This is a genomic window from Sphingomonas sp. Leaf9 (assembly GCF_001421355.1).
Classification (GTDB): Bacteria; Pseudomonadota; Alphaproteobacteria; order Sphingomonadales; family Sphingomonadaceae; genus Sphingomonas.
The window spans coordinates 1-57671 of sequence record NZ_LMKC01000002.1 but is presented as its reverse complement, the minus strand read 5'-3'; the positions used below and the strand labels follow the sequence as shown (position 1 = coordinate 57671).

47 protein-coding genes and 1 tRNA gene (1 of these 48 running past the window's edge) are annotated in these 57671 nt (G+C 69.4%); 20 read left to right on the top strand and 28 right to left on the bottom strand.

The features are described from left to right. The 3 genes in view from ASE58_RS18535 to ASE58_RS04370 are tightly spaced (each overlapping or abutting the next) and all read left to right on the top strand, a layout consistent with a single transcriptional unit that may run on beyond the window. Nucleotides 1-82, top strand: the 3' end of a protein-coding gene (locus ASE58_RS18535) for a DUF1428 domain-containing protein (protein ID WP_082467652.1). The gene continues 644 nt to the left of window position 1, outside the view; the window shows 82 of its 726 coding nt (coding positions 645-726); its start codon lies beyond the left edge, outside the window; it ends in the stop codon at nucleotides 80-82. Beyond that, nucleotides 79-846, top strand: coding sequence for a VOC family protein (locus tag ASE58_RS04375; protein WP_055818272.1), 768 nt, complete (start codon nucleotides 79-81; stop codon nucleotides 844-846). The genes ASE58_RS18535 and ASE58_RS04375 overlap by 4 nt, the downstream gene beginning before the upstream one ends. Beyond that, nucleotides 843-1304, top strand: coding sequence for an SRPBCC domain-containing protein (locus ASE58_RS04370; protein ID WP_055818270.1), 462 nt, complete (start codon nucleotides 843-845; stop codon nucleotides 1302-1304). The genes ASE58_RS04375 and ASE58_RS04370 overlap by 4 nt, the downstream gene beginning before the upstream one ends. Nucleotides 1305-1459: 155 nt before the next feature. On the opposite strand, the gene ASE58_RS04365 is transcribed toward ASE58_RS04370, so the two are convergent. Then, complete coding sequence (locus ASE58_RS04365) at nucleotides 1460-2020, bottom strand: J domain-containing protein (RefSeq protein WP_055818268.1); 561 nt, start codon at nucleotides 2018-2020, stop codon at nucleotides 1460-1462. A 90-nt stretch (nucleotides 2021-2110) separates the two neighbouring features. Here ASE58_RS04365 and ASE58_RS04360 point away from each other — a divergent pair, with 90 nt between their 5' ends. The 4 genes from ASE58_RS04360 to ASE58_RS04345 are packed head-to-tail and all read left to right on the top strand — an operon-like array spanning nucleotide 2111 to nucleotide 4879. Next, nucleotides 2111-2401, top strand: coding sequence for a BolA family protein (locus ASE58_RS04360; RefSeq protein WP_055758134.1), 291 nt, complete (start codon nucleotides 2111-2113; stop codon nucleotides 2399-2401). Next, a complete protein-coding gene (locus ASE58_RS04355) occupies nucleotides 2398-3102 on the top strand; it encodes a glutathione S-transferase (protein WP_055818266.1) in 705 nt (234 codons plus the stop codon). Before ASE58_RS04360 ends, ASE58_RS04355 begins: the two co-directional genes overlap by 4 nt. Continuing rightward, nucleotides 3102-4004 (top strand): pirin family protein, encoded by a 903-nt coding sequence (locus ASE58_RS04350; protein ID WP_055758126.1) that lies wholly within the window; start codon nucleotides 3102-3104, stop codon nucleotides 4002-4004. Before ASE58_RS04355 ends, ASE58_RS04350 begins: the two co-directional genes overlap by 1 nt. Continuing rightward, a complete protein-coding gene (locus tag ASE58_RS04345) occupies nucleotides 4001-4879 on the top strand; it encodes an alpha/beta fold hydrolase (protein ID WP_055818264.1) in 879 nt (292 codons plus the stop codon). The genes ASE58_RS04350 and ASE58_RS04345 overlap by 4 nt, the downstream gene beginning before the upstream one ends. A gap of 159 nt (nucleotides 4880-5038) precedes the next feature. Here the strand turns inward: ASE58_RS04345 and nusB are convergent, their stop codons facing one another. The 3 genes from nusB to hisG form a co-directional block, all read right to left on the bottom strand. Further along, nucleotides 5039-5506 (bottom strand): transcription antitermination factor NusB, encoded by a 468-nt coding sequence (gene nusB / locus ASE58_RS04340; protein ID WP_055758120.1) that lies wholly within the window; start codon nucleotides 5504-5506, stop codon nucleotides 5039-5041. Nucleotides 5507-5775: 269 nt separating this feature from the next. Then, complete coding sequence (gene hisD / locus ASE58_RS04335; protein WP_055818262.1) at nucleotides 5776-7059, bottom strand: histidinol dehydrogenase; 1284 nt, start codon at nucleotides 7057-7059, stop codon at nucleotides 5776-5778. Continuing rightward, on the bottom strand, nucleotides 7056-7706 hold the full coding sequence (gene hisG, locus ASE58_RS04330; protein ID WP_055758115.1) for an ATP phosphoribosyltransferase: 651 nt from the start codon (nucleotides 7704-7706) through the stop codon (nucleotides 7056-7058). Before hisG ends, hisD begins: the two co-directional genes overlap by 4 nt. A 50-nt stretch (nucleotides 7707-7756) precedes the next feature. Here hisG and ASE58_RS04325 point away from each other — a divergent pair, with 50 nt between their 5' ends. The 10 genes from ASE58_RS04325 (at nucleotide 7757) to ASE58_RS04290 (ending at nucleotide 16407) form a co-directional block, all read left to right on the top strand. Continuing rightward, complete coding sequence (locus ASE58_RS04325; RefSeq protein ID WP_055818261.1) at nucleotides 7757-8788, top strand: DUF2332 domain-containing protein; 1032 nt, start codon at nucleotides 7757-7759, stop codon at nucleotides 8786-8788. Beyond that, entirely contained in the window at nucleotides 8785-9660 is an 876-nt protein-coding gene (gene thiL, locus ASE58_RS04320) for a thiamine-phosphate kinase (RefSeq protein ID WP_055819480.1), read from the top strand. The genes ASE58_RS04325 and thiL overlap by 4 nt, the downstream gene beginning before the upstream one ends. Before the next feature lie 233 nt (nucleotides 9661-9893). Then, nucleotides 9894-12068: a sodium-translocating pyrophosphatase gene (locus ASE58_RS04315; protein ID WP_055818260.1), complete on the top strand. Its 2175-nt coding sequence runs from the start codon at nucleotides 9894-9896 to the stop codon at nucleotides 12066-12068. 132 nt (nucleotides 12069-12200) lie between these two features. Further along, nucleotides 12201-12482, top strand: a complete 282-nt coding sequence (locus tag ASE58_RS18270; protein WP_235511817.1) for a hypothetical protein — start codon at nucleotides 12201-12203, stop codon at nucleotides 12480-12482. 18 nt (nucleotides 12483-12500) lie between these two features. Further along, complete coding sequence (locus ASE58_RS04310; RefSeq protein ID WP_235513489.1) at nucleotides 12501-14135, top strand: alpha/beta hydrolase family protein; 1635 nt, start codon at nucleotides 12501-12503, stop codon at nucleotides 14133-14135. Between the two features lie 204 nt (nucleotides 14136-14339). Then, nucleotides 14340-14558, top strand: a complete 219-nt coding sequence (gene infA / locus ASE58_RS04305) for a translation initiation factor IF-1 (RefSeq protein WP_003049127.1) — start codon at nucleotides 14340-14342, stop codon at nucleotides 14556-14558. A 29-nt stretch (nucleotides 14559-14587) separates the two neighbouring features. Then, the gene (locus tag ASE58_RS04300; RefSeq protein ID WP_055818258.1) at nucleotides 14588-15157 is read left to right on the top strand and encodes a Maf family protein; all 570 of its coding nucleotides are present in this window, start codon (nucleotides 14588-14590) and stop codon (nucleotides 15155-15157) included. Then, a complete protein-coding gene (locus tag ASE58_RS04295) occupies nucleotides 15150-16124 on the top strand; it encodes a hypothetical protein (protein ID WP_055818256.1) in 975 nt (324 codons plus the stop codon). Before ASE58_RS04300 ends, ASE58_RS04295 begins: the two co-directional genes overlap by 8 nt. After that, a complete protein-coding gene (locus ASE58_RS17435; protein ID WP_082456982.1) occupies nucleotides 16102-16302 on the top strand; it encodes a DNA gyrase inhibitor YacG in 201 nt (66 codons plus the stop codon). Before ASE58_RS04295 ends, ASE58_RS17435 begins: the two co-directional genes overlap by 23 nt. A 29-nt stretch (nucleotides 16303-16331) precedes the next feature. After that, a tRNA-Phe gene (locus tag ASE58_RS04290) sits at nucleotides 16332-16407 on the top strand. A 35-nt stretch (nucleotides 16408-16442) separates the two neighbouring features. Here ASE58_RS04290 and ASE58_RS04285 read toward each other — a convergent pair. The 6 genes from ASE58_RS04285 to tssK are packed head-to-tail and all read right to left on the bottom strand — an operon-like array spanning nucleotide 16443 to nucleotide 25638. Continuing rightward, entirely contained in the window at nucleotides 16443-18260 is a 1818-nt protein-coding gene (locus tag ASE58_RS04285; protein WP_055818254.1) for a serine/threonine-protein kinase, read from the bottom strand. Then, complete coding sequence (locus tag ASE58_RS04280; RefSeq protein ID WP_055818252.1) at nucleotides 18257-19009, bottom strand: PP2C family protein-serine/threonine phosphatase; 753 nt, start codon at nucleotides 19007-19009, stop codon at nucleotides 18257-18259. The genes ASE58_RS04285 and ASE58_RS04280 overlap by 4 nt, the downstream gene beginning before the upstream one ends. After that, nucleotides 19006-19452: a type VI secretion system-associated protein TagF gene (gene tagF, locus ASE58_RS04275; protein ID WP_156347614.1), complete on the bottom strand. Its 447-nt coding sequence runs from the start codon at nucleotides 19450-19452 to the stop codon at nucleotides 19006-19008. Before tagF ends, ASE58_RS04280 begins: the two co-directional genes overlap by 4 nt. Continuing rightward, complete coding sequence (gene tssM, locus ASE58_RS04270; protein ID WP_055818248.1) at nucleotides 19449-22943, bottom strand: type VI secretion system membrane subunit TssM; 3495 nt, start codon at nucleotides 22941-22943, stop codon at nucleotides 19449-19451. Before tssM ends, tagF begins: the two co-directional genes overlap by 4 nt. Continuing rightward, nucleotides 22943-24307, bottom strand: coding sequence for a type IVB secretion system protein IcmH/DotU (gene icmH / locus ASE58_RS04265; RefSeq protein ID WP_055819477.1), 1365 nt, complete (start codon nucleotides 24305-24307; stop codon nucleotides 22943-22945). Before icmH ends, tssM begins: the two co-directional genes overlap by 1 nt. After that, nucleotides 24304-25638 (bottom strand): type VI secretion system baseplate subunit TssK, encoded by a 1335-nt coding sequence (tssK, locus tag ASE58_RS04260; protein WP_235511815.1) that lies wholly within the window; start codon nucleotides 25636-25638, stop codon nucleotides 24304-24306. The genes icmH and tssK overlap by 4 nt, the downstream gene beginning before the upstream one ends. A 122-nt stretch (nucleotides 25639-25760) precedes the next feature. Between tssK and ASE58_RS04255 the strand changes: the two genes are divergently transcribed. Further along, on the top strand, nucleotides 25761-27086 hold the full coding sequence (locus ASE58_RS04255) for a M23 family metallopeptidase (RefSeq protein ID WP_055818246.1): 1326 nt from the start codon (nucleotides 25761-25763) through the stop codon (nucleotides 27084-27086). Between the two features lie 2 nt (nucleotides 27087-27088). Here ASE58_RS04255 and ASE58_RS04250 read toward each other — a convergent pair whose 3' ends face one another. The 17 genes from ASE58_RS04250 to ASE58_RS18485 form a co-directional block, all read right to left on the bottom strand. After that, complete coding sequence (locus tag ASE58_RS04250) at nucleotides 27089-27862, bottom strand: CPBP family intramembrane glutamic endopeptidase (RefSeq protein WP_055818244.1); 774 nt, start codon at nucleotides 27860-27862, stop codon at nucleotides 27089-27091. 2 nt (nucleotides 27863-27864) lie between these two features. Continuing rightward, the gene (locus ASE58_RS04245) at nucleotides 27865-30978 is read right to left on the bottom strand and encodes a CHAT domain-containing protein (RefSeq protein WP_055818242.1); all 3114 of its coding nucleotides are present in this window, start codon (nucleotides 30976-30978) and stop codon (nucleotides 27865-27867) included. Beyond that, nucleotides 30975-38189, bottom strand: coding sequence for a filamentous hemagglutinin N-terminal domain-containing protein (locus ASE58_RS04240; RefSeq protein ID WP_055818240.1), 7215 nt, complete (start codon nucleotides 38187-38189; stop codon nucleotides 30975-30977). Before ASE58_RS04240 ends, ASE58_RS04245 begins: the two co-directional genes overlap by 4 nt. Nucleotides 38190-38198: 9 nt before the next feature. Next, nucleotides 38199-39893, bottom strand: a complete 1695-nt coding sequence (locus ASE58_RS04235; protein ID WP_055818238.1) for a ShlB/FhaC/HecB family hemolysin secretion/activation protein — start codon at nucleotides 39891-39893, stop codon at nucleotides 38199-38201. Between the two features lie 107 nt (nucleotides 39894-40000). Next, entirely contained in the window at nucleotides 40001-40546 is a 546-nt protein-coding gene (locus tag ASE58_RS04230) for a hypothetical protein (protein WP_156347613.1), read from the bottom strand. Next, complete coding sequence (locus tag ASE58_RS04225) at nucleotides 40543-41436, bottom strand: NlpC/P60 family protein (RefSeq protein WP_268795053.1); 894 nt, start codon at nucleotides 41434-41436, stop codon at nucleotides 40543-40545. Before ASE58_RS04225 ends, ASE58_RS04230 begins: the two co-directional genes overlap by 4 nt. A 166-nt stretch (nucleotides 41437-41602) precedes the next feature. Next, nucleotides 41603-44224 (bottom strand): type VI secretion system ATPase TssH, encoded by a 2622-nt coding sequence (gene tssH, locus ASE58_RS04220; RefSeq protein WP_055818232.1) that lies wholly within the window; start codon nucleotides 44222-44224, stop codon nucleotides 41603-41605. Nucleotides 44225-44262: 38 nt separating this feature from the next. Then, nucleotides 44263-44856 (bottom strand): hypothetical protein, encoded by a 594-nt coding sequence (locus tag ASE58_RS04215; RefSeq protein WP_055818230.1) that lies wholly within the window; start codon nucleotides 44854-44856, stop codon nucleotides 44263-44265. Next, nucleotides 44853-45896 carry a type VI secretion system baseplate subunit TssG gene (tssG, locus tag ASE58_RS04210; RefSeq protein WP_082467774.1) on the bottom strand — a complete coding sequence of 348 codons (1044 nt, stop codon included), beginning with the start codon at nucleotides 45894-45896 and terminating at the stop codon, nucleotides 44853-44855. Before tssG ends, ASE58_RS04215 begins: the two co-directional genes overlap by 4 nt. Next, nucleotides 45860-47737: a type VI secretion system baseplate subunit TssF gene (tssF, locus tag ASE58_RS04205; protein ID WP_082467648.1), complete on the bottom strand. Its 1878-nt coding sequence runs from the start codon at nucleotides 47735-47737 to the stop codon at nucleotides 45860-45862. The genes tssG and tssF overlap by 37 nt, the downstream gene beginning before the upstream one ends. After that, complete coding sequence (tssE, locus tag ASE58_RS04200) at nucleotides 47734-48267, bottom strand: type VI secretion system baseplate subunit TssE (protein WP_055758058.1); 534 nt, start codon at nucleotides 48265-48267, stop codon at nucleotides 47734-47736. Before tssE ends, tssF begins: the two co-directional genes overlap by 4 nt. 4 nt (nucleotides 48268-48271) lie before the next feature. Continuing rightward, the gene (locus tag ASE58_RS04195; RefSeq protein ID WP_055818228.1) at nucleotides 48272-49063 is read right to left on the bottom strand and encodes a type VI secretion system accessory protein TagJ; all 792 of its coding nucleotides are present in this window, start codon (nucleotides 49061-49063) and stop codon (nucleotides 48272-48274) included. A gap of 3 nt (nucleotides 49064-49066) precedes the next feature. Further along, on the bottom strand, nucleotides 49067-49561 hold the full coding sequence (locus ASE58_RS04190; RefSeq protein ID WP_055758051.1) for an Hcp family type VI secretion system effector: 495 nt from the start codon (nucleotides 49559-49561) through the stop codon (nucleotides 49067-49069). A 50-nt stretch (nucleotides 49562-49611) separates the two neighbouring features. Next, the gene (gene tssC / locus ASE58_RS04185) at nucleotides 49612-51099 is read right to left on the bottom strand and encodes a type VI secretion system contractile sheath large subunit (protein WP_055818226.1); all 1488 of its coding nucleotides are present in this window, start codon (nucleotides 51097-51099) and stop codon (nucleotides 49612-49614) included. A 26-nt stretch (nucleotides 51100-51125) separates the two neighbouring features. Further along, on the bottom strand, nucleotides 51126-51662 hold the full coding sequence (gene tssB / locus ASE58_RS04180) for a type VI secretion system contractile sheath small subunit (protein WP_055758045.1): 537 nt from the start codon (nucleotides 51660-51662) through the stop codon (nucleotides 51126-51128). Between the two features lie 70 nt (nucleotides 51663-51732). Beyond that, on the bottom strand, nucleotides 51733-52731 hold the full coding sequence (locus ASE58_RS04175) for a type VI secretion system protein TssA (protein ID WP_055818224.1): 999 nt from the start codon (nucleotides 52729-52731) through the stop codon (nucleotides 51733-51735). Nucleotides 52732-52748: 17 nt separating this feature from the next. Further along, complete coding sequence (locus ASE58_RS18485) at nucleotides 52749-53423, bottom strand: OmpA family protein (RefSeq protein WP_162233502.1); 675 nt, start codon at nucleotides 53421-53423, stop codon at nucleotides 52749-52751. Between the two features lie 249 nt (nucleotides 53424-53672). On the opposite strand from ASE58_RS18485, the gene ASE58_RS04165 reads away from it, so the two are divergent. Together ASE58_RS04165 and tagH are read left to right on the top strand one after the other, a co-directional pair. Then, on the top strand, nucleotides 53673-55724 hold the full coding sequence (locus ASE58_RS04165; protein WP_156347612.1) for a type VI secretion system Vgr family protein: 2052 nt from the start codon (nucleotides 53673-53675) through the stop codon (nucleotides 55722-55724). Beyond that, on the top strand, nucleotides 55721-57178 hold the full coding sequence (gene tagH, locus ASE58_RS04160; RefSeq protein ID WP_055818218.1) for a type VI secretion system-associated FHA domain protein TagH: 1458 nt from the start codon (nucleotides 55721-55723) through the stop codon (nucleotides 57176-57178). Before ASE58_RS04165 ends, tagH begins: the two co-directional genes overlap by 4 nt. Before the next feature lie 47 nt (nucleotides 57179-57225). Here tagH and ASE58_RS04155 read toward each other — a convergent pair. After that, nucleotides 57226-57671 (bottom strand): glycoside hydrolase family 125 protein (locus ASE58_RS04155; RefSeq protein ID WP_156347611.1); only part of this gene is annotated, 446 nt, incomplete at its 5' end.

The window sequence follows — 57671 nt, the reverse complement described above, 5'->3', positions numbered from 1 at the left end:
CGCCATGCCCTTCGACGGCAGGCGCATGGTCTATGGCGGGTTCGTGCCGATCTTCGACCGCCGCTTCGGAGCAGAGGCATGAACCGGCAGGGCGATTTCATCTGGTACGAACTGCTGACCCGCGACCTCGACGCGGCGGCGGCCTTTTACGGCGACGTCATCGGCTGGACCGTGCAGGATTCGGGCATGCCGGGCATGGACTATCGCCTATTCGTCGCCCCCGACGGGGCGATGGTCGGCGGGCTGATGGCGATGCCGGAGGGAATGCCGGCGCCGACCTGGCTCGGCTATGTCGCGGTCGATGACGTCGATGCGACCGCCGCCGATTATATCGCGGCGGGCGGCACGCAGCATATGCCGCCGACGACCATGCCCGGCATCGGCCGCATGGCGATGCTGACCGATCCGCAGCACGCCGCACTCTACATCATGCGCAGCGAGAGCGCAGAGACCAGCACCGTCTTCCAGGCCGCCGATCAAGCCACACCCGGCCATTTCGTCTGGAACCAGCTGACCGCCGCCGACCCCGATGCCGCCATCGCCTTCTACGTCGATCGGTTCGGCTGGCGACAGGAAGGATCGATGCCGATGGGGGCATGGGGCGACTACAAGTTCCTGCTGAGCGGCGATGTCGCCATCGGCGCGGCGATGGGCATGGTGCCGGGCGGGGAAGCCGGTTGGCAATTCTATACCCATGTCGCCGATATCGACGCCGCCGCCACGCGGATCGTGGACGGGGGCGGTCAGGTGCTGCAGGGGCCCGACCAAATCCCCGGCGGCAGCTTTTCGGTCGTCGCCGTCGATCCTATGGGTGCCCGTTTCGGCCTGACAGGAGCGCGCGCATGACCCCCGAACACGAAATCGCCGTCGAACGGCGCATTCCCGCCCCCGTCGACACGGTGTGGCGCGCGTGGACCGAGCATCTGCCGAAATGGTGGGCGCCGCGTCCGTGGACGACCGAGTTGCTCGGCCTCGACCTGGTGCCCGGCGGCCGCTTCGCCACCACGATGCGCGGCCCCGGCGGCGAAGCGATGACCGGCGAGGGCGTGATCCTCGATGTGGCGGACCGCCAGCGGATCGTGTTCACCAACGCCTTCGCGCCTGGCTGGATACCGCAGCCGCAGCGGCTGGCCTTTGTCGGTGTCTTCACCTTCGATGCGGACGGCGACGGCGCGACGCTCTACCGCGCCGCCGCGCGCCACTGGGACGAAGAAACGGCGAAGATGCACGCCGAAATGGGATTTGAAGGCGGCTGGGCGATGGTCGCGCAGCAGCTGGAGGCGGTGGCGCTGGGGCTGGATTGAGCTGACTTCATCCCCGTCCGTTCGTGCTGAGTAGGGGCTGAGCGAAGTCGAAGACCCGTATCGAAGCACCGGTGGTAGTCCTTCGATACGCCCTTTCGACAAGCTCAATGGCTACTCAGGACGAACGGCTGGGGTCCCCTCAAGCAGATGCTTCCTCACGCAAACGCCGCCGCGCCCTTCAGCTGCTGATACGCCGCTATCACCTTCTGCAACGCCGCCTCATGGCTGCGATCCCCGCCATTGCGATCCGGATGGTACAGCCGTACCAGCTCCGAATAGCGTTTACGCAAGCCCGTCCGGTCGACATCGACCGCCAGCCCCATGACCTTCAGCGCCGACCGGTCCGCCGGGCTGAGTGGCCGCCCGTCCTGCCGCTCGGCCCGTGCCTCGCGTGCCGTGCGGAACTTCGCCCCGATCGCGTCCAGCGGATCGGCGAAGTCGGCCCAGGCCGGCCCCGGATCGGTCCCCGCCCGTGCAAAGGCGCGCGTCTCGCGCTCCCACCCGGCATAGGGCCGCTGGGCATCGTAGATTTCCTCCGCCGTCATGCCTGCGAAGTAGTTATACCCGGCGTTGAACGCGCGGATATGGTCGAGGCAGAACCAGCGGTAGGCGCTCGGCCGGTCGCCCCCCTGCGGCGCACCCTCCAGCGGCGGCGCACGGAATTCGCCCGATTCCGGACAGCCCGGCACTTCACAGGGGCGGCCATTCGCCTCCATCCGCCCATGAAACCGGGCATTGGGACGATCCTTGGATAATCTCTCGCGCAGCCCGCGACTCCCTTTGGCAAAACGCGTTATATAGGTCGGATGACCGACACCGCCACCATGCCCCTCGCCGACCTGATCGCCGCCCGCCTGCAGGATGCCCTGTCCCCGGCACGGCTGACCGTGACCAACGACAGCCATCATCACGCCGGCCATATGGGCGACGATGGCACCGGCGAAACCCATTTCTCGGTAGCGATCGTCGCCGACGCCTTCACCGGCCAGTCGCGCGTCGCGCGGCAGCGACTGGTGAACCATGCGCTCGCCGATCTGCTTGCGACCCGCATTCACGCGCTGGCGATCCGCGCCCGTGCACCCGGAGAGGCTGATTGACCTACGACCTGTGGTATTGGCCGACGATTCAGGGGCGCGGCGAATTCGTCCGCCTGCCGATGGAAGCGGCGGGCATCGACTATCGCGACCGCGCCCGGCAGGACGGGGTGGCGGCCATGCAGCACCAGTTGCAGCGCAGTCCCCGCGCCCCCCTCGCCCCGCCCTTTCTCGACCTCGACGGCATTCGCATCGCGCAGGTCGCCAACATCCTGCAGCATCTGGGCGAACGCCACGGCCTCGCTCTCTCCAGCATCCGCGACCGGCAATGGGCGAACCAGTGGCAGCTGACCATCGCCGACCTGGTGAGCGAGGTGCACGCCGTCCACCATCCGGTCGCAACCGGCGCCTATTATGCCGAACAGCGCCCGGAAGCGGCGCGCGCGGCACAACAGTTCCTGAGCGAACGCCTGCCCAAATATCTGCGCTATTTCGACGGGCTGATCGGCGAACATAGCGGCCCTTGGGCGATCGACCATCGCTGGACCTATGTCGACACCTCGCTGTTCCAGCTGGTCGAGGGTTTGCGCTATGCCTTTCCCCGGCGGATGGCGACGCTGGAGCGCGACCTCGCCCGCCTGATCGCGATCCACGACCAGGTGGCGAAGCTGCCCGGCATCGCCGCCTACCTTGCCAGCGACCGCCGGATTACGTTCAATACCGACGACATTTTTCGCCACTACCCCGAACTGGACGCCGACTGATGGAAAACGACCGCTTCTTCCTGCAGACGATCCAGCCGGTCACCCACGATCTGGGCGGGTTCAAGGTCCATCGCACCCTGCCGACCCGCACCCGCACCATGGTCGGCCCATTCATCTTCTTCGACCAGATGGGTCCGGCCGAACTCGACCCCGGACAGGGGATCGACGTGCGCCCGCACCCGCACATCAACCTCGCCACCGTCACCTATCTATTCGGCGGGGCGATCGACCATCGCGATTCGCTTGGCACCCATGCCCGGATCGAGCCGGGCGCGGTCAACCTGATGACCGCCGGCCACGGCATCGTCCATTCCGAACGCTCGCCGGCCGACGAACGCGCCGGCGGGCCGCTGCTGTCGGGTATCCAGACGTGGCTGGCGGTGCCCGAGGATCGCGAAGAGATGGACCCGGCGTTCGAACATGTCGAAGCTGCCCGGCTGCCGGTCGTCTCGGCCAGCGGCGCCACCGCCCGCGTCGTCATGGGCGACCTGTGGGGCGTCTCCGCCCCCACCACCCAGTACGCCGCGACCATCTATGCCGATATCGTGCTGGAGGCGAACGGCGCGATCCCGATCGATGCCGGGGCCGACGAACGCGCGCTCTATTTGACGCATGGCGACGCCGCGCTGGACGGCGTGGCGCTCGAACCGATGACGCTCTACGTCCTGCGGCCCGGCATCGCCGCGACGCTGCGCTCCTCGGGCGGTGCGCGGGTGATGCTGTGCGGCGGCGAAGCGTTCACGACACCGCGCTATGTCTGGTGGAATTTCGTCTCCTCGCGCCGCGACCGCATCGACCAGGCGAAGCAGGACTGGAAAGCGGGCAACTTCCCCAAGGTGCCGGGCGATTCGCAGGAATTCATCCCGATCCCCGAAGTGCCCAAGACGGTCAGCTATCCATGAGTGATCTTACCCGTATCGCGCTGCCGACCGGCGTATCGCTCGACGTCGCGGTGGCGGGCGATCCGGCCGATCCGGCGATGATCTTCCTCCACGGCTTTCCCGAATCGCACCGGACATGGCGGCACCAGCTGCCCGAATTCGCCCGCGACCATTATGTCGTCGCCCCCGACCAGCGTGGCTTTGCCGGGTCGGACAAGCCGCCGTCGGTCGCGGACTATGCCCCCGCCCGGCCGGTCGCCGACTTGATCGCGCTGGCCGATGCGCTGGGGATCGGGCGCTTCACGCTGGTCGGCCATGACTGGGGCGGCGCGATTGCGTGGATGGCGGCGCTGAACCACCCTGACCGGATCGAGCGGCTCGTCATCCTGAACGCGCCGCATCCGCTGGTCTTCCAACGCTCGCTGTTCGACGATCCGGCCCAGCGCGCCGCCAGCCAGTACATGACCCGCTTCCGCGACACGACGCTCGACCAGGGGCTGACCGAAGCGGGGCTCGACCATTTCTTCACGACCGGCTTCGCGAAGTTTGTAAGCCATCCGATCGCCGACGCGGACAAGGCGGCGTACCTCGCCGAATGGCGCCATCCCGGCGCGATGACCGCGATGCTCAACTGGTACCGCGCGTCGCAGATCATCGTCCCTGCGATGGACGAGACGCCCGCGCGCCCGGCATGGCTCGACGGCCCCTTCCCGCCGGTGACGCAACCGACGCTGGTGGTATGGGGAACGCAGGACCACGCGCTGCTGCCGGTGCAACTGGCGGGGCTCGACGCCTATGTCCCCGACCTGACGGTGGTGCGGGTCGAGGCGGGGCATTTCGTGCCGTGGGAAGCACCGGAGGCGGTCAATGCGGCGATGCGGGGGTGGTTGGCCTGACACGACCTCAACCCACCCCGTTCGGTTCGAGCAGCTTCGAGCGTGTCGAGAAGCGTTCGTCGAGAACACACTGTTTGGGGCACCCCCTTCTCGACTACGGTTCTCGACAAGCTCGAACCTCCGCTCGAAGCAAACGGAGGGGATAGGAGTGGGAAGGGCTTAGACCCGAACCTGCTTCGCGACCGAATCGAGCAGCCCGTTCACGAACCCCTTTTCGCGCCGGTCGTAGAACGCATCGGCGACGTCCAGATATTCGCTGATGACCGCCGCCACCGGCACATCCGCCCGCGCCAGCAGCTCGTACGTCCCGGCGCGCAAAATCTGCCGCATCGGCTTGTCCAGCCGCTCGATCGACCAGCCGCTCGACAGCTTGGTCGAAATCAGCGCGTCGATCTCTTCGCGGCGGGCATCGACGCCCTTGACCACATCGTCAAAGAAATGGACGTCGGCCTCGGCATATTCGACGTCTTCGATCGTCGCGCCCAGCCGGTGCTGGTGGAATTCATGGAGCAGCGCCGGGATCGGCGTCGCTTCCATCTCATGCTGGTACAGCGCCTGGACGGCGGCCAACCGGGCAGCGGCGCGCGCCTGACGGGCACCGCGCGGACGGGAATTCTTGCTGGTCATAAGCGCCGCCCCATAGCGCCACCTTGCCCCCGAAGTCGAGGGGGCGGTTTCCTACATGTGCCGCCCATGCCAGCATGGCCCAACGCTCTTTGAACCGTCCGCCTTTGAACCGTCCGCCGCCACCGCGCCCGCGCCCCACCCCGCGCGCAACTTGCGCACGAGTGTGAACTTAGTGAACTTTGGCCCGCCAGAACACGATCGTGCCCCCGCGCAGGCGGGGGCCCAGAGCCAAACGGGGCCGTCGCAAGTCGGCACCTGAAACCCAACGATTACAGTCGTATCGCCACCGATCGCGCATGGGCCGGCAGCCCCTCTGCCCCGGCCAGCGTCACCGCCGCCGGCCCGATTTTCGCCAGCGCGGCGGCATCCAGCCCCAGGAAGCTGGTGCGCTTCATATAGTCCAGCACCGACAGTCCCGAGGCAAAGCGCGCCCGCCGCCCGGTCGGCAGCACGTGGTTCGGCCCCGCGACATAATCGCCGACCGCTTCCGGCGTATAGCGTCCCAGGAACACCGACCCGGCATGCCGCACCGCCTTGAACAGCGGTTCCGGATCGCCGACCGCCAGTTCCAGATGCTCGGGCGCCAGCCGGTCGACCAGCGGCATCGCATCGGCCAGCGTCGGCACGATCACGATCGCCCCGTTCGCATCCCAGCTCGCCCGCGCGACCTGCCCGGTTGCCAGCTCGGCGATCTGCCGATCGACCGCCGCCGCCACCCGATCGGCAAAGCCCGCATCGTCGGTGAACAGGATCGACTGGCTGGTCGGGTCATGCTCGGCCTGGCTCAGCAGGTCGGCGGCGATCCATTCCGGGTCGTTCTGCCCGTCGGCGACCACCACGATTTCGGACGGTCCGGCGACCATGTCGATGCCGACCACGCCGTACAGCTGGCGCTTGGCCTCTGCGACCCACGCATTGCCCGGCCCCGTGACCACATCGACCGCCTTGATCCGGTCGGTGCCATAAGCGAGCGCGGCGACGGCCTGCGCCCCGCCGATCCGCCACACCTCGTCCACCCCAGCCAGCGCGGCGGCAGCGAGGACCAGCGGGTTCACCTCGCCCTTCGGCGTCGGGGTGACCATCACGATCCGCTCGACGCCCGCGACCTTGGCCGGCACCACGTTCATCAGCACCGACGACGGGTATGCCGCGCGTCCGCCCGGCACATAGACCCCCGCCGCTTCGACCGCGCTCCACCGCGCGCCCAGCCGCACGCCATCGGCGTCCACCGTGTCGCGATCCTCGGGCCGCTGCTTCGCATGATACGCCGCGATCCGGTCGTGCGCCAATTCCAGCGCCGCGCGCAGTTCGGGATCGAGGCCCGCCAGCGCCGCCTCGCACGTCGCCCGCTCGATCCGCCAGCCGGTCGCATCAGGATCATGGCCGTCGAACTTCTCGGTAAAGGCGCGCACCGCCGCGTCGCCATCGTCGCGCACCGCGCGCAGGATCGCAGTCACGTCGCGCGCCACGTCGCTGTCCGCCTCCCGCCTGGCATCGACCAGCGCGGCGAAGTCGGCGGCGAACCCGGCCGCGCTGGCGTCCAGCCGGATCATGCCGCCACCGCCCGGCGGAACGCATCGACCAGCGGCACGACCTGTTCCCGCGTCTTGAACGCCGCGCGATTGACGACCAGCCGCGACGTCACTTCGGCAATGGTTTCGACTTCCACCAGCCCATTCTCCTTCAACGTGCGGCCCGACGACACCAGGTCGACGATGCGCGGGGCAAGGCCCAGCACCGGGGCCAGCTCCATCGCGCCGTTCAGCTTGACGCACTCCGCCTGAACGCCGCGCGCGGCGAAGTGGCGCTGGGTCGTGTGCGGATATTTGGTGGCGATGCGCACGTGGCTCCACCCGCGCGGATCGTCGGTGGCGGCCATGCCGGCGGGTTCCGCGACCGAGATGCGGCAATGCCCGATCTTCAGGTCGACCGGCGCGTACAGTTCGGAATAGTCGAACTCGGCCAGTACGTCGGACCCGACAATGCCCAGCTGCGCCGCGCCATGTGCCACGAACGTCGCGACGTCAAACGCGCGCACGCGGATCAGGTCGATGTCGGCGCGGTCGGTCCTGAACCGCAACGCCCGGCTGTCGGGATCGCGAAACGCCGCTTCGGGCACGATGCCGGCGCGGGCGAGCAGCGGCATGGCTTCGTCGAGGATACGCCCCTTGGGCACGGCGATGATGATGGGATCGGTCATGGGCAGGCCGGGCTTTACTTGGGGCGCACGGCGGGCGCAACAGACGGGCCATGGCCGACGAACCGACGAATCGCGATGCCTTTCGCCAGCAGGCGGCGTTCTGCGCGGCGATGGATGCGCCCGTGACCGCGGCGGTCTGCACCGCGCTGGCCGAGGCGTTGACGCGGGAAAGCGCCACCGGGCGGCGCACGCTCGACTGGCCGGGGCAGCCGATCCCCGACGCGCTGCCGCTGCGGCTGGTCGGCGGCCTCCACGCGCTTGCCCGAAAGGGCAGCGATCCCGAACTGACCGCGCTGTTCGCCGGGCGGGGTGACGCGGTGGCCATCCTGCGCCGCGTGCTGGTCGAACACGACGCCGCGCTGCTGCCCTGGCTCGACGGCCCGCCGCAGACCAACGAACCGATGCGATCGGGCGTGCTGATGACCGGGCTGCTGGCGGTCGCCGCCGCGCACGGCCCGGCGGTCGAGCTGCTCGAGATCGGGTCGAGCGCCGGCCTGAACCTGCTGATCGACCGCTATCGCTTCGACCTAGGCGGGGTGAGCGTCGGGCCGGACGACAGCCCGGTCACGATCCGCCCCGACTGGCGTGGTGCCCCGCCACCCGCCGTGCCGCTGGAAATCCGGTCGGTACGCGGCGTCGATATCCAGCCGCTCGACGCCACCTACCCGGCGGTCGCCACCCGCCTTGCCGGCTATGTCTGGGCCGACCAGCCCGAACGGCAGGCGCGCCTTGCCGCCGCCACCGCGATGCGGCGCGCGCGGCCGGTCGATCTGGTGCAGGGCGATGCGGTCGACTGGCTCCGCGCCCGCCTGGCCGAACCGCAGGCGGCGGGCGTCACCCGCGTGCTGCTGCATTCGGTCGTCTGGCAATATCTGGGCGATGCCCGCCGCGCCGCGATCACCGCGATGATGCAGGACGCCGCCGAACGCGCCACGCCCGAACGCCCGCTCGCATGGGTCCGGATGGAGCCCGACCGGGTGCTGCAACGCCAGGAACTGATCGTCCAGCACTGGCCGGGCCAGCCCGCGCCGCACATGCTCGCCACCGCCCACGCCCATGGCGCGTGGATCGCGGGCGTGTGACCGAGGCCGACTTCATCGCCGCGCTGCGCCGCCTGCCGCTCCATCCCGGCGCGCACGGCCTGACCGACGATGCCGCGCATCTCGGCGACCTCGTGCTGACCAAGGACATGATCGTCGCGGGCGTCCATTTCCTTGCCAGCGACCCGCCTGCCGATGTCGCGTGGAAGCTGGTCGCGACCAACCTGTCCGACCTCGCCGCCAAGGGCGCGGTGCCGGTCGGCGTTATGCTCGGCTATCCGATCGGCGACGACGACTGGGACCGCGCCTTCCTGACTGGCCTCGACGCGGTGCTGCGCGCGTTCGACTGTCCGCTGCTCGGCGGCGACACGGTGAAGTTGCCGCCGCACACCCCGCGCATCCTGTCGCTGACCGCGCTCGGCCGCAGCGCCCATGCCCCCTGCCGCGACGGTGCGCGGCCTGGGGATAGCCTGTGGATAACTGGCACGATCGGCGATGCCGGCGCCGGCCTCGCCATCGCGCAGGGGGCGGCCGGGCCGGCATCGCTGCTCGCCCGGTACCGCCGCCCGACGCCCCGGCTGGCCGAAGGACAGGCGCTCGCCCCCCATGTCCACGCGATGATGGACGTGTCCGACGGCCTGCTGATCGACGCCGGCCGCATGGCGGCGGCCAGCGGGTTGGCGGTCGAGATCGACCTTGCCTGCGTTCCGCTGTCCGACGACCTTAAGGCGTTCGGCCACGACGCCCTGACCGCCGCGACGGCGGGCGACGATTACGAATTGCTGTTCGCCTGCGACGGCGAGCCTCCAGTCGCAGCGACGCGCATCGGACGGTTTGCAAAAGGAGAAGGTCTGGACCTGCTAGACGCGGGCCGCCCCCTCCCCGTGCCCGATCGCCTCGGCTACCAGCACTGATCCTCCCCGGCACGGGGAGGGGGACCGCCGCGAAGCGGTGGTGGAGGGGGGTGTCGGCATACGGCACGGATGCGTCGCGAGGAGATCCCCCTCCACCAGCTTCGCTGGTCCCCCTCCCCGTGCCGGGGAGGATTTAGCTATTGCGCCCCCCGCCCATCGGCATAAGCTGCCCCACTTCAAGGGCATCGACCCGACGAGACAGCCGGGCGGCCCCGTTCAGGAGGGGTTTGCGGATGACGATCGTCTATCTGGCCATGGCGTGCGCGGTATTGGCCGTGCTCTACGGCATCTTCACCGCCATGCAGGTGCTGCGCGCGCCTGCGGGCGATGCGCGGATGCAGGATATCGCCGCCGCTATCCAGGAAGGGGCCAAGGCGTATCTCGGCCGGCAATACCGCACCATCGCCATCGTCGGCGTCATCGTCGCCATCATCCTCTTCCCGACCCTTGGCGCGCTGTCGACGGTTGGCTTCGTCATCGGCGCGGTGCTGTCGGGCGTAGCGGGCTATGCCGGCATGGAGATTTCGGTACGCGCCAATGTCCGCACGGCGGAGGCTGCGCGTGGGTCGTTGCAGGGGGGCCTTACCATGGCGTTCCGCTCCGGCGCGATCACCGGCATGCTGGTCGCGGGCCTCGGACTGTTCGCGATCGCCGGCATCTTCTGGTACCTCGTCGCCATTGCCGGCCATGGTCCGGGCGACCGCGAAGTGGTCGAAGCGCTGACCGCGCTGGCCTTCGGCGCGTCGCTCATCTCGATCTTCGCGCGGCTGGGCGGCGGCATCTTTACCAAGGCGGCCGATGTCGGCGCCGATCTGGTGGGCAAGGTCGAGGCGGGCATTCCGGAGGACGACCCCCGCAACCCCGCCGTCATCGCCGACAATGTGGGCGACAACGTGGGCGACTGCGCCGGCATGGCCGCGGACCTGTTCGAAACCTATGTCGTCACCATCGGCCTGACCATGGTGTCGATCGCGCTGCTGGTCCAGGCACCGCCCGCCGAACTGCTGCGGCTGATGGCGCTGCCGCTGATCGTCGGCGGGGTGTGCATCGTCACCTCGATCCTCGGCACCTACATGGTCCGGCTCGGCAAGGGTCAGTCGATCATGGGCGCGCTGTACAAGGGGTTCTGGACCACCGCGCTGCTCGCCGTTCCCGCCATTTATTTCGCGGCAAGCTGGGCGCTCGGCGACCTGAACGCGGTGATCGGCGGGGCCGGCTTCCTCGATCCGGGCGGCGATACGCTGACCGTCGATGGGGCGCTCGGCGCACAGGCACCGGTCGCGGGGCAGAGCTTCACCGGCATGGACCTGTTCTGGTGCATGATGATCGGCCTTGCCGTCACCGCCGCGCTGGTGTGGATCACAGAATATTACACCGGCACCGCCTATCGCCCGGTCAAGTCGATTGCGAAGGCCAGCGTCACCGGCCACGGCACCAACGTCATCCAGGGCCTTGCCATCAGCCTCGAATCGACCGCGCTGCCGACCCTTGTCATCGTCGTCGCGGTGATCGCATCCTACCAGCTCGCCGGCATCATCGGCGTCGCCTTCGCCGCGACCGCGCTGCTGGCGCTGGCCGGCATGGTCGTCGCCCTCGATGCCTATGGCCCGGTCACTGACAATGCCGGCGGCATCGCCGAAATGGCGAACCTGCCGGAAGAAGTCCGCCGCCGCACCGATGCGCTCGACGCGGTCGGCAACACGACCAAGGCGGTGACGAAGGGCTATGCGATCGGCTCCGCCGCGCTCGCCGCGCTCGTGCTGTTCGGGGCCTATACCACCGACCTGAAGCTGTTCTTCCCCGACCTGACCGTCGATTTCTCGCTGTCCAATCCGTACGTCATCGTCGGACTGCTGCTCGGCGCGCTGCTCCCCTATCTGTTCGGCGCGTTCGGCATGACCGCCGTCGGCCGCGCGGCGGGATCGGTGGTGGAGGATGTCCGTGCGCAATTCGCCGCCGACCCCGGCATCATGGCCGGGACCAGCCGCCCGCAATATGGCCGCACCGTCGATATCGTCACCCGCGCCGCCATCCGCGAGATGATCATCCCCTCGCTCCTCCCCGTCCTCTCCCCCGTCGCGGTCTATTACATCGTGAAGTGGGTCGCGGGACAGGCACAGGGCTTTGCGGCGTTGGGCGCGATGCTGCTCGGCGTCATCGTCTCTGGCCTGTTCGTCGCGATTTCGATGACCAGCGGCGGCGGCGCGTGGGACAATGCCAAGAAATATATCGAGGACGGCAATCACGGCGGCAAAGGGTCGGAGGCGCACAAGGCGGCGGTTACCGGCGACACGGTGGGCGATCCGTACAAGGACACCGCCGGCCCTGCGGTCAACCCGATGATCAAGATCACCAACATCGTCGCCCTGCTGCTGCTCGCCGCGCTTGCCGGCGGGGGCGCGGGATAAGCCATTGCACCTCGCCGTGGCCGCGCTACCATCGCGGGCGAACGGCGGGGGCTTTTCGATTCAGGACGGACGCGCGCTGCCGGGGGGCGGCATCGCGCGGCCCCCGCCCCCCGGCGCATACGGGGGACGAGAATGCGGCTGTTGCCATGGATCGGATTGACGCTTGCCACCGCCCTGCCGGCACAGACCCCGGCGCCCGTCGCCGCGGTCGACCCGGCCACGCCCGTCCCGATCACCACCTTCGCCGAACTGCCACTGCTCGAATCTCCCAGCCTATCGCCCGACGGCACGCGGTTGATGGCGAAGGGCGCGGTGAACGGAAAGCAGGTGCTGCTGCTCACGTCGCTGATCGATACCAAGCAGAACCACACGATGGCTGCCCCCGAAAACACCGACATCAACTGGTGGCGCTGAGTCAATGACGACTGGGTCGTGATCGGTCTCGGTGCGCAGCAGGATTATTTCGGCCAGGAAATCTACGTCACCCGCGTGCTGGCGATCAGCACCGACCTGAAGACCACCCGCCGGCTCGACTGGAACAGCTCGGGCGTGCGCGCCGACGATGTGCTGTGGGTCGCGCATGACGGAACCCCGCGCATCCTGTTGTCGAAACAGACCGGCATCGAAACCGAAGCCGATTTCAACCCGTCGGTGTTCGAGATCGACGTATCGACCGGCAAGTCGCGCCGCGTGGCGGAGGGGCGTCCCAACGTCCGCACCTGGTACGCCGATGGCGAGGGGCAGGTCCGCGCCGCCTATCAATATAACGATGCCACGCGCAGCTCGGCGCTGCTGTACCGCGCGAACAACCGCGACAGTTTCCGCCCAATCGCCCGGCGCGCGCGCAAGGACGAGGACGGGATGACCATCCCGCTCACCTTCCGCGCCGATGGCACCACCGCCGTCGCCTATGACGACGAAGGCGGCTTCACCGCGCTGTACGAAGTATCGCTGCCCGACCTGAAGCTCGGCAAGAAGCTCTACGCGCTCGACGGTTATGACGTCGACGGCATCATCGACAATGCGCAGGAAAACGACGTGGTCGGTGCCACCGTCACCGACCATCATGGACGGTCGGTCTGGTTCGACAACGACCTGAAGGAATTGCAGCAGGCGATCGACGGATCGGTCGGCGACCGCCGCGCCCGGATCATATCGTGGAACCGGACGCGCACCCGCTTCCTGATCGAAGTCGCCGCCGCGTCGCAGCCCGGCGCGCTGTATTTCTGGGACACCGGCAATGCGAAGATGAACCGGCTGGCTTGGAACAGCCCGATATTGCAGAGCCGCCGCCTCTCGCCGGTCAGCACGATCCGTTATGCCGCGCGCGACGGGACGCCGATCGAAGCGGTGCTGACGATGCCCCGCCACCGGATGGGGCAAAAGAACCTGCCGCTGATCGTCCTCCCCCATGGCGGCCCGTCGGCGCGCGACAGCGAGGGCTGGGACTGGTGGACGCAATATCTGGCGGAGATCGGCTATGTCGTGATCCAGCCCAATTATCGCGGATCGTCGGGCTATGGCATCGCCTTTGCCAAGAAGGGCGCGGGCGAATGGGGCCTGAAGATGCAGGACGACCTGAACGATGCGGTCACCCATCTGGCGAAACAAGGCATCGCCGATCCGAAGCGGGTGTGCATGGTCGGCGCGTCCTATGGCGGCTATGCGGCGATGCGCGCGGCCCAGCGCGACGGGAATCTGTACCGCTGTGCGGTCAGCTATGCCGGCGTGTCGGATCTGGCGGCGCTGCGCCGGTACGACAGCCAGTTCCTGAACGGCCGCACCATCGGCGACTGGCTGAAGACGCAGGCCCCTGATTTCCAGCTGATCTCGCCGCGCTTCCATGCCGGGGATTTTTCGACCCCGATCCTGCTGATGCACGGCAAGGTCGACAAGCGCGTGCCGGTCGCCCAGTCGCGCAATCTCGCCGCCGAACTGAAGAAGGCGGGCAAGCCCTATCGCTATGTCGAACAGCCGCTGGGCGACCATTTCTTTTCCCGCAGCGAGGACCGGCTGCAATTCCTGAGCGAGATGACCGCGTTCCTGAAGGAGCATAATCCGTCGTAACGGCCGCTCGTCGTCCTCGCCTGCGCGAGAATGACGAGCGGGCGGCACCCTTGCCTCACCCCACCCCACCCCTTATTTAGACCAAACAGCGTCGACCGGCCGTGCCAGCCACGGGTCCGGTCGTTCGCGCTTTCCTTTTTATCGTTTAGCGCCTATGGGAACCCGCCCGGTTGCCGGTGCGCCATAATCTCATGAGGTATTTGTTTGGCGAAGGAAGAACTTCTCGAAATGCGCGGCCAGGTGGTCGAACTGCTGCCCAACGCGATGTTCCGCGTCCGGCTCGAGAATGACCACGAAATCCTGGGGCACACCGCCGGCAAGATGCGCAAGAACCGCATCCGCGTGCTGGTCGGCGACGAAGTCCTCGTCGAACTCACCCCCTATGACCTGACCAAGGGTCGCATCACCTACCGCTTCAAGTAAGCGACAGCCGCATGACCGGAGCTACGGCCATGCGCCTGATCCTTGCCTCGACCTCGCCCCGTCGCCGCGACCTGCTGGCGCGGATCGGCGCGGTGCCGGATCGGGTCGAAGCGCCCGATATCGACGAATCCCCGCTGAAGGGCGAACTCCCGCGCCCCTATGCGCTGCGCCTCGCCGAAGCGAAGGCGCGCGCGATCGGGCCACAGGATGGTGCGGTCGTGCTGGCCGGCGACACGACGATCGCGCTCGGCCGCCGTATCCTGCCGCCCGCCACGACCGAGGATATCCAGCGCGAGCTGCTCAGGCTGCTGTCGGGCCGTCGCCACCACTGCCTGTCCGCCGTCTGCGTGCTGATGCCCGACGGCACCGCGCGCATTCGCATCGCCGACACCATCGTCGCGTTCAAGCGGCTGGAGCCGCGCGAGATCGACGCGTACATCGCGTGTGGCGAGGGGCTGGGCAAGGCCGGCGGCTATGCGATCCAGGGCCGGGCCGAGGCGTTCGTCCGCTTCCTCTCGGGCAGCCATTCGGGCGTGATCGGCCTGCCGCTGTTCGACACCCGCGCCTTGCTCGAAACCGCCGGCGTCCCGCTTGGCTGACTGGATCGTCGAGCGCGGCATCGGCGAAATTCGCGCTGCGCGGATCGTCGATGACGACATCGTCGAGGCGCGGATCGAACCCGACGACGCGCTCCGCGCCGGTACGATCTTCCCCGCCCGCCTCGTCCGCCGCATCCCGGTGCGCAACGAAGGGATCGTCGCGTGGGACGGGGGCGAGGCGCTGCTCCACCCCCTGCCGCGCGCCGTGACCGAAGGGGCGACGCTGCTGGTCGAGATCACCCGGCCCGCCACCCCCGAACCTGGCAAGCCCAAGCGCGCACGCGCCCGCCCCGCCCTGCCCGATGCGGTCCCGTGCGTCGGCCCCTCGCTGGCCGACCTCCCCGACGCCTGCATCGTCGGCCCGTTCGACCGTGACCTGCTGGGCGAGGCCGGCTGGCCGCTGCTGATCGAGGAAGCGACGACCGGACAGGTTGGCTTTCCCGGCGGCGCGCTGACGATCTCGCTGACCCCGGCGATGACGCTGATCGACATCGATGGCGAACTCGCACCCGCCGACCTCGCGGTCACCGGCGCCCGCGTGGCGGCACGCGCCATCGCCCGGCTCGACCTTGCCGGATCGATCGGCATCGACCTGCCGACGGTGGGGGACAAGGGCGTCCGCATCGCCGCTGCCGAAGCGGTCGACGCCATCCTGCCGCAACCCTTCGAACGCACCGCCGTCAACGGCTTCGGCTTTCTCCAGATCGTGCGTCGCCGCACCCGTGCCTCGCTGCCGGAACTGTTCGCACACGTCCCCGCCCATGCCCGCGCGCTGCTGCGACAGGCGCAGCGCGACCGGGGCAGCGGCGAACGCACGCTGACCGCGCATCCCGCCGTCATCGCCGCGATCGCCGCGCGGCCCGACTGGTGCCAAGCGGTCGAACGCACGCTGGGTGCCACGCTTGCCTTGCGGGGCGACGCCGGCCTCGCCATATCCGCCGGCCATGTCCAGGCCCGCTTCCCGTAACAATTGCCCGCTGTGTTCTGCCCCGACGGACGCCGCCTTTCGCCCGTTTTGCAGTCGCGGCTGTCGCGACCGCGACATGCTGAACTGGATGGGTGAGGGATATCGCATCCCCGGCCCGATGGCATCGTCGGATGAAAAAGGCGAAACCGGGCTGGACAGCGACGATCCGCCCCGCTAACAGGCCCGCTCTCCCGGACAACCGGGCGTGCCCGGATAGCTCAGTTGGTAGAGCATGCGACTGAAAATCGCAGTGTCGGCGGTTCGAATCCGTCTCCGGGCACCACTTCTCCCCCATCGCTGAACCGAACCGCGCCAGGCTCAGCGCGCGGCGACCGATTCGAACCAGATCATCTCGGTACGCCAGCCGCGTTCGCCCGCCAGCGTCGCCACCTTGTCGCGCCAGTCGCTGCCCCGGCTGCCAAGCGGCGGGGCCAGCATCGCCGGCTCGAACGGCCCCTTGCCAGTGACCAGCAACAGCCCCGACCAACCCGCATGGTCCAGGTCGATCTGCAGCCGATACCGATCGTTCCCCAGATCCTTGATCGGCACTTCGTCGCGCGACGCACGCAGCGTGGCGGCAAAGGCGGCGCGATCGGCGATCAGCATCTCGATCCGCCCCGACGGCTCGATCCCGAGCAGCGCGAAGTCGAGCGACGGATCGCCGATGTCGATGCCGACGATCGCATTGGCTGCCTGTCGCCCGGCATAGGCCGAGGTGGCGGGCTGCGGCCGCATTTCGAACCGGCGTTGCGGCACGCTCAGCCGGTGGCCACCATTTGCGCGAATCTGGCGAAAGGCGTCCAGCGCGGCGCAACCCGCCGGCGTGATGACCGCCACATCGGCGAAATCCATCCGGCGCGTGGCGATGCCCCGGTCGCGCAGCGTCTCGCCGATCTCGCGCTGGGCCTGCGCCGGGTCGCCCGCCACGCCGGTTAGCGCGACGTCGACCCCGCCACCGGCCGCCGTGATGTCGGTGATGCTGAGCCAGGTACAGCCGACCGAGGGCAGCGCCGTGTCGATCGCGGATCGCGCGGTCTGCACCGGATCGCCCGGTGCCGCGACCGGCACATCGCCCGTCGCCCGCTGGCCCCCGCCCCGCCCCGACAGGAACAGCAGGGCGGCCACCAGGATCGCGACCAGCGCCGTCGCGCCGCCCGCCCACAGCCACCGGCGCGGCAGACCGGACGACACGACGCCCGGCACCTCCGCTGCGTCCAGCGCCGCCAGCACCGCCTCCATATCGCGCAAACGTTGCGCCGGATCGGGCCGCACCATCCGCTCGACGACGCTGCGCAGCGGGACCGGCACGGCGGACAGGTCCAGCCCGGCACGCCGCTTGTCGACCGCATCGACCAGCGTGCCGCCCAGCCCCAGATCGGCCCCGCGCGCCACCGCGAGGATCAGCAGCCCCAGGCTGTAGACATCGGTCCACGGGCCCAGCGCCCGATCGAAATCGCCCAGCTGTTCGGGCGCGACATAGCCGAGCTTGCCGGCAAAGCCGTCGCCCACGATCGTCGCGGTGCCGGGGTCGAGGTCCTTGGCGATGCCGAAATCGATCAGCTTGGCACGGCGCAGCTCACCCCCGCCCAGCAGCACATTGTCGGGCGCCACATCGCGGTGGATCGCCCCCAGCCGATGCGCCGCCGCCAGCCCCGATGCCAGCCGCCGCAGCAACCCGCCCAGCGCCGCCGGATCGGGGTTGAGCGTCGGCAGCACGTCCGACAGGCTGGTCCCGTCGATATATTCGGTGACGATGTAGAGGACGCCCAGTTCGGGCTCCATCGCCAGCACGCGATACTGCACCACCGCCTCGTGGTGCAGCCGGGTCAGCGTCTGCGCCTCGCGCCGGAACAGGGTGATGACGTTCGGATCGGCGGCCAGCGCCGGTAGCATCACCTTGATCGCGACGCGTTCGTCGGTGGCGAGGTTCGCGCCCTCGAACACCTCGCCCATGCCGCCGCGCGCCAGGAAGCGGCGCACGACGAACATATGGTTCAGCACGTCGCCGGGCTGGATATGGTCGCTGCGCTGCGCCACGGTACCGCCTGTGGGTTCGAACACGGTGCGGTCGGCATCACCCTCGCCCCGGCCGTCGCCCGGCTGAAACACGGTGCGGTCGTCGTCGTCGCCGGTCATGCCGCGCCGCGCCCCAGTGACAGCGCCGTCGCCTCCTCGACCGCGACCAGCACGATGGTCACATTGTCCGGTGCCCCACCCGCCAGCGCACTCGCGACCAGCCGGTCGAGCGCCGCCTGCCGGTCGGGCAAGGCCATGGCGGCGGCGATCGCGGCATCGTCGGTCGTCGCGGTCAGCCCGTCGCTGCACAGCAGGAACAGGTCACCGGGCAACGCGTCATCGGTCACCACATCGACCGCCAGCCGCGCCCCCACCCCGACCGCGCGCGCCAGCACATGGCCGCGTGGATGGTCGCGCGCCTCCTCGGGCGAGATCAGCCCGCGATCCACCATTTCCTGCACCTGGCTATGGTCGCGGGTCAGCGGGTGCAGCACCCCGTCGCGCAGCACATAGGCGCGGCTGTCCCCGACCCAGATCGCGGAGAAACAGCCACCGCGCACCAGCAGCGCGACCACGGTCGACCCCATCTGCTGCGTCCGCCGCTGCGCCTCGGCCCAGATGCGGCGGTTGGCGCTGTGCACCGCGTCGGCGACGGTGCGGGTCGCCTCGTGGAAATCACCGGGCAGGTCGATCGCCTCCAGCGCCTGCACCACCGCGTTCGACGCCCAGTCGCCATGGGCATGGCCGCCCATGCCATCGGCGACCGCCCACAGGCCCAGATCGGGCCGCGAGCAGAAGCGATCCTCGTTGATCCGGCGTTTCAGCCCCGGATGGGTCGCGGCAAACCCGCGCGCGCGGACGCCGCTCATGCCAGCATCTCCACGATCAGCTCGACCGGATGGGGTCCGTCCAGCCCATTCCCCTGCGCACTGGACCAGCGCGCCACGACACCGCGCGGCGCGGAACCCGCCGCCGCCAGCCGATCCACATCCCAGCCTTCGGTAATCGCCGCATAGAGCAGGTCCTCGCACGCCGACGGATCAAGCTGGGCATCGTCCGCCAGCAGCAGCACCGGAAAGCGCCGCCCTACCGCATCCTGCGACGCCGCGACCGCCCCGGCGACGCCCTCGCCCGTCGCCCGCCAAGGCTGCGCAACGTCAAACCGCGCGTCGAAATCGCCAGGGAAACGTGCCCGCGCCGTCGCCAGCGCATCCGCCAGCCAATCATCGAGCGCGCCACGCGTCGCGGCATCCATGCCCCGCGCGACGAAATCGCCATGCGCGGGCAGCTTGCCGAACACCCACGCGGTCATAGCGTCCTCGGGCAGCGAAACGACCACAGCCCGGCGCGGCTGAACGGGTTGCGCTTCGTCGGCAGCGCGATGGCCAGCGTGCTGCGCGCCATGCCGTCACCAAAGCCGGCCTCGATCCGCTGTTCGCCGGCATTGCGCTTTTCGGCGCGGTCCATCAGCCGGAACAGCGCCCATGGCCCCTCCGTCTCGATCCGCGCCAGTTCGGGGCCGGGCGGGGCATCGCCGCCCGCCGGCGCGGCACCCGGCGCCGCCGGGCCGTAAAGGATCAGCGACGCCTCGGGCAGCCCGCCATTGGCCGACCACAGGATCGGACGTGGCTGGTTGCTGGTCGGGGTGAAGCGATAACGCGTGCCGCCGCTCGACAGTTCGACCGTGCCGACCCCCTGCCCGAAACGCGCCACCGCCACCTTGATCGGCAGGCCACCGGCCAGCAGGTCGCGCAGCTCGGCACTGCGGGCAAAGGCCTCGGGCGTGGCGGGGTTCAGCGCCGCCACCACCGGATCACCCTCGCGCCAGCGCCACACCGGGCCGCCGGTGTCGATCAGCTTCGCCAGCCGCTGCTGCACGAACGAATCGATCACGCCGCCCATCCCGAACACGCGCAGCGTTTCAGCCATCGGCGCATCCGGGGCGCTTGCGAAGAAAGGGTAGTGCTCCTGGGCAACCCCCTGACACGCCGGCAGGACGCTCTGGGCATAGGCGTCGGTCACCGCGCCGCTCGCCGCGCCGATCTGCGCCGCGGCACCGCCGCCTGCCGCCTGATTGACGAAGGATTGCAGCTGTGGCGGGGCCTGCGCCGCCGATGCCTTTACCGTGGCGAGCGCAGTGGCCATCGCCGCCTGGGTCGCGTCCGACCCGCCGCCACCACCGACCGACTGCGCGGCGATCACCGCTTGTCCCGCCGCCTTGATCCCGCCGATGAATTCATCGACCGGCGCCGAGCCGCGCCCGTCGCCGACATATTCGTGCAGGTTCGCGAAATAGCCGGTGATCTCGTCGCCCGCATCGATCCCGCTTGCCCGGTCGCGTCCGACTTCGTTCGCGACACGCCCCAGCCGCGACCGGTTCATGCCATAGCGCCCGGCCCGCGCCAGCCCGGCCTGCACCCCGCCGGTAAAGATCGTGTTCTTGCGCAGTTCGAGCAGCACGCGTTTCAGCGGCGACGGACTCTTGGTCAGCGCGCCGAACGCGGCGGGGTCGCGGAAATAGGCGCCGGGCTTCATCGCGGCGATGATCCCGTCCCATGCCGCGATATAGTCCTTGGCATACAGCCCCGCGACACCGGCGCGCACGTTGGACAATTCCTCGCCCACGCCCGCCTCGCCCGCGCCGCCCAGCACCCACAGGTCGCGCTTCAGATCCTGCTGCACCGTCGCCAACCCTGGCAGATACGCCTTCTCATAGCCTGCGCGCGTGAAGAAATAGGGGATGCGATAGGCCGCGACCGCATCGGGGTTGGCAAAGGCCAGCACATCCCCTTGCGACAGGATGTTCGCCGCCTCCCATGCCGGACCCGCCGACGCCGCCTTCTGTCGCATCACCGCATAGGCACGGTCGGCAAGGCTGAGCGTCTGCACCGCCGCGCGCGCCGACGCGACCAGTCCGGCGTCGAGCGGCGGGCGGCGATTGGCCCAGACCGACGCCATGTCGCGATCCTCCAGCAGCGCGTCGAGATGCCGGGTCAGCGCGGTGCGCTCCGCCTGGCTGTCGGCACCGGGATAGAGCTCGCCCGCCCAGTCGGCGGTGACCCACGCCTTTACCGCCTTCGCATCCATCGGGCCCTGCTGGCCGAGCATCAGATACACTTTCAGCGGTTCGTACAGCCGCATCGGATCGCGTCCATCGGCCCGCATCACTGCCTCCAGCCGCAACAACAGGCGGGGCAGCAGGATGCGGCGCAGCGCCACGCGGTAGCTTTCCTCCGCCTGTTGGCTGAGACTCGACTGATACAGCCCGAACGTCATCATCAGCGGCGGACCACCGGCGCGCCGTTCGGCATAGCCGCGTGGCAAATTGCGCAGCGTGTCCAGCGCGGGCAGCGCGGCGCGCAGATCGGCATCGTCCTCACGCACCTGTGCCAGATCGACGCCCGCCTCGCGCAGCTGCTTTTCAGCCATCTGCGCCCGCTCGGCCGCCGCATTCTGGAACGCGCGGTTACGGGCATAGCTGATACCCCATGCCGCCAAGACCAGCGCGGTCGCGATGCCGATCGCCGCCAGCACCGCGATCAACCGCGCACGGTGCCGCGTCCGCGCACGCAGGTCGGTCGACCCCAGCCCGGCTTCGGGAAACATCACCTCGGTCAACAGCCGGTTGAGGAAATAGGCGCGGCTGCGCGTTTCCATGCCGCCGGCGGGCGCTTCGTACACCTCGCCCATCGCCGCCAGGATACGGTCGAGCGGCGCCCCCTCCTGGACGCCGCTGGTCAGGTAGAAGCCGCGCAACTGCGCCGGGGCATCGTCGCCCGCGACGAACGCACCCTCGGCAAAGCGCATCAGCCGCGCGCGCAGGCTGCGCAACTGGGCGGGGAAGCCCAGCATCATGCCGCGCCGCCGCTGGTCGACCTCTTCGAACAGTCGCCGTGCCTGCCGGTCGGCGATCGCCTGCGCCGATATGTCGAACGCCTGCGCCAGCGCCTCGGCGCTCGGCCGGCCATCGCCGTACGGCAATGTCGCACCGAACACTGCGCGCCGCCCCTCGACGTCCAGATCGTCGAAATAGGTGTCGAACCCGGCCAGCAGATCGGCCTTGGTCACGACCAGATACACCGGCACCGCCGTCTCCAGCGTCCGGCGCAGCTCAACCAGCCGTCGCCGTACCGCGCTGGCATGGGCGTCGATCGCCGCACAGTCGCTGCCGACCAGCGTATCGACCCCGATCGCGACGAGGATGCCGTTGATCGGTTGCGCCGGGCGATGGCGTTTCAGCAGGTTGAGGAACGCGCCCCATCCCGCCGCATCGACGGTCGCGTCCGAATCCTGCGTGGTATAGCGCCCGGCGGTATCGACCAGCACCGCTTCGTCGGCGAACCAGAAATCGAGGTTGCGGGTGCCGCCCACGCCCTTCGCCGCCTGTTCGACGAACGGGAAGCGCAGGCCCGAATGGAGCAGCGCGGTCGTCTTGCCCGCGCCCGGCGGGCCGATGATAACATACCACGGCCGGCTGTAGAGATAGTCGCGGCGATTGCCCGATGCGCTGCGCAGCTTCGCCAGCGCATCGCCCATGCGGCTGCCCAGCGCCTTGCCCTCTTCCTCGGCGGCGTCGGGTCCGGCAAGTTCTTTGGCGATGGCGTCCGACCGCTTCTTGGCCTGCCAGCGCCGCCAGCCCCACCATGCACCCCACAGCAGCGCGATGCCGACGACGAACGCGATCCGCACGCTCCACGGCCGGAAAAAGGCGAAGAACAACGGCAGCGCGAACAGGACGATCAGCGCCAGCACCAGCGCGGTCAGCAGCGTGACCGCATACCAGTTGGTGAAGAACCGCCGCATCACTGGCGCCTCGGCACGATGATCTCGACCCGGCGGTTCTGCGACTTGCCCTGCGGCGTATCGTTCGATGCGATCGGCACGCTTTCCCCCAGCCCCTTGGTCGTCACCCGCGACGGATCGGACAGGTCCTCGCGGATCAGCTTGCCGACCGTCTCCGCCCGCGCCTCCGACAGTGCCATATTGTCGGGGAAGCGCACCGTCGCCACGCGGTCGTTATCGGCATGGCCCTCGATCAGCACCGATCCGCGTTCGCCCTCGATCGCCCGGCCGATGCGGTGGAACAGCGTCTCGCGCCCGGTCTCCAGTGCGTCCGACCCGGATTCGAACAACTGCCCGACGGTCGTGCGCACCCGCACCGTCTGCGCATCCTCCTCGACCGTTACCAGCCCTTCGCGAATTTCGGGTTCGAGGAACTTGGCGAGGCGCGACGCCTGTGCGCTGCGTGCCGCCGCCATCGTCTCCGCCGGGCGCGACAGGGTCAGGCGACTGTCGGGGTTCAGCGCGGCGAGCCGGTCGGACGGCAAGTCGCCGCTCGATGCCAGCATCAGCCGCAGCACGGCATAGACCAGCACCAGCAGCGCGAGTGCACCCGCCGCCACCAGCGCGAGGATATTCATCCCGATCCGGGCCGGCGCGGCCTTTTCCCCGCGCCAGTTGGGGACCAGTTCGACCTGCGACAGCGCGCGGACGTGCGGCAGCGCGCCGTACAGCCGCGTCATGATCTCCTGCAACCGCCGCCGCCCGTCGGGCATCACGCGGAACCGCCCCTCGAACCCGGCGGCCAGGCACGCATGGAACAGCTCGATCAGATCGAGATTGTCGTTCGGCGTGCGCAGCATGTCGTCGACCAGCTGCCAGAAACGGTCGCCACCGATATTTTCGTGGAAGAACTGCACGACCATCGACCGGCGCGCCCATTCGGCGCCATCGGTGCCGATGCCGGGCAGGTTCTGCGCGATGTCGTCGGCGGTCGCGCAGACGGCATATTTGGCGCGCTGGCGCTTTTCTTCGGGATAATGCGGTGCGATCGCCCGCTCGAACGTCGCGATCGCCTTGGCACATTCGCGGTGGAATTCGGGCATCGGCATCCGCACCCGCCCGGCACGCACCGCCGCCAGCAGCGCGAGGACCGGCTCCGCCTCCGCCAGCATGATGTTGCGGACCTTGGGCGGGGTCGCCGGCAGCGGCACATCGTCTTCGGACAGGCGCGACGGGGCAAGGTTCCCGCCGCCCGGCGCATGGCCGGTACGCGACAGCGGCGGCGGCGCGCCATAGCCCGCATCCGGCGTGGCCCCACGCCGCAACCCCTGCAATGGCGACGGCCGGAAGACCGTCTTGTCGCCCTCGTCGCCGTCTTCGGTCACCGCGCGCTCCGTTTCACGCACCACAGTTCGAGCTTCAGCCCCGGCCAGTCACCCGCGACATGCAGCCCCAGTGCCGTCGCCTGCTGGAACTCCGCCCAGTCGGGCACGCCGCGATCCAGTTCGAAATAGACGAAGCCGGGCAGCACGCGCAGCTGCGGCGGCGGGGTCGGGGTATGGCGCAGCGGCACGCCGGGCAGCGCCGAATCGACGATCTGCCGCATCCGCTGCACCGCGCCGATCTTTGCGACCGAGGGGAACAGCCCGCGAATTTCCTCGACCGGCGCGGCGGCCGATACCGCCAGGTAGAAATAGCCGGTCTGGTACAGCGCGTGGTCGGTGATCCGCGAGACATAGGCCCCCGGCCCCGCCTGATCGAGCGGCAGTTGCACCGCCGATCGTTCGAACACCGCCGACAGCATCGATTGCAGCAGGTCGAACACCGGATCGAAACATTGCTGCGGATCGACATGATCGTAGCGCGGCAGCGGCGGTGCGCGGCGTTCGGGTCGGATCAGCGTGGCCAGCTCCCCCGCCATCGACACCAGCGCCTCGAACAGCCGTTCGGGATGCACCATCGGCAGATGCTGGAGATGGTCGAGCACCGGCAGCCAGCGATTGAGCGCCTGCAGCAGCAGGAACCCGGCAAAGGTATCCGACCCGCCATCGGTCGCCTCGACCGCGCGCAGGGCCAACTCGCCCGCGCGCTGTCCGGCGCGCCCGGCAATGTCCGACAACCCGCCGCGCAACCGCGCCGCCGCCGCGATATCCAGCGTCGCCGGGATATAGCGGTCGTCGAGCATCACCCGCTTGTTCTGCACCTCGCGCACTTTGACGAGGCCCAGCGTCACCCGGCCATAGGTCTGGTCGCGGGTCACGCCGAAGCGGAGGTTCGGCCGCGCCAGCCCGACCGGCTCGCTGCTCCTGTCGCTCGAAAAGCTGTCGGCGACCTCGGCATCGTCGACCAGGAAGCGGGCGTCGAGGCTGTCGCTGTCCGCCTCGCGAAACTGCACCGCGCCGGGCTGTGCCGCGGGCAGCGTCAGCGAAATCAGCGCGTCGCGCGCATCGGCGGGAATGTCGAGCGGCGGCGGCGGCGGGATGTCGTCGGGGATCGAAAACGGCGTGCCGTCGGGCAGGATACCGGTCGCGCGCGTCACCGCGAACTTGCCCAGCGTCGCCACATCCTCGTCGATCACCAGCTCGGTCAGGCCCCATGGCCATGGCCGGATCGACGCGATCCGCGCGTTCAGCTGTGCCTCGGCGTGGCGGTCCTGCGCCTGAAAATGCTGCGGCCGCAGGAACATACCCTCGGACCACGCCACCCGGTTCTTCACCAACCTCTACCCCCTTCAGGCACGATGCACCGCGCCGGAGCCAAGTTACTGTCAGATCGTTTCGCCACAGCAATAGCTGCCGGAGGGACGCCCGGCGCGGTTTTTGGTTCCAAGGGCAGGCCATGCAGCATCGCTACGATCCCGAACCGTCCTACGACCCGCGCTCGTGGAGCCGCCCCCGGCCGGTCGCCGCGCCGCCGGTGCCGCCCATCGCGAAGGCGGCACCGGCTGCCGCGCGACGCAACCCGATCTCGCTGCTCGCCGGGGTTGCCGTGACGCTGGGCGGCGCGATCCTCGCCTATGCCGCCCGCCCGGCAAATGACCCTGCCGTCGCCCCGACGCCGGCCCCTGCCGCCCCGGTCGGTGTGTCCTATGACCAGCGCGTGCTGAACATTGCGAGTGCGACCGCCATTGCCCCGACGCTGCGATCGCTGGGCATCGCGCCGGCGGATGCCGATCGCACCGCCGATCTGGCGCAGCAGGCGCTGGGCGATACGTCCGGTCTCCTCCGCCTCGACGTCACGCTCGCCGGTGCGACGCTGCATGCCGCCACCGTGACCCATGCCGATGGCGGCGGCGTCGCAATCGAACGCGGCGGCAACGGCGCGCTGGTCGCCAAGGCGCTGACCGCCCGGCTGACGCGGCGCCTGCGCTTCGTGCGGGGCGAGCTGGACGGGAACAGCTTCTACAGCTCGGCGGTCGCCGCCGGGGTCAGCGATGTGCTGGTCGGCCCGTTCGCCAACGCCTTTCGCTATGATTTCGACATCCAGCGCGAAATTTCGGCGGGCGACGTGTTCGAGGCCGGTTTCGAAGAGCGGGTCAACGCCGATGGCGATGTCGTCGGCACACCGCGCCTCGTCTACGCCTCGCTCGCCACCGCCGCCAAGACGCGCGCGCTCTACCAGTACCGCCTGCCGGGCGATGCGGAGGCGGAATGGTTCGACAGCAGCGGGCGCAGCAGCCGCCGGTCGCTGATGCGGACCCCGGTCGATGCCGCGCGGATCAGTTCGGGCTTCGGCATGCGCGGCCACCCGATCCTGGGCTTTCGCAAGATGCATCGCGGTACCGACTTCGCCGCGCCCACCGGTACGCCGGTCTTCGCCGCCGGCGACGCCACCGTCACCTTTGCCACGATGAAGGGGCCGAACGGCAATTTCGTCCGGCTGCGCCACGACAATGGCTGGGAAACGCTCTATCTGCACCTCAATCGCATCGCCCCTGCGATCGTGCCGGGCAGTCGCGTGGGTCAGGGGACGCAGATCGGAGAGGTCGGCACCACCGGCCGCTCGACCGGGCCGCACCTCCATTACGAAGTCCACATCGAAGGCCAGGCGGTCGACCCGATGTCGATCGAAACCGGCGGCGGCCGCGCCATCCCGACGGCGGCGATGGCGGCATTCCGCAAGGTACGCGACGCGATCGACGCAAAGCGGGCGAAGGCGATGTAGCCTCACGCCGGCCGCCGCCACCAAACCAGCAAAATCGCCGCCAGCAGGGCGATGGCCATCGCGAAACTGCCGTTCAGCCCGGCGGTCGACCCGCCCCACCGCGCGGCACCCGACAGGTCGAGGTCGACGATCGCCCCGAACGGCCCGACGCCCGGATTGGGGTCCAGCCCGACGCCCAGCTGCTCCAGCGCATTCCACGCGACATGCGCACCGATCGCCGCGCCCAGCCCGCGGTGCAGCGCCAGCAGGCCGAACAGCACCCCGCCCAGCAGCATGTTGACCAGCATCACCGGTGCCGCGCCGCCCAGCACGGCATGCAGCGCGGCAAAGGCCAGCGCGGTCAGCGGCACCGCCGCCCCGCCCCCGATGCTGCGCACCAGCAGCGGCTGGACAACCCCGCGAAACATCGCCTCCTCCGCCACCACCTGCACCAGCACGACCAGCAGGCCGAGCGGCAGCGCGAGCGATAGCGGCGATCCGCCACCCCGGCCCAGCGTACCGGCAAGCGCGCAATAGCCGATCGCCAGCAACAGCGCGCAAAGCCCGACCGCCGCCCCTCGCACAAACCCGGCCCAGCGCCACGCGACGCCGCCAACCCTGCCCAGCCCCCATGCCAGCAACAGGATCGCGCCGAACACGATCGCACCGAACCCGGCTTCCGCCACCACCGGCGAAGCGCCCCGGACCAGATGGTCGGCAAAGGGCGCCACGCCCCACAGGCACACCCACGTCGCCAGCACCCCGGCCAGCGCCAGCGCGATCGCCCGCGCCCGCACGATCAGCGCGCCGCGACCCGCGCGCCTGCCCCGCCGCTCAACATCGACTTGGCGCTATCCCCGACCAGGAAATACGGCCCCCAATAGAAGGGATGCGAATATTGCGGCTGCGCGATCAGCGTCCGCTGCGCGCGTTGCAGCGCCTCGCCGATGCTGTGGGTGCGCGCCTCGCTATAGAAGCTGCGCATGAACTCGGTGCTCTCCCGCTCGGCCGACACCTGCCAATAGGTCGCCAGCACCGATCGCGCATTGGCGGTCAGGAACGCGCGCACCAGCCCTTCCAGCGTCGAACCCGGCTCCTCCTGCCCGACCGCCCGGCGCAGCGCCTCGCCCCGTACGCCCGCCGCCGTGTCGCATGCCGACAACACGATCAGGTTCGCATCGAACTTCAGCTTGGCGATTTCCGAGAAATCGAGCAGCCCGTCCGATCCCGGCTGCCCGAACGACGTGACCAGCGCGGGCGGCGACTTTGAACAGCCCCACAGCCCTTCCTCGATACCGTGCGTCGCGAAATGCACGACCTCATATTGGTCGAGGTCGCTGCGCCCCTCGACCGCGCTGTCGCTGAACGCCGCACCGGTCACGAACTGCGCGTCGCGCGTGCCCAGCGCCCCGGCGGCGATGTTCAGCTCGCGCCCGTCGATCGGTTTGAGCGACCGGGCGATCGTGCCCAGCCGGTCGGCGGCGACCATGCACCCGAACCCGACCCGGATCTGGCCCGGCGCGTTGGGCAGCGGCACCGGCGATCCCGGCTGGTTCTGGCCAAAGCCCAGAAACGCCCGCTGCGCGCGCGACGCGGGCAATGCGCGCGACACCAGGAACGATCGCGGCGACAGCGCGGTCGAAATCGACACATTCGCCGCCAGGAACGCGGTGCGCGAAAAATCGAACGGATCGCGCCTGGGTGCCTCCGGCGCGTCGGGCGTATAACGCGTGACCAGCACACCCACCGGCAGCTGTTGCAGCGGCCCCGACGGGTCGACCACGATCGCCCGCGACGCCGCCAGCACCGGCGCCGCCGGCCCGCTGACCAGCCGGTACAGGGTATAGGCCCGCGCCTCGTCGAACGGCACCAGCTTGCCCAGCGCCAGATCGCCGTCGATCGACGCACGCAGCTGTTCGGCCAGTTGCAGCACCGCGCCGCGCGCCGCATCGCTCTCTGCGACCTGATACAGATACGTTCGGTCGGCGGTCACCACCATGCCATAGATGCGGCGGTTGAGCGTGGTGAGCTTCAGGAAGGTCTCGCCCGGCTGCAACGCCGTGCGCAGTTCGGCCAGCGTCGCCGGGCTTTCGTCCAGCGTGCGGTACCGCGGATCGGCGGCCAGCTGCGCATCGACCGCGAGCAGCCGGTTCTCCGCCGCCTCGCGCGCGCGGTTCAGTTCGGCGGTCGAGCTGCCCGGTGCCCCCTCCCCCCCGCTCGACAGCGCATAGCGCAGCCGGGTGAGTTCGCGCTCCAGATCGGCGCGTTCGCGCACCGCCGCGCCCACCGCCGGATCGGCGGTGACGACGTTGCGCAATTCGGTGATCTGCCGCGCGACCGCCGGCTCGCCCGCCGCCTGCACGGCGCGAAAGAACAGGTCGTAGGTGTCGGCCGCCGGTCGCGCCGATTCAGCGACCAGCAGGTCGAGATAATCCTCCATGCCGATCGCGCCGCTGGGCGCCGTGCCGCCCGATGCGATCACCGCATCCACCGCGTCGCGAAACGCCGCCCGCGCTTCGCTGCGCGAGGCACCGGCGCGGGCATAGACCGCCGCGCGCTCCAGCCCCGCCTCGGCGATCGCCGGCTCGCTGCCGGTCCCGGCATTGGCGATCGACCCGCGCCGCAGCAATTCGACCGTGGTGGTATAATGGTCCAGCGCCGCGCGATAATCGCCCGCCTGCGCGCGCAACCGTCCCTGTTGCCGCGCGATCCGTGCGCCCAGCCAATAGAGCTGCGTCTGGTCTAGTCGTTCGTTGGTGAGCGGGCGATAGATCGCGGCGGCGGCATCGATCTCGGTCAAGGCCCCGGCCCGGTCGCCGCGTCCCAGCAATGCGATGCTGCGCGCATAATGCGCCTGCGCATCGAGCACGAGCCGCGACAGCTGCGCCGTATCGGCCAGCGCGGGCATCCCCCGGTCGCCCGCCGCCGGCTGGTTCAGCGCGACAAGTGTCGCGGCATCCTGTAGCGGCCGGTCGGTCGCACCCGGCATCCCGCCGGTCCGGTCGAGCGTTGCCAGCGCCTCGATAAACGCACCCCGGTTGATCGCGTCCAGCGCGCGATAGGTGTCGAGCTTGCGCAGCAGGAACGGCGTGCGCGTCGCCGGCACCGCGACGAAGATCGCGCGCGCATCCTCGAAATGCTGCGCGGCGGCATCGGGGAAGCGGATATTGGAATCGGCCAGTCCGGCCTCCAGCAGCAATTCGGCCTTCAACGCCGGCGGCGCATCCGGGGTCAGCCGGGTCAGCGCGTCGTTCAGCACGCGCGACGCCTCGACATGCAGCCCCTTGTGGTTGAGCGCGATCCCCTGCGTCAGCGCGGCGCTGGCGGTCGCTTCCGGTACCGGCGACGTGTCGGCACCCTGGCTGCCGGCGCGCGGTGGCAGGGTCGTCGCATCGACGCTGGCGGTCGCGACATAGGTCGCGGCGACCGCCGGGCGGCGCAGGCCGGCGGCGATGGTCAGCGCCTCCTCAACCTGCGGCAAAATCGCGGGCGCTCCCGCCGCGACATAGCGCCGCTGTCCGCGCGTCAGGTCGAGCCGGATCGATTCCAGCCCGGTCTGCTTGTCGAAACAGCGTGCAGCGCCTCCCGGCGTGCCCGCGATCGTCACGTCGCGCCGGTCGGCACAATCGAATTGCGCGTCGACCGCGGCGACCGCCGCCGGTTCGATCGGTACGATCCGGATGCTGCCCAGCGGACGGCTGGCCGCGACGCTCGAACAGGTGATGGCATAGGCGCGCGAAAACGGGTCGGGCGTCGCGGCATCGCCCCAGTTGCGCGCCGCCGAACAGCGCTCGCCCGCCGCATTGCTCCCCAGGTTGAAACTGTCGAGCCGCGCAGGTGGCGTGGCGGTGCACCCCGCCAGCACGGCGGCGGCGACGCCCGACAGCAACGGGACGATACGGCTGGGGATCAAGGCTTCGGCTCCTGCGGCGGGGCGGTCGGGGCGGGGGCGGCGGCATCGGCGGGCGTTTCGGGTGCCAGCGCGGGCAGCCCGCTCAACAACGCTTCGTTATTGCCGCCGATGATCGGCGTGAAGGGCAGCGACACGTCCTGCAGGATGCCGAACACCGCTTGGCTGTCCCAGTCGAAGACCTGCAGCGTCGGCTGGATGACGATCGTCGTCAGGCACCCCGCGCCCGACCCGGCCAGACAGCCGTTGATCCGGCTGTTGGGCAGCAGCGCGGGCTGGATATCGATCACCGGATTGCCGAGCAGCGCCGCCCCCGCCCCGGTAATCCCGTTGATCTCTCCAAAGAAGGCGAAGCTCGCCGCCGATGGCGTGCCGAAGGTCGCGATGCGCAGCGCCGGGGTGACCGGTGCCGCCAGCGACCCGACGGTGACGCCCGATGACCGGCCGGGCACCGCCGTATTCTGGAACAGCGCATAGTCGCCGAACCGGACGCTCATCGACCGTGCCGCGATCATCGTCGTCGCATCGGGCGCGAAGAACCCGCCGCCCAGCTGCGTATTGTAGAGCGCCGAATTGGGATTGCCGATCAGCGCCTGTGCCTGCGCCCGCCCGGCATCGCCCGGCTGCAACGTGTCGAGGAACCCGGTCGTCAGCCCCGCGGCGATCCGGTTACCCCGCAGGTCGAGGTCGTTGTCGCCCAGCAGCAGCCGCCCGCCCGCATCGCTGGTCGCGATCAGGTGGATCGTCGCGGCATTGCCGGTCGTGCCGTCGCCGCCGATGCGGATGCTGCGCCCGCTGCCGGTGGCGCTCACCTGTCCCGTCACGCGGATGTCGCCGGTCGACAGCATCTCGACCGACCGACCGATGGCGGGCGCCAGCGCCATCGTGCCGACCTCCATCGCGCCGGCGCCGCTGTCGAACGTCACCGTGTCAGCTGCGACCTGTCCGACCTCGACCGCCGACAAGCGGAAGCCGTCGCTGCGCGTGCCGTCGCCGATGCGCAGCGCCGTCGTCGCCGGATCGCGCGTGGCAAAGCGCACGCTCGATCCCTGGACGGCACCCGACAGTTCGGCATCGGCACCCCGGATCGACACCGACGGCCCACCGCTCAACGCGCCCGCGCGCACTAGCCCCGCCGCATCCAGCGTGATCCCGTTCCCGCTGCCCGATGCCAGCGACAGCCCTGCGCCGCTGGTTACCTTCAACGCCCCGCCGGCCCGTGCCGCGCCCAGCGTAACGCCCGCACCGTCGACCGACAGCGCACCACCCGCCGTCACCGCGCCCGCATTGACCGCCCCGGTCGCGCTGAGCGACAGGTCGCCGCCCGCCGCCGCATTCTGCAGCGTCAGCGCCGATCGCGCCTCTACCAGCAGCGCGCGTGCCGCCGCCAGCCGGTCGCGCACCTCGATCGAGGTACCGCGCAACGTCGCCGATCCGGCCGAATCGACACTGGCCAGGCGCGCCGTGCCCGCATCGACCGACAGGTCGCCCCCGGTCGTGCGCAGCGCCGTCGCCCCGCCGCCCGTATCGCCCAGCGTCCCGGCCGTCCGAATCGTCAACGCCTGTGCCGTCAGCGACCGCAGGCTGATATTGCCCGCCTCCAGCGTCGCGGTTCCGCCAACCGTCGCCGTGCCCAGCGCCAGCGTCGATCCGGCGCGTGCCTCCAGCGTCCCCGCGGTCAGGTCGCCCGCGCGCACCGACCCGCCGGTCGCGATCAGCGATACCGGGCCGCTTGCCGTCACCTGCCCGGTCGTCAGGTCACCACCGGTCAGCGTCACCGCGACCCGCCCGACCTTCAGGTCACCGGTCGTCACGCTCGCATCATGCGTCAGCCGGTCGACCGGCGCGCTGCCGTCGAACCCGCCCAGCGATCCGGCCTCGACCGATCCCAGCCGTATCGCCTGCCCCCGCCCGGCGCGCACCGCCAGCGCGGAACCGGCCCCGGCGCGCAGTGCTGCGCCCGACAGGTCGATACCCGCCGTCGCGTCGAGCACCATCGGTGCCGCACCGCCCGCCGTCCCGGTGGCCGTGCCGCTCGCCAGCGTTAGCCCCGACGTCCCGGCGATCGCGCCGTTGGTCGCGACCAGCCGAACCTCGCCACCGGCCTGCTGATTGCCGTCCAGCGCGATCGACCCCGCGGTGACGCGATAGGCGCCACCCGCCGTCACCGCACCCGCCAGCGTCGCCGTACCACTCGCACGGGCCGTGACGTTGCCGCCCATGCCGACCGTGCCCAGCCGCAGCCCACCGCCGGTCGCATCCGCCACCAGCGATCCGCCGCCGGTAACCGTCGCGACGTCCACCGACTGTCCGGTCAACGCCGCATCGCCGGTCGTCGCAACAGTCGTCCCGGTCAGCGCCCCCGCGCGCGCCGCCGCAGTGACGCTACGCCCCGTCAGCCGCTCGAACCGTAGCGCATCGGCGGAAGTGACACCGACCGTGCCTCCCGCCGTAACCGTTCCCAACGTCGCGCCGGTGCCAGCGGCAAGCGTCGCATTGCCGGTCGCCTTCGCCGTACCGATCGTCAGCGCACCACCCGACGTGGCAGCCAGATTGCCGCCGGATTCCGCCGAGGTCACGTCGATCGACTGCCCGCCAAGCGTCACGTCGCCCGTCCCGACCACCGCCGCGCCGGCAAGGGTCCCGCCCCGCGCGGTCGCGATGACATTCCGCCCTGCCAGCCGGTCGAACTGCAGCGCGCCCGCCGACGTGGCATCGACCGTGCCTCCCGCCGTGACCGATCCCAGCGTCGCGCTGGTTCCGGCGGCAAGCGTCGCATTGCCAGTCGCCTTCGCCGTGCCGATCGTCAGCGCACCACCCGATGTGGCGGCCAGATTCCCGCCGGATTCCGCCGAGGTAACGTCGATCGACTGTCCGCCAAGCGTCACGTCGCCGGTCCCGGCCACCGCTGCGCCGGCAAGCGCCCCGCCCTGCGCGGTCGCGGTTACGCTGCGCCCTGCCAGCCGGTCGAACCGCAACGCGCCCGCCGATGTGGCATTCAGCGTCCCGCCCGCCTCGACCGTCCCGAACGTACCGGTCGTCCCTGCGGCAAGCACAGCGTCGCCCGTCGTCCGAACCGTACCGATTGCCAGCGCCGCGCCGGTCGTCGCCGACAGCGCCCCGCCGCTGTCCACCGATCCCAGGTCGATCGACTGCGCGGTCAGCGTCGCGTTACCAGCGGCCATCACCGCCGATCCGCTCAGCGCGCCGCCCTGTGCCGACGCCACGACGGTTCGGCCCGACAGCGTGCCGAACTGCAGGCCGCCGGTCGTCGTGACGCCGAGCGCACCGCCGGCGGTCACGTCGCCGAACCTGCCGGCCGCGCCGTTCAGCGTCGCATCGCCCGTCGCCGCGACGGTGCCGATCGCCAGCGTGCCCGTGGCATCCGCCGTCAGCGTCCCACCATCGATCCGGTCGAGCGTCACATCGGCACCGCTCAGCGTCACCGCCCCGGCAGAAGTGAGCGCGGTCCCCCGGATCGCCCCGCCGGTCGCGCTGATCGAGGCACCCGATACCCGGCCGAACGACAGGCCCTGCGCGCCCGCCAGCGTTACCGCGCCCGACCCGTCGACCGATCCGAGCAGCGCCCGTCCCGCCGCCGTCAGCGACAGCGTACTCCCGGTCACCGGCCCGGTCACGATCAGGTCGCCGACCGTCGCCTTCAGCGCGACGGGCAGCGCGCCGCCGTCGATCCGGTTGGCGGTGATCGCCGTCGCGGTGATCGAAATATTGCCGCCGACCACATCACCCAGCACCGCATCGGTGCCGACCGTCAGCGAGAAGGGCTGCCCCGCCCCCGCCGAGAGGCTGGTCCCGCTGCCCGCGACGAAGCCCGCGACCCGGCCATTGGGTGCCGCCACCGTCAGTGCACCGGTCGCGCTGCGGACGAACGGCGTGCGGACATCGCGTCCCGACCGCACCGTCACTGCGCCGTTCGACGCCAAGCCATCGGCGATCGACACGTCGGCTCCGGTCCCGGTCCCGATGATCGACGCCGTGCCGCCCGACGCCACGCCCTGCACGAACACCGGCCCCAGCGCACTCAACGCGACATCGCCCTGCGCGGTCGTGACCCGGCCCAGCGCGAGCGCACCACTGGCCGCCTGCACCTGCACGCCGCCACTGGTGTCGATGGTGCCGCCGTTGACCGCACCGCCGGCGGCAATCGCCGACAGGCTCGCCGCGCGCACATTGCCGAACCGCACCGCATTGCCGGTCAGGGCCACCGCGCCATCGGTGGTGATCGCGCCGGTCGTCACATCGCCTGCTGCGCCGAGCGTGACCGGCCCGCCGACCCGCACGTCTCCGGTGCGGATCGCCGCGCCGGTGGCGGTCGCCCCGGTCGCCACCAGTCCGGCGGCCTGGACCGCGCCGACCGTGATGCCCTGCCCATCGGTCGTCAGCCGCACCGTGCCGCCGGCATCGATCCGGCTGTCGGTCAGGTCGATCGCACCGCCCGTTGCGCCCAGCGTCACGTCTTCGCCGCCGCTGCCGTCGCTGTCGGCCCGGATCGACAGCCCGGTGCCGCTGCGGGTAATTCCGCCCGCCGTCGCCGTCGCGCGATACGCCCCGCGCGCGACCTGCGTCCCGCCCAGCGTGATCGCCGATCCCGACAGGGTTGCCGCCGCATCGGACGCAAGCCCGCCGGTCACCGCCACCGACCCGCCGGTCGATGCGATGCCCACGCCACCACCGGTGCTGCGCACCGCACCGCCGACCGCAATCGCCCGCGTGGCATTCACGTCGATCGCCCCGGCATCGCTGGTCAGCGCGCCCGTGACGCCGATCCCGCCACCCGCCGTCAGCGAGACATTCCGTCCGGCCGCACTGCCAAGCGACAGGTCGCCCGACGTTGCGGTCAGCGACACCGCCCCGCTGCCGCCGCGCACATCGCCCAGCGTCACGCCGGTCCCGCTGGCCGTCACCCCCGTCGCCGCCGTCAGGCGCCCGGCGCGAAGCGTACCCCCGCTGGTCAACGTGACCGCACGGTCGCGGCTCTCGATCGCGCCGAGCGTCAGCGCCGTCCCGCTCGCCAGCGTCACCGCGCCACTGGTGCCGATGTCGCTCTGCACCGACAGCGTGCCCGCAGCGCGCAGGTCGATCCCCTGCAACGCGCCGCTCACCGCAATCCGCCCGACGCTCAGGTCGCCGCCGGTGCTCTCGGCGGTGAAGCCGTCGACCAGATCAAGCCGCCCGAAGCGCAGCGACCCGGCCGAACGGAACGCGCCGCCGGTCGACGTATCGCCATCCAGCGCCGCGATCGTGCCCAGCGACCGCGCGGTCACATCGCCCAGTTGCACCGGCGCATCGCTGGCGGTGAACACCCGCACGTCCAGCGCGCGGTTGGTCCCGCCGGTAATCGCGCTGCCATCGGCCAGCACGATGCCCTGCGCGCCCGCCGCCTGTAGCTTGATGACGTCGCTGCGCCGGCTGCTGCCCGACTGGATCGCCAGCGCCCGCGACCCGGCGATGCCGCCGTTCAGCGCGGTGACGTCGATCGCGCCGCCGCTGCGCAACGTCGCACCGCCCAGCGCCACCGACCCGCCGCGCAGGCGCACCGCATCGGTCGCGACGACATCGCCGCCGACGCTCAGCGCGCCGCCCGCGACGACGGTCGTGCCCGCGCCGCTGGCGATCCCGCCGGTGGTCACCGCCCCGCTGCCGCGCACCTCGACCGCGCGGTCGGATGCCAGGTCACCGGTGACGATCGTCGTCCCACCGATCGACAGCGCCTCGCGCACGTTCACGTCGCCAAGGCCGATCGCCCCGCTGCCGACCGCACCGCGCAGCGCCCGCGCGTCGACCGAACCGATATCGATCGTGTTCGCACTGTCGCGCAGCACCAGTTTAAGTCCCCCGCGCCGATCGTCGCCCGCGATCAATCGGCTGCGATTGCCAAGCGTAATGTTGCCCGCACTGCTCCCCAGCGTTTCGAGCAGCAGCCCGTCATCGCCGGTATCGCCCGACCGCAGCGTAACCGCGCCGATGCCGATGATATCGCCATCGGTCGAAGCGATGCGGAACTGCCCGCCGGCGCGCTGCGTCACCGGATCGGTCGCGCCCAGCGTCACGCCGCGCCCGGACAGCAGCACATCGCCCCCGGCAGTGACATTGCCCGCCACGGCCAGGGCGCCGCCCGATGCGATGGTCAGCGTGTCGCGGGTCTGCACCGCCCCGCCGAACGTCACCGCGCCGCTGGCACCGGCCGTGATATCCGCGTCGCGATTGTTGGTGGTGAGCGCGCCATCGACCAGCAACCGCGCGACCCCGCCGGTCGCCGCCGCATCGCCCGCGACGGTGACGCCGCCGACCGCCGTCGCCGGCTTGCCCGCCGACAGCACGATCCCGCGCGATCCGGTGCTGGCGGTCGTCACCGCCGCCGATACCTGCAACAACGAATCGGTCAGCGTATCCTGCGACGCCAGCGCAAAGATCGCGTTGTTGCCCGCCACCGTACCGCGCACATACTGGCTGGTCCCGGCGACCGCGCTGCCCCGGTTCAGCGTCACCGACAACGGGCTGCCCGAGCGATAGTCGAGCGTCACGTCGCTGGCGGTGACGAAGGCGACATCCTGCCCCTCCGCCACGAAATCGCCATGCGCGTCGATCTTGGGCGCCAGCATCACCAGCCCGCGCGTGCTGCCATCGACGCGCAGCTTCGCGCCCTGCTGCACGGTGATCGCCGCTTGGCTGCCGGCGCTGCCCTGCAACCGATAGCTGTTACCCGCGCCCACGAAATCCTCGGGCTTGATGTCGAGCGTGGTCAGCACCAGCGACCCGGTGTTGAACGCCGCTTTCGATCCCACCAGGATGCCGTTGGCGTTATGCACCCACACCGCGACATTGGGATCGCTGCTGAGCTTGCCCAGCAGTTGCGACGGCTTCGTCGACACATCGCGGTTCAGCACGGCGATATCCCCGCGCAGCCCGCCCAGCAGCCGCGCGTCGGTAAAGTCGATCTCCTTGCCCTCGGGAATGTTGAACCCGTTCCAGTCGATGACGGTGTTGCGGGCGTTCAGGTCGACGCGCAGCTTGTCGCCACTGCCGCGGAAATCGGGTTTGAACCCGTCCGTGCGGACGTCCTTCACATCGTCCTTGGTCGGCAGCCGCACCTCCACGCTCTGGGCCGTGGCGACCGCCGGGTACAGCGCACCACAGGCGGTGGTGAGCGCGAGGACGGCGCGAAGGCGGCGGGCGGTGGCGGCGACGGGCATGGGGGTTTCCTATCGGGCGCGATCGCGCAACTGCGCGGTCAGCGAAACGAGTACACGCGCCGGTGGCCGACGTTCGTCGAGCAACAGCGCCTTGTCGAGCGGCTTGGCATAGGCGACGTCGAGCACAACGCTGCCGGGCAGCGACAGCCGGACGCCGCCCCCCACACTCTTGAAATTGCGCGGCCCCTCGATCGCGGTACGGTCGAGGTTGCGCAGGTAGAGATGGTCGTAGAAGCCGAAGAACTGCGCCTGTACCGGCGACCACAGCGGCACGTCGGCCCGCGCCTCGAACCGGCCGCCGACCGCATGGTCGCCGCTGTTGGAACCCGGATCATAGCCGCGCCCGATGGTCAGGCTACCCAGCGCGAATTCCTCATAGTTCAGCAGCGGGTCGTTCGACCATTGGAACTGGCCCTGTGCCGCCACGCTGAACACCGGCCCGACCCGCACCGTCGCGTCGATCGCGCTGCGGAACACCAGCGCCTGCGGATTGCCGTCCAGCCGCGATGTCAGCGTCCCGCTGCCAAAGCCGCGCTCGCTGGCGTCGAGGACGCCCAGTCCCTTGCGCAATTCGCCGGCGGCGGAAATCGACAGCCAGACATTGCCGTTCGCATCGACGAACTGCCGGTCGCCATCCAGCCCGATGAACACCACGCGCAATTTGTCGCGGGTCAGCGTCACCGCGTCGCGACCGCCGCCGACGCGCGATACCTGATCGATATAGTCCAGCCCGCCACGCACCCGCGCGTTCGACCGGATCGACCGCGCCAGCGGCCGTGCCACGTCGAACCCGGCGATCAGCGTATTGGTCCGCAGGTCCAGCGCCCCCAGATCGGGCCGCGACCACGCATAGGTCGCGCGCGCGCCGAAACTGGTGCCGGCGTTGTCGACCTCGAAGATATGCCCGCCCTGCACGATGAACTGTTCGGGGAAATCGACCGCCGCCGACGCACCCAGATAGGTGATGTCGCCAAGGCCGGTCAGGCCATACAGCTCGCCGCGTGCATAGACGGTTTCGCGGCCCAGCAGCCGGGAGTTATAGTTCTGGACGTTGGCGAACAGTGCGAAGCGGCGCGAGCTGACCGTCAGGTCGCCGATCACGTCGCCCTGCTTGCCGCCCGACGCGCGCAGCGACAGCGCGACGTCCAGCCCCGGCACGTCGCCGGCCAGCAGCAGCAATCGCTCCGCCTCGCGCTCGTTCAGCGGGTCCATCGCCTGAATCTTCGCCAGCCGCTGGCGCAGCAACGGTTCATACCGCCCGGCATCGCCGCGCACGCGCAGTTCGACGATCCGCGCGGTCACGACCTCCAGCCGCAGCACGCCGTCGGCAATCTCCTGCGCCGGGATCTGCACCGACGCGATCCATCCTTCGGAACGCAGCGCGGCATTGGCGCGGTCGCGAATGTCGCACACCGCCGCGATCGACTGGTCGCCCGGCGTCGGCTGCACCTTGGCCAACGCCTCGGCGATCTGCGGTTGCAGCGGCGCGCCATCGGCCCGGCTGAACGCGACGCGGTTCAGCGACACGCGCAGCGGCGACTCTGCGAACGGGCAATTGCCGATGGCCAGCGCGCCGCGCGAATCTACCTCGGCACGCGATGCCCGATCGGGATCGGGTGCGGGCGGCGTCACCTCCTGCCGGCTGGGCAACGGCGCGACCTGCGCCCATCCCGCCGCCGGAACGGTCAACGCGACCGCCCCCATCAGCAGCTTCCAACGTCCCGAACCCAGCTTCCGCAAACCGATACTCCCCCTTGTTGCCGACGCCGGTTGTCCCGTGTCGCCGGCCAGATGCTACGCCCGGAAGCGCGTCAGTCGTATGACTCGTAATATATCTGGTCGAGCCGCCATCCGTTCTTGCCCAGCGCAAATTCCATATCGCCGATACGAACGCGATCCTTGGCCCAATTCGGATCGACCTTCGCCGTGGTGGTGGCTTCGACCAGCTGTCGCTGGGTTTGCCCCTCGCCATTGGTGTTATCGGGATTGTCGAGCAGCTTGCGGAGCACCGGCCCGACCTGCGCCGGGTTCAGTCGGACCTTCGGACTATCGTCCAAGTCGCCATGCTGCATTACCACCGGCGCACTGAGCGCAGCAATTCCCGCAGCATCGTTCGCCAATGCAGCGGCACGAAACTTCGTCCAGAAAGCCTGAAACGATTGTTCCTGTGCCGGAGCCGCCGAAGTCGCGGTCGCCGTCGCCATCGGCGTAGCGGGCGCGACCGGTGCCTCGGCCGGGGTTTCGACAGGCGCAGCCGCCGCCGCATTCGCCTCGACCGCCGTGTCGCCACCGCCGCCACAGGCCGACAGCAGCAACAGCGTACCCAGCCCGATCGTCATCGTTACCGGTCCCTTCATCGTCCCTCCGGCCAGCGCATGGCCTTCACTGTGTATTGCTTGAGCGGGTAGCTGGAGACCTTCACCTGGTTCCCCTGATTGCCGCCCAGCAGCTGGATATGCGTCGCGGTCTGCCCGACGAAAAACGCGACGTGGTTCCCCGACGACGATCCGGTCGACCCGTCGACCCCGCGCGGCGTGCGATAGATGTGGACGATGCAGCCATAGCGCGGCTCGCTCAGCGCCACGCCAAACTTGCCCCAGTCGGCGGCGCGCGCGCTGCGGATACCACGAATACCAGCCTGTTCGAGGCACCAGTTCACGAACGACGCGCACCACGCGACCTCATCGGTCTTCGCGGCCAGCGTGGTGGTGGCGTGATATTCGACGATGCGCGGATTATGGGTTCGCCCGGCGACTTCGGCCACGCCCTTCTCGGCCAGCGCCACCCGCATCCACGGCGCGCCGATGGTCGATCCCGGCGGCTCCAGCTGCGCGCTGCGATGCGGCGCGGGCCGTGCGGCGGGGGCCGGACGGGCCGGCGCGGGCCGGGTCGCGACAGCGGTCCCACCCATCCCCCGCCCCAGCGGCGCATCGCCGATCGGCAGGTTGCGGATCGATGGTGCCGTCACCGCGCGGGTCGGCGTGCCGCCGGTCGATCGGGCAGCGGACGGCGTGCGCGGCAATGCCGATCCGTTGACACCCAGACTGGACCAGGTTTTCGCGCCGACGACGCCATCGACCTCCAGCCCGCGGCTCTGCTGATAACTGCGCACCGCACGCTCGGTCGACTGGCCGAACACGCCGTCCAGTTCCAGCGGTGGCCGGGGGCGGGCCGTGGTGTTCAACAGATGCTGCAACATCTGGACCTGCTGGCCCCGAGCGCCTCGATCGATCTCTCCAAATCGCACGATTCCGTCTCCGCCTTATTATCGGCGCAACGTTGAACGTTCCGCCTTCGCAATGGATGCATCGTTTACCGTCTTTTGTCGGTCGCCCCCCGGATCGACGCCCCGGCGATCATCCACGTCGCCAGCGCACATGAAACACGATGATCGCAACCCTAAGTCGCTGCAATCACTCGCCCGGACCATCCACCGCGCCCGATGCACCATCGAACCGATAGGTCAGCGCATCCCCGTCGACCGCCACCGCGATCGACCGCACCTCGTCGCCGCGCATCCGCCGTTCCAGCAGCGCGACCGACATGTCGGGCAGCATCGAATTGGTCAGGATCGCATCGATCATCCGCCCGCCCGACGCCGCTTCGGTACAGCGTTCGACGATGTGGTCGACCACCGCCGGATCGATGGCGAGCGCGATGCCGTGATTGTCGCGAATCCGCCGCTCGATCCGCCCCAAATGCAGCCGGACGATCCCGGCCAGCATATCCTTGCTCAGCGGATAATAGGGCAGCACCGACAGCCGCCCGAGCAGCGCCGGCGGAAACACCTTCAGCAATTCGGGGCGAAGTGCCGTCGCCAGCGCGTCGGGGGCGGGCGCGGTCTCCTCGTCCTCGGTCAGCGTCGCGATCAGGTCGGTGCCGACGTTCGACGTCAGCAGGATCACCGTGTTGCGGAAATCGATATGCCGCCCCTCGGCATCGTTCATGAACCCCTTGTCGAACACCTGGAAGAACATCTCGTGGACGTCGGGGTGCGCCTTCTCCACCTCGTCCAGCAGGACGACCGAATAGGGCCGCCGCCGCACCGCCTCGGTCAGCACGCCGCCCTGTCCGTATCCGACATAGCCGGCCGGAGCACCTTTCAACGTGGAGACGGTGTGCGCCTCCTGAAACTCGCTCATGTTGATGACGATCATCGAATCGTCGCCGGAAAACAGCAGCTCGGATAAGGCGTGCGCCGTCTCGGTCTTGCCCACGCCCGACGGCCCGCACAGCATGAACACGCCGACCGGCTTGGCCGGATTGTCGAGCTTCGCGCGACTAGTCTGGATACGCTTGGCGATGGCATCCATCGCATGATCCTGCCCGATCACCCGCGATTTCAGCGCATCGCCGATCGTCAGCACGCTGGCGATCTCGTCCTTGACCATCCGCCCGACCGGGATGCCGGTCCAGTCGCCGACCACCGCCGCGATCGCGTCGCTGTCGACCACGCCGAACACCATCGGATCATCGCCCGCCGCGTCGCGCGCGGCCACCAGCGCGGTGTCGAGCGCACCCGCATCGTCGCCGTCGCGCGCCGCGCGCACTGCGTCCAGCGCCTCGCGTTCGGCGGCCCATTTCGCCTCGACCGCTTCGACCGCCGAGCGTGCCTCGCCGATCGCCGTGTCCAGTTCGGCCAACCGATCGTCGCGGCGATAGCGTTGCTGCGTCTCGCGCTCGACCACGCCGCGCTCCGCCTCCAGCAGCTCCAGTCGCCGCCGCCGATCCTCGACCGCCGCCGGAGTCGCGTGTTGCGACACCGCGACGCGCGCGGCGGCGGTGTCGAGCAGGCTCACCGCCTTGTCCGGCAATTGCCGCGCGGGCACGTAACGCTGCGACAGCGTGACCGCCGCGCCGACCGCCTCGTCCAGCACGACCACGCCGTGATGCGCCTCCATCGCGCCGACCACCGATCGCAGCATGTCGACCGCGACGCCCGTCTCCGGCTCCGCCACGTCGACCGGCTGGAACCGGCGGGTCAGCGCCGGGTCCTTTTCGAAATACTGGCGATATTCGGCATAGGTCGTTGCCGCGATCGTGCGCAGCCGCCCGCGTGCCAGCGCGGGTTTCAGCAGGTTGGCGGCATCGCCCGTCCCCGCCTGCCCCCCAGCACCGACCAGCGTATGCGCCTCGTCGATGAACAGGATCACCGGGCTGGCTGCGCCCTCGACCTCGTCGATCACCTGCCGCAGCCGCTTTTCGAACTCGCCCTTCACGCCGGCCCCCGCCTGCATCAGCGTCACGTCGAGCGCGCGCAGCGTCACCCCTTTCAGCGCCGGGGGCACGTCGCCATCGGCGATACGGCGGGCGAACCCTTCAACCACCGCCGTCTTGCCCACGCCCGCCTCACCGATCAGGATCGGGTTGTTCTGTCGCCGCCGCAGCAGCACGTCGACCAGCTGGCGGATTTCGGCATCGCGCCCGACCACCGCGTCGATCTCGCCCGCACGCGCCTTTGCGGTCAGGTCGGTCGAATAGCGCGCCAGCGCTTCCCCCGCCGGGGCCGGGCCGCTCGCCGCCGGGGTCGCCGGATCACCGGGCGCGACCGCGTTCGTTTCCGCCGACGGCTTCACGATCGCATCGAACTCCGCGCCCAGCCGGTCGGCCGCGATCTTGCGCCATTCGCCGCTGGTCGCGAACAGCGCGTTGCGCAGCGTCGGCGTGCGCAGCATCCCGTACAGCAGATGCCCGGTGCGCACCTTGCCCGCGCCGAATTGCAGCGAGGCATAGAGCCAGCCCTTCTCGATCGCCTCCTCGACCTGCGGCGCGAAGTCGGAAATGGCCGACGCCCCGCGCGGCAGGATGTCGAGCGCGCCGACGATATCGCGCGCCAGCACCGCATCGTCGATGCCGAACGCCGTCCGGATCGCGGCGATATCACCGGTCGAATCCTGCACCAGCAAATGCAGCCAGTGGACCAGTTCGACATAGGGGTTGCCGCGCATCCGAGCGAACCCGGTGGCGGATTCGATCGCCTGCAACGCGCTGGGATCGAGGCGTCCGAACAGGGCGGTACGGCTGATGTCGGTCATGCTGATCCTTGTCGGTCGATGGGCTTGGGGCGAATGGGCTAGTGGAGGGCGCGGCGCATGTCGGCGATCGACTGCGCCCCGGCGAGGGAGGCCGTTTCCGATCGCGCGGCATCGATCGCGAACGCGTTGGTCGCGACGTCCCAGCGAAAGGCGATCGGTTCGCGCGGTGCCGCGTTCGGCGAATAGGACTGGAACACCACGCCAATGCCGACCGGCGCACCCGAAAACAGGATGCCCGCCGCGACCGGCCCGCCGCAGCTGGTGGTTTCATACTCGCCCTGCCCGATGGTCGGGACCAACGCGACGCGATCGCCCTGTACCACGCCGGCAAAGCAGCCCGGCACGCCGGGGGCCAGCATCGCCTTCCCCGTGACCAGCGCGGCGACCGCACGATCGCCCACGATCAACCGGAACGACTGCGCCTGGCTCACCCTGACGTCGCGCCAACCGGCGCGGGCGGCGCTCACCTCCGCCGCGGCGATGCTGGCTGCACTCGCCGCTCCGGACATTTCGGTATGTGACGCCTCGATCGCCAACGCCTGTGCAGCGGGTGCGCCGCAACCGATCAGGAACAGGGCCGGCATCAGCCGCCGCAGCGCGCCGCGCGCGCCGATGCGCATCGTTGCCGTCATGCGACCTCGCTCCCGTGCGACCGATCCGTTGCCGCCCCGTCGCCAGCCCGCCGCAGATGGGCGTCGCGGCGCACGCCCGCGCCGCCGCCCCCCAGCCAGCCGCTCCACCCCAGCCGCGTCGCACCGTCCAGCCGGGCGGGGGTCGCGTCCGCCCCGTCGATCTCCAGCGCGACATCCCATTCGAGGTGGCTCGGCGCAAAGGCATCGAGCGCCTCCGACAGCACGCGGAAGCGCGCGCCCGACGGCATCAGCGCCGCATAATCCGCCGCCGATTTCGCGCGGATCACGACGCGGAACGCATCGCTCACCACCTTCGCCCGGCCGCCCAGCATCACCTCGTCGCCCAGCCGCGCGAACTGCCGGCCCAGCCGGGTGCGATCCTCCGCATCGATGTCGCGCCAGCGCGGCTGATATTCCTCGACCCGCACCGCCTGCCCCAGCAAATGGGTCAGTGCGTCCTCGATCGCCCCGGCGCTGCGCCGCCCGGCGAACAGCGCGGCATAATGCACCCGCCCCGCCGCCGGAAACGCGGCGTCGGGCGATACGCCGTCGCCCGCCCCGGTCAGCCGCGCCAGCCCGATGGCGAAGCGATCGTCCTCCGGACGGTCTGCCTGTGCCGCCGGCTGCGAATCGCTCCATGCACGAAAGAAGAATTGCAGCATCCTGCCGGCCAGCAGGTCGAGCCACCGCCCGAACGGTCGCGCCCGCGCATAGCGCCGCTCGAACGTCGCGAACTCGGTCATGTGCTGCGGCAACGGGCCCATCGGCCCGGTCAGCCCCAGCCAATATCCGCCGACCCGTGCCCGGCCGCCGCGCACCTCCACTTCGGCCAGCGTGGAATCGGGAAAGGCGAGCGAGGGCACCTGCGTCAGGTCGGCCACGCTCTGCGCTGGCCGCCGCGCCCGGCCGACGCGTGGCAGGTGCCGCGCCCGCGCCTCCGCCCCCCGGACGATCGGGAACAGCCCGAAGCGCCCGGCATCGGCGGCGGCATCGGCCAAGAAGGTCAGATGGTCGGTCGGCGACCGATCCTCAGCGGCCATCGCTGAAACTCCCCTTCATTGGCGCTTGCGACCCAGGTTTCGGTGAAGCTGTTGATGCTGCTGAATTCGGCCAGGAACCGTTCGAGAACCGCGGAAAACAGGAACATCCGCCCCTTGTCGAACGCGGCATCGTCCAGCGTGACATGGATGCGATGCCCGCGCGCGATCGACATACGGTCCATGCCGGGCACCCGCCGCGCGACCCGTTCGGACCGGATCGCCGTCACGCCATCGACCTGTCGCCGCGACGCCGCGTCGTCCTGTCGCCCATACAGCGCCAGGTGATCGCGCAGCACGCCGGGATCGTCGCCGTCCTGCGGTGCCAGCGTGGTATAGTTGGGTGTCAAATGCCCGATCAGCCGCCACGCGGCATCGCCCAACCCCATCGGCGTCTGCGGCTTGGTCGGCGCCCGCAGCACGCTGACGGTGCGCGCCGGTACGCCCGATACGGTGAAGTGATGTTCCCCGCGAAAGGTCAGCAACTCGGGCAGCTCGCGGTTGGTCACCAACGCGCGCACCGCCAGTTCATCCACCGCGTCCAGCCGCGATGCATCCCCCGGCGAGGTCAGCGCGATCCACGTCTCCGTGCCCGTATACTCCCCGCGCCGCCGCAGCCGCCGTTCGCGCGTCGACAGCCGGCGGGGGCGCAGCTGCGTGGTGTAGAACAGCGCCTCGTTCCAGTCGTAGAGCAGCGCGCCCGGCGCATAGAGTGGCGCGACCGTCCGCGCATCGACATTGTTCGCGGCATAGGCCTGTACGTCGAGGATGCGGAACACCTCGTAATCGAGGGGGCGGGCGCGGTCGGGCACGACATGATGTTCATGGTCGAACCGCGACACGCGCACCCGGCCCAGCTGCTTTTCGAACAGGTTGATCGCCGGCGTCGCGAACAGGCGGAAGTTCGACAGGTCCAGCGCATTGTGCAGAATCTGCGCCGATCGCGAGAATAGCAGCACTACGTCGCACGCGGTCGGGCTGACCCGGAACGCCCGGCCCAGCCCCTTCAGGTCGACGAACAGGAACCGTTCGGGACAGGCGAAATATTCGGTCAGCAATCGATAGCCCCGGAACGACCGCAGCTCGGGCGGCAACAGCGCCTGATGGTCGTCGAACCCGACCTGCCCCGGTGGCGGCAGGCGCATCCACCCCTCCGGCCCCGCCGCCGCATCGGCCGACCGCGCGATCGTCGCCACCGTTTCGCCGATGAGCTGGCGATAGAGTTCGGCCGGCACCGCCTCCGACCCCGCCAGATAGAGCGGCAGCGCATCGGGCAGTATCTGCGGCAACGCCGCACCGCCGGTCGTTTCGAACCGCAACCGCAACCCCGCCTCGGCCCGCACGTCGGCGGCGGTGGCGAAGGGAGCGACGGCGGCACGGCTGGGCAGATATTCGGCCTGGGTGATCTTCAGCGGCCACAGCGTCACGTCGTGGCCGGTGCGGAACTCGACCGGCACGCCATTCTGTTCGGTTGCGGTCGCGGTCAGCGGCGTGCCGCGCGGCACGACATAGCCCTTGGTCAGGATCGGGTCGCCGTCCTTGGGCGCAAAGGCGGCAATGCACATCGATGGCGTCGGCGCGAGGTAATGCGGCTGGACCGCATGCAGCAGGTGGTGGGTGAATTCGGGATATTGGTCCGCGATCTTCAGCTGCACGCGGGCGCCAAGATACGCGACCCCCTCCAGCAGCCGTTCGACATAGGGGTCGGGGTCGGTCGGGGTCTTCAGCCCCAGCCGCCCGGCCACCGCCTCATGTTCGATCCCGAACGCCCGCGCCTCTTCGCGCAGATAGGCGAGTTCGTCGTTATAATAGCGCAGCAGGCGCGGATCGATGCCGGTCGTCATTCGCGCACGTTGACGGAGGCGGTTTCGGCCTCGACTTCGGTACGGAACTTCACCGGCATCGTCTGCGCCGCCGCGGTGATGTCGCCCTGGATCAGATAGGTCAGCGCGTGCGGATCGCTGGGGTCCTCGACCGGATCGACCGTCAGCCCTTCCCGCGACAGGCGCGGTTCGAACAGCCGGATCGCCCGCCGGATCTCGCGCGCCCGCGCCAGCACCGCCCGCCGGTCGAGCGTGCGGCCGGCAAGGTCGGTGAGGCCGTAATTCAGCACCGATTCCTTCACATGCGGATAGGCGTCCAGATCGACCAGCGATTCCAGATTGGTGGTGTTGAACAACCACGCCAGATCGCGGCGGATCGTCGCGCGCAGCGCCGTTTCGTTGAAGCGCTCCAGCTTGGGCACCGAATAATAGCGGAATTTCTCCCGCGCGACGGCGGGCGCGGTCTCTTCGTCGTCGCGCATCCCCGAAATGTCCAGATCGGCGACCAGCTTGTCATAGAGCGTCGGCGTCAGCCGTTGCCGCACCGCCACGGGGTCAGCGAAGCTCGACCGAGCGGATCGACAGCAGCGCGCGATCCTCGCCGTCCGATGCAGTCCACAGCCGCTGTCCGACACCGCGCCCGTCGTCCCGCCACCCGGTCGCGCGCGCGGCCAGTTCGGCCGGATCGTCAGACAGGTCGGGATAGCGCGCCGGCAGCAGCGCGGCGACGCGCGGCCCCGCCTTCAATGTCAGTTCGACCGGTGCCCACACGATATCGCGCAGGTCCTTCGGCCCTTCCGACGTCATCCTTGCCACCGCGTCGAACGGCAACAGGCCGTAGCGCCCGCCGATGATCGCCTCCACCACCGGGCCGAAGCGCGGATCGGCGTCCGCGATCCAGTCGACGTCCACGCCGTCGATGGTTCCGGGCGTATCGGGCGCGGCATCGAACGCCGCCGCGCGGACCTCCTCCGCCTCGGCGGTCGCGCCGGTCGCTGCCAGTTGCAGCGCCTCGGCGACGCCATCGGCCCAATCCGAGCCGCCATGAATGATTGCGCATTCGCGCCCGACCATCACCGCCGCGCGCGTCGCCTCCGCATCGATCGCCTGACCGTAGACGACCGAGAGCATCTGCGCCTCCGGCGACAGCTGCGCCAGCGCGGTCAGATGCGTCTTTGCCTTCGCCCAGTCGCCCTGCACCGCCAGCAGCTGGAACAGGAACAATCGGGTCGGCACATGGCCGGGATCCGCCTTGACGACTTCGACCAGGGCACGGCGTGCCCCGTCGAAGTCGCCGGCACGCAGCAGGTCGTCGGCCTGCGAACCAGAACTGACGACCGCCGCCATCGTTTAGCCCGCCTCGTTCTGGCGGATATCGTAATAGGCGGTGACGACGCCGCCGTCCTTGCCACCCTGCGCGTTCTGCGCCTGATAGTCGAAGGTCACCTTTGCACAGTTGAACGTGACCGATTCCATGATCGCATCGCCGCCCGAGGCACCATTGTTATGGATGTCGGAGACGATGATGTCTTCCAGCTTGATCTTGTAATAGGTCAGCGGGTTGTTGCCGTCGCCCGCCTTCTGCGAATAGATGACCGCTTCCTTGATGTGCTTGCCCGAAGCGCAATGCTTGAACAGCAGCGGCGACGACTTGTCGACTTCCTTCTGGATGCGGATGTCGGAGATTTCGGCCTTGCCCGAACCACCGCCGGCACCGCCGCTGTGGAACGAACCATGCTGCACGGCGCCGAAATCGAACGAGATGATATCGATTTCGCCCTGGTGGTTCTTCTTGGACGATTCACCATGAACGCCGTCAATTTTGAGGAAAAGATCGACTGCCATTGACTTACTCCTGTTACAAACCGTGAAAGCCCGGACGAAAACCGTTCACGTCAGGACTTGGGCAAGCGTGAAACCATGCTCAGCGCCACATCCATCCCTTCGAGCTGGTAGTGCGGCACGAACATGAACTTCCCCTTGTAGTAGCCTGGGTTCTCCTCGTCTGGGATCACCTCGATCTTGGCCTGCTTGAGCGGCAGGCGGGCCTTGGTTTCCTCGTTCGATGTCGTGGGCGATCCGTCGACATATTGGAGGACCCAATTGTTCAGATCGCGCTGAAGCTGTTCGGCCTCCCGCGACCCGCCGACCCAGTCGCGCACCATGCACTTCAGATAATGTGCAAAGCGGCAGCTGGCGAAGATGTAGGGCAGGCGCGCCGACAGGTTGGCGTTGGCGGTCGCCTCCTTCTTGTCATAGGCGGCCGGCCGGTGGACGGTCTGCGCACCGATGAACGTCGCCTGGTCGGTATTCTTCCGATGGACCAATGCCATCAGCCCGGCGGCGGACAGCTCCGCCTCGCGCCGGTCGGAAATGGCGATTTCGGTCGGGCATTTGTAATCGATGCCGCCTTCGTCGGTCGGGAACGCCGCCGTCGGCAGTTCCTCGACGGTACCGCCCGATTCCACGCCGCGGATGCGGGTGGTCCAGCCATAGGTGTTGAACGCTTCGGTGATGCGCGTGCCCATCGCATAGGCGGCGTTCAGCCACAGATGGCTGTCATGCGCCCCGCCGGCGTCCTCTTCGAAATCGAATTCTTCGACCGGTTCGGTCTTGGCGCCATAGAGCGGACGCCCGAGGAACCGCGGCAGGGTCAGCGCCAGATAGCGGCTGTCCTCCGACGCGCGGAACGAACGCCACGCGCCATAATCGGTCGCATCGAACAGCTTCCCCAGGTCACGCGGGTTCGACAGTTCGGTCCAGCTGTCCATGCCCAGCAGCGACGGCGCGGCGGCGGCGATGAACGGCGCGTGGCTTGCCGCACCGATCCGCGACAGCCCGCGCATGACCTCCAGGTCGGGGGCGCTGTGGTCGAAGCTGTAGTCGCAGACGAACGCGCCGTACGGCTGGCCGCCCAGCTGGCCGAACTCGTTCTCGTAGATCTTCTTGAACAGCGGGCTCTGGTCCCACGCCGCGTCGCGATACTGGCGGAACATCCGCCGCGCCTCTTCCTTCGACATGTTCATCACGCGGATTTTCATGTCTTTGCCGGTCGAGGTATTCATGACGAGGTAGTTGAGGCCCCGCCATGCCGACTCCATCGCCTGGAATTCCGGGTGATGGATGATCTGGTTGATCTGCTCGGTCAGCTTGCGGTCGATCGCCGCGCGCATTGCATCGACCGTCGCGAACACGTCGCCGCCGACGATCTGCGCGTTCGACAGCGCCTGTTCGGCCAGCGTCTGCACCGCCTGTTCGATGCGCGACCGGCGTTCCTCGGTCGCGGGCTTGAATTCCTTTTGCAGCAGCGCCTGGAAATCGCTCACCTCTTCCGAAGTGGCGGGCGCGGTGTCGTTGCTCTGGCTGAAGGCTTCCTGGGCCATGGTCCGCTCCTGTTCGCTACCGGGGTTCAGGCCTGGGGTGCCGACGGGGTGCCGTCAGCCTCGGTACGAGCCGCCGCACGTTCGGCGAGCAGCGCCTTCAGCAGCGCCGGGTCGTTCAATACCTTGTCGAGCAGGTCCTGCGCGCCATGCTTGCCGTCCATGTAGGACAGCAGGTCCTCCAGCTGGGTCCGCGCCTCCAGCAGCTTGGCCAGCGGTTCGATCCGCTTCGCGATCTGGCCGGGCGAGAAATCGTTCATTGAATTTAGCGTCAGGTCGACGGCCAGCTTGCCCTCGCCGGTCAGCGTGTTGTCGACGGCAAAGGCGACGCGCGGGGCGATCGCCTCCATCCGCTGGTCGAAATTATCCATGTCGAAATCGACGAATTCGCGGGATTCGGCGGCCTTCTTGTCCTTCAGGCTTTTGCCCGACAGGTCGGACATGACCCCCATGACGAAGGGCAGTTCGACTTTCTGGCGTGCGCCATAGGTCTCCACTTCGTATTCGATATGCACTCGGGGCTTGCGATTCTCCCGAATGAAACGCTGCCCGCTCTTGATCGCCATGTATCCGCATCCCTTCTGAACGTTTCGACCGGACCTGTATTTTGCCCGGCGCTGCGATGTCGCACCGGAATTACATCATGTCTGGACCGCCGCCGTCTTCGTTTCTGGATCGTAATACGCTCAAGGCCTCGTTTCGGCTCCCTGGCGCAATGTCATCTAGGATCGAAACGAAGTCCATTGTGATCCACCCCTTGATTCGGACGAGTGCTATCGGAATCGGGCTGGATGGTTCGGCCCTGGCATAATAATCGACGATGGAATCGATTGCGCGCGCCACGTCGTCGCGCGAGGCAATTCGCCCCGGTGCCGATCCCTGCGGCGCGGAGGCTGTTGCCGGGGTACCGCTCGCCATGTCGGCCACCGCCTCGGCCGGCGGGGCGGCGGCGACGAAGCTGTCCATCGCCTCGACAATCGAATCGATCGTGTCATAGGTTGCGGTGAAATTGGTGCCGGTCTGTCCGACCGCTTCCGATCGTTCGGACAGCACGCGGTCGGTGCGCAGGATCGCCGCGCGGATCTGGCCCAGCTGGTCGCGTTCCTCGGCGATGCGGTCGACCGGCGTATCGGCCAGCGCCGCGCGGAACGGGCCATAGCCATCGGCCACCGCGCCCTCGGTCGCGAAGCGTTCGAAATCGCCGCCGGAAAAGCTGCCGAGGCGCGGATGGTCGATCAACGGCACGCGGCGCAGCGGGGCCAGGAACTCGCCGATCCGCACCAGCGATTCGCACGCGCCGCGCCGCCCCTCGATGCCATATTCCGCCAGCGTGGGGTGCGCGCTGTCCCAGAAGCGTTCGAGATAGCCCGCCAGCAGGTCGAACGCGTCGCCGACCACCGCCAGCCGCCCCGCACGCGCCCCCGCCCGCGCCAGATAGACCGCCAGCCACAGGTCGCGGGTGTGCGCCATCTGTTCGACGATCGCGCGGATCGTCGCGTCCCAGTCCACTTCGTCGGGCGGGGTGGCGAACGCCTGTTCGATCGTCTCGCGCGCGGGGTCGTACGACAGGTCGGGGCCGGCGGGCGCATCGTCCGCCACCGGCTGCAACAGGGTTTCCCGGTCGATCGGGGTCACGGCGGCCGCCGGCGCGATCAGGAAATCAGCTCGGCTTCGACCCGTCGGTTGGCCGGATTGGTGGCGCTGCGCCCGGGGAGCGGTTGCGACGATCCGAAGCCCCGCGTCTCCAGCCGGGCCGGCGCGACACCATTTGCGATCAGATAGTCGGCAACGCGCTGCGCCCGGCGCACCGACAGCGGCACGTTGATGCCGCGCCCGCCGCGTTCGTCGGTATGCCCCTCGATCCGGAAGCGGCGGCCCTGCAGTTCGGGCATCAGCAGCGACCGGGCAAAGACCTGCGCCGATGCCTCGCCCGCCGGGGTCAGCCGGTCGGAATTCAGCTCGAACCCGATCATCAGGTCGGCACGGCGTCCCGCACCGGGATTGGTGCTTGGTGCCGCGGCGGCATAGGCACTGGTCCCCACGCTGCGGCCGGTTCGGGCAGAACGCTCGGCGACCGCTGCGCTCCGCGGGGTGCGCCGCTGGGTCCGCGCGACCGGTGCGGCCGCCGGCGTCGAGGCCGATGCATCGCCCCCCTCACCCGGCCGGGCAAGGCGAAAGCCGCGCGTTTCCGGGGCATCGCGGGTCACGCGATCGGGCGTCGCGCCATCGCATTTACCGGCAAAGGTGCAGAGATACCCCTCCACGGTCGGCGTTCGCGCAGGCTGTGCCTGTCCGGCAGTTGCCGGAACCGCGATCGTCCCTGCCATGGACAATCCCGCCATGGACAGCAGTGCGAAGCGTAGCGTCATAGTCTCGTCCCCTTCCGGTTCCGATAACGATTAGGCCCCCGCCCTGTTGCCATATTCTAGCCGCGATTCGCGATGGATCACAATCCCGAAACGACCGTTTGATTTTCAAGCCATTGTACGGTGGCGGGACGAACGATAGGTTCGCGGGCAGGGACAAGGCAGTTCGGCCGCTGATGCAGCAGGCTGTCGCGCACGCAGGAGTAGCTGGTGGCGGACGCAGGGCAACGGCTCACCCAGATGTCGATCGACGTCGGCGACGAACAGGTCGTGCTGCAGCGAATCGAGAGCGAGGAACGGCTCGGCCGCCCCTTCACGGTGCGCGCGACGATCATCTCGCCGCTCGAACTCGACCTCTATCCCCATCTCGGCAAGCCCGCCGGGCTGGCGGTGCTGGAGGATGGCGAACTGCTCCGCCGGTTCCACGGGCTGGTAACGGCGGGCGAATATGTCGAGGAAAAGCCCGACGGCCATCATTACCGCCTGACCATCGAACCATGGACCTATTATCTGGCGCAGAACCGCCAGATGGCGATTTTCCAGGACAAGACCGCGGTCGAGATCATCCAGGCGGTGATCGAGGGCGCCGGCATCCAGGACGTCGACTACACCCGCCTTGCCAAGCCGCGCGTGACGCGGGGCTATACCGTCCAGTATCGCGAGAGCGATTTCGATTTCGTCTCGCGGCTGATGGAAGAGGAAGGCATCTATTACTTCTTCCGCCACGATGCCGACCGGCATGTGATGGTGCTGTGCGAGGGGCCGGCGTCGCACCAGCCGGGCAATCCGCCGCAGCTGCGCTTCAACGCCAACGCCATGTCGGTGTTCACCGCCAATTCGAAGAGCCGGTTCGACGCCCCGCGCGACATCCTGCAGACCTGGGTCGAACGCGTCGCGTCGAGCGGGCAGGCGCGGGTAACGGTGCGCGATTTCGATTTCGAATCGCCCGACCAGCCGCTGGCCAGCGAATCGACCGGACAGGGCGGCCACCCGCGCGACGACCGCGAAATCTTCGTCTATCCCGGCCGCTATACCCGCGAAAAGACCGGTCGCGGCGACCAGGAACAGACCGGACGCGAACGCGGCCAGACCCTGCTCGACGCACAGCGCGCCAATCGCCGCGTCTTTACCGGCACCAGCCAGGCATCGGGCATCACCACCGGACAGCGGCTGGACGTCGCCGACCATCCCGCCGACCGGCTGAACGGGTCGTATATGGTGATCGCCGCGACCCATTCGATCGCCGCCGAAGCCTATCGCTCGGGCGAGCAGGAGGATGAGCAGCCGTATAATGTGAAGTTCGAGGCGGTACCCGCCGACACCGTGTTCCAGTCGCCGGCGCAGACGCCGCGCCCGCGCGCGCAGGGCCTGGAGACCGCGATGGTTACGGGGCCGGCGGGCGAGACGATCTACACCGACGAATATGGCCGGGTGAAGATCCGCTTCCCGTGGGACCGCGCCGACACGCCGGGCGAACGCTCCACCTGCTGGGTGCGCGTGTCGCAGACCGGCGGGCTGGGCAACGTCATCCTGCCGCGGGTGGGCCATGAAGTGCTGGTCGATTTCCTCGACGGCGACCCCGACCGGCCGATCGTGATGGGCCGGGTGTTCAACCGGTCGCACATGCCGGTCTACGACCTGCCCGCGAACAAGACGCGCGCGGTGTGGCGGACGCTGACCTATGGCGCGTCGGGCGATTATCCCGAGACGGAGGCGCTCGACAGCGGGCAGACCCGCACCTCGAACGAAATCCGGTTCGAGGACAAGGGCGGGCAGGAGGAAATGTTCATCCATGCCGAGCGCGACATGAACAGCCGCGTCCGCTTCGATGAATCGCGCCATGTCGGCCATAACCAGGACCGCCGCGTCGGGCTGGACCGCACCACCAATATCGGCCGCGACGACACCAACACCATCGGCCGCGACAGCAGGACCGACGTAAAGGGCAAGCGCGAGACGCATGTCATCGGCACCGACGGCCTGCTGGTCGACGGTGCGCTGTCGATCGAATCCAAGACGTCGATCACCATCCGCGTCAAGAATTCGAAGATCACCATCGGCCCCGACAGCATCACCATCCAGTCACCAACGGTGAATGTGCAGGCAAACACCATGGCGGTCGTCAACGCCCCCGATACGCGGGTCAACGGTGCCACCACACTGGTGCTGAACGGTGCGCGCACCGACATCAATCCCGAAGGCGGCGGGGCGTTCGGCGCACCCGAGGCGCTGGGCCCCGCAGCGGGTGACGGCAGCCAATGACGCTGACCCTGTCGGTCGTCGCCGGCCCCGCCACCGCCGCGCCCCTGACGCTCGACCGGCGTGGCGCAGTGATCGGCCGGGCGGAGGGATGCGACTGGATGCTGGGCGATCCGACGCGGCATCTGTCGTCGCGGCATTGCGAAATCCGGTTCGACGGCAGCGACTATCGTCTGATCGATCGCAGCACCAACGGCACCTTCCTGGCCGATAGCGGGCAGCGCGTGTCGCCCGACCATGTGATCCGCAACGGCGATCGCTTCACCGCCGGCCCATTCACCTTCCTCGCCCGGCTCGATGGCCCGGCGGCGGCGGCGAACGGCTGGGGCGGGTGGAACGACACGACGCCCCCCACCCCCGTGCCGGCCCATGACGGCTGGAGCCCGGCCGCCACGGGTGGCGGGGCCAGCGCAGGCTGGGGTCCGCTCCCATCCGCCGGACGCGGCAGCGCCGGCGGCGGCAGCAGCGCCGGCTGGCAGCCGCAGACCGGCCCGTCGCTCGCCCGCCCCGAAGCGCATCGCGCGGCCGCGACCGGCTGGGGCCCGGCACCCGACCGCGCGTCCGGCTGGGCAGCACCCGCCACGCCCGCCGCCGCCCCGCCACCGGTCGTGTCGACGTGGGACAGCGCGATGCCGACGCCCGATCCGGCCTCCGCCTGGTCGAGCGCCGCGCCCGACCGGCCGCCTGCCCCCACCCCCGATGATCTGTGGGGCCGCATCGCGGAGGGCAATGTGGTCGATTGGGCCCGTGGCGGCTTCGGCCAGCCGGTCGAGGCACCGCGCGATCCGCTGGGCCTGTCGCCACCGCCACCGCCGCCCGCGCCGCCCCCGGCTCCGGTCGCCCAGCCGGCACCGCCCGCACCGCCACCCGTTCCACCGGCCACGCCCGCCGCCGGCGATGCGTTTCTTGCCACGCTCGGCATCGATCCGGCGCGCCTGTCCCCCGATGCCGCCGAACGCGGTGCGCTGTTGTTCCGGCGGCTGGTCGCCGGGCTGGTCGTGATGCTGGAGGCGCGGGCGCGGGCCAAGGCGCAGCTGGGCGCGGAGGCCACCGCCTATAGCCCCGAAGGCCATAACCCGCTGAAGTTCGCGCGCAGTCCCGACGATGCGCTGGCGATGCTACTGGGCGCCGAACAGCCCGGCTTCATGGCCCCCGACCGCGCGGTCGAGGATGCGTTTCGCGACCTACAATCGCATCAGGTCGCGACGCTGCGCGCGATGCAGGGCGCGCTGCGCACCACGCTCGAACGCTTCGCCCCCTCGGCGATCCGCGCGCGGGCCAAGGACGGCGGCGTCCTCGAACGCGTCCTGCCCGCCGCGCGCGATGCAGCGCTGTGGCAGGCCTATGAACGCGAATTCGGCGGCGTGGCACAGGGGTCGGACGAGGCGTTCCTCGACATGTTCGCCAAGGAATTTCGCGAGGCATATAACGCACAGCCGCCCGGCCAGCGGGGGTAAGGAAGGGCAGGAAATAGTCCCGACGAACGCGGGGCAGTGCTCCCCCCTCAGACCGCGATGCGGTCGAGCGGTGCCCTGAGCAGCTGCGGCCGGGTGGCGGCGAGGTGGAGGATGAACTCGCCGAACAGGCCATTGGCCCAGGCGAACCAGTCGCGGGTGAACTTGGCCGCATCGTCCTTTTCGAACGCCTCGTGGATGAAGCCGGTGCCGGCATGGGTCCGCTTCAGCGTCGCGAGGCATTTGAGGATCGTCGCATCGTCGGTGGCGGTCAGCCCGCGCACGATCAGCGACATCGGCCAGATATAGTCCATGCCCTGGTGCGGCCCGCCGATCCCCTCGCCCGCGCGCCCCTTGAAGAACCACGGGTTGGCCTCGCTCCACGCCGCCGCCGCCGTCCGCTGCCACCGCGCATCGCTGGCGGGTACACAGCCGAGCCACGCGAGGCTGGAGAGCGAGGGTACGTTGGCATCGTCCATGAAGATCGCATTGCCAA

Excerpts from the sequence above, each read along its gene's own strand:
- tssF (WP_082467648.1), bottom strand. The coding sequence starts at position 47,737 with ATGACGACCGGCATCGATCCGCGCCTGCTGCGCTATTATAACGACGAA.
- hisG (WP_055758115.1), bottom strand. The coding sequence starts at position 7,706 with ATGACCGATCCCATCATCATCGCCGTGCCCAAGGGGCGTATCCTCGAC.
- tssM (WP_055818248.1), bottom strand. The coding sequence starts at position 22,943 with ATGCGGCGGTTCTTCACCAACTGGTATGCGGTCACGCTGCTGACCGCG.
- ASE58_RS04370 (WP_055818270.1), top strand. The coding sequence starts at position 843 with ATGACCCCCGAACACGAAATCGCCGTCGAACGGCGCATTCCCGCCCCC.
- ASE58_RS18270 (WP_235511817.1), top strand. The coding sequence starts at position 12,201 with ATGCGGCTGTTGCCATGGATCGGATTGACGCTTGCCACCGCCCTGCCG.
- ASE58_RS04230 (WP_156347613.1), bottom strand. The coding sequence starts at position 40,546 with ATGAAGGGACCGGTAACGATGACGATCGGGCTGGGTACGCTGTTGCTG.
- ASE58_RS17435 (WP_082456982.1), top strand. The coding sequence starts at position 16,102 with ATGTCCAGGCCCGCTTCCCGTAACAATTGCCCGCTGTGTTCTGCCCCG.
- ASE58_RS04195 (WP_055818228.1), bottom strand. The coding sequence starts at position 49,063 with ATGGCGGCGGTCGTCAGTTCTGGTTCGCAGGCCGACGACCTGCTGCGT.
- tagF (WP_156347614.1), bottom strand. The coding sequence starts at position 19,452 with ATGACCGCGTGGGTGTTCGGCAAGCTGCCCGCGCATGGCGATTTCGTC.
- ASE58_RS04375 (WP_055818272.1), top strand. The coding sequence starts at position 79 with ATGAACCGGCAGGGCGATTTCATCTGGTACGAACTGCTGACCCGCGAC.
- nusB (WP_055758120.1), bottom strand. The coding sequence starts at position 5,506 with ATGACCAGCAAGAATTCCCGTCCGCGCGGTGCCCGTCAGGCGCGCGCC.
- ASE58_RS04190 (WP_055758051.1), bottom strand. The coding sequence starts at position 49,561 with ATGGCAGTCGATCTTTTCCTCAAAATTGACGGCGTTCATGGTGAATCG.
- tssH (WP_055818232.1), bottom strand. The coding sequence starts at position 44,224 with ATGACCGACATCAGCCGTACCGCCCTGTTCGGACGCCTCGATCCCAGC.
- tagH (WP_055818218.1), top strand. The coding sequence starts at position 55,721 with ATGACGCTGACCCTGTCGGTCGTCGCCGGCCCCGCCACCGCCGCGCCC.
- tssC (WP_055818226.1), bottom strand. The coding sequence starts at position 51,099 with ATGGCCCAGGAAGCCTTCAGCCAGAGCAACGACACCGCGCCCGCCACT.
- ASE58_RS04255 (WP_055818246.1), top strand. The coding sequence starts at position 25,761 with ATGCAGCATCGCTACGATCCCGAACCGTCCTACGACCCGCGCTCGTGG.
- ASE58_RS04235 (WP_055818238.1), bottom strand. The coding sequence starts at position 39,893 with ATGGGGGCGGTCGCGTTGACCGTTCCGGCGGCGGGATGGGCGCAGGTC.
- hisD (WP_055818262.1), bottom strand. The coding sequence starts at position 7,059 with ATGATCCGGCTGGACGCCAGCGCGGCCGGGTTCGCCGCCGACTTCGCC.
- ASE58_RS18485 (WP_162233502.1), bottom strand. The coding sequence starts at position 53,423 with ATGGCAGGGACGATCGCGGTTCCGGCAACTGCCGGACAGGCACAGCCT.
- ASE58_RS04315 (WP_055818260.1), top strand. The coding sequence starts at position 9,894 with ATGACGATCGTCTATCTGGCCATGGCGTGCGCGGTATTGGCCGTGCTC.
- ASE58_RS04325 (WP_055818261.1), top strand. The coding sequence starts at position 7,757 with ATGGCCGACGAACCGACGAATCGCGATGCCTTTCGCCAGCAGGCGGCG.
- ASE58_RS04350 (WP_055758126.1), top strand. The coding sequence starts at position 3,102 with ATGGAAAACGACCGCTTCTTCCTGCAGACGATCCAGCCGGTCACCCAC.
- ASE58_RS04360 (WP_055758134.1), top strand. The coding sequence starts at position 2,111 with ATGACCGACACCGCCACCATGCCCCTCGCCGACCTGATCGCCGCCCGC.
- tssB (WP_055758045.1), bottom strand. The coding sequence starts at position 51,662 with ATGGCGATCAAGAGCGGGCAGCGTTTCATTCGGGAGAATCGCAAGCCC.
- ASE58_RS04240 (WP_055818240.1), bottom strand. The coding sequence starts at position 38,189 with ATGCCCGTCGCCGCCACCGCCCGCCGCCTTCGCGCCGTCCTCGCGCTC.
- ASE58_RS04280 (WP_055818252.1), bottom strand. The coding sequence starts at position 19,009 with ATGAGCGGCGTCCGCGCGCGCGGGTTTGCCGCGACCCATCCGGGGCTG.
- ASE58_RS04365 (WP_055818268.1), bottom strand. The coding sequence starts at position 2,020 with ATGGAGGCGAATGGCCGCCCCTGTGAAGTGCCGGGCTGTCCGGAATCG.
- ASE58_RS04285 (WP_055818254.1), bottom strand. The coding sequence starts at position 18,260 with ATGACCGGCGACGACGACGACCGCACCGTGTTTCAGCCGGGCGACGGC.
- ASE58_RS04215 (WP_055818230.1), bottom strand. The coding sequence starts at position 44,856 with ATGACGGCAACGATGCGCATCGGCGCGCGCGGCGCGCTGCGGCGGCTG.
- tssG (WP_082467774.1), bottom strand. The coding sequence starts at position 45,896 with ATGGCCGCTGAGGATCGGTCGCCGACCGACCATCTGACCTTCTTGGCC.
- ASE58_RS04300 (WP_055818258.1), top strand. The coding sequence starts at position 14,588 with ATGCGCCTGATCCTTGCCTCGACCTCGCCCCGTCGCCGCGACCTGCTG.
- ASE58_RS04345 (WP_055818264.1), top strand. The coding sequence starts at position 4,001 with ATGAGTGATCTTACCCGTATCGCGCTGCCGACCGGCGTATCGCTCGAC.